General features: G+C 70.9%; 61 protein-coding genes, 2 tRNA genes and 2 pseudogenes (1 of these 65 cut by a window edge). 55 read left to right on the forward strand and 10 right to left on the reverse strand.

Translation table 11 applies throughout. The annotated features are described in order from the left end of the window. The 6 genes and pseudogenes from BJP40_RS23415 to BJP40_RS35880 form a co-directional block, all read left to right on the forward strand. A partial coding sequence (locus BJP40_RS23415; RefSeq protein ID WP_071282134.1) for an IS5 family transposase occupies nt 1–844 on the forward strand: 844 nt, incomplete at its 5' end. Nucleotides 845–1,561: 717 nt separating this feature from the next. After that, nucleotides 1,562–2,521 carry a hypothetical protein gene (locus BJP40_RS23425; protein ID WP_071282135.1) on the forward strand — a complete coding sequence of 320 codons (960 nt, stop codon included), beginning with the start codon at nt 1,562–1,564 and terminating at the stop codon, nt 2,519–2,521. Further along, on the forward strand, nt 2,500–2,754 hold the full coding sequence (locus tag BJP40_RS23430; protein WP_071282136.1) for a hypothetical protein: 255 nt from the start codon (nt 2,500–2,502) through the stop codon (nt 2,752–2,754). Before BJP40_RS23425 ends, BJP40_RS23430 begins: the two co-directional genes overlap by 22 nt. A gap of 253 nt (nt 2,755–3,007) precedes the next feature. After that, a pseudogene (locus tag BJP40_RS32190) lies at nt 3,008–4,008 on the forward strand (IS5 family transposase). Between the two features lie 121 nt (nt 4,009–4,129). After that, nucleotides 4,130–5,116 carry an MMPL family transporter gene (locus tag BJP40_RS35875; protein WP_256220818.1) on the forward strand — a complete coding sequence of 329 codons (987 nt, stop codon included), beginning with the start codon at nt 4,130–4,132 and terminating at the stop codon, nt 5,114–5,116. After that, nucleotides 5,041–5,760 carry an MMPL family transporter gene (locus BJP40_RS35880; RefSeq protein WP_226962410.1) on the forward strand — a complete coding sequence of 240 codons (720 nt, stop codon included), beginning with the start codon at nt 5,041–5,043 and terminating at the stop codon, nt 5,758–5,760. The genes BJP40_RS35875 and BJP40_RS35880 overlap by 76 nt, the downstream gene beginning before the upstream one ends. A gap of 52 nt (nt 5,761–5,812) precedes the next feature. On the opposite strand, the gene BJP40_RS23445 is transcribed toward BJP40_RS35880, so the two are convergent. Together BJP40_RS23445 and BJP40_RS23450 are read right to left on the reverse strand one after the other, a co-directional pair. Next, the gene (locus BJP40_RS23445) at nt 5,813–6,091 is read right to left on the reverse strand and encodes a hypothetical protein (protein WP_071282138.1); all 279 of its coding nucleotides are present in this window, start codon (nt 6,089–6,091) and stop codon (nt 5,813–5,815) included. Between the two features lie 104 nt (nt 6,092–6,195). Then, nucleotides 6,196–7,704, reverse strand: a complete 1,509-nt coding sequence (locus tag BJP40_RS23450; protein WP_071282139.1) for an aminopeptidase P family protein — start codon at nt 7,702–7,704, stop codon at nt 6,196–6,198. A 347-nt stretch (nt 7,705–8,051) separates the two neighbouring features. Between BJP40_RS23450 and BJP40_RS23455 the strand changes: the two genes are divergently transcribed. From BJP40_RS23455 to BJP40_RS23485, 7 genes are read left to right on the forward strand one after another with little or no spacing between them, the layout of a single operon-like run. Beyond that, nucleotides 8,052–9,386: an MFS transporter gene (locus BJP40_RS23455; RefSeq protein WP_079171405.1), complete on the forward strand. Its 1,335-nt coding sequence runs from the start codon at nt 8,052–8,054 to the stop codon at nt 9,384–9,386. Continuing rightward, nucleotides 9,383–10,309, forward strand: a complete 927-nt coding sequence (locus BJP40_RS23460; RefSeq protein ID WP_371258690.1) for a cupin-like domain-containing protein — start codon at nt 9,383–9,385, stop codon at nt 10,307–10,309. Before BJP40_RS23455 ends, BJP40_RS23460 begins: the two co-directional genes overlap by 4 nt. Beyond that, nucleotides 10,306–11,583 carry an aminotransferase class I/II-fold pyridoxal phosphate-dependent enzyme gene (locus BJP40_RS23465; RefSeq protein ID WP_071282140.1) on the forward strand — a complete coding sequence of 426 codons (1,278 nt, stop codon included), beginning with the start codon at nt 10,306–10,308 and terminating at the stop codon, nt 11,581–11,583. Before BJP40_RS23460 ends, BJP40_RS23465 begins: the two co-directional genes overlap by 4 nt. Then, nucleotides 11,580–12,473 carry a CoA ester lyase gene (locus tag BJP40_RS23470; RefSeq protein ID WP_071282141.1) on the forward strand — a complete coding sequence of 298 codons (894 nt, stop codon included), beginning with the start codon at nt 11,580–11,582 and terminating at the stop codon, nt 12,471–12,473. Before BJP40_RS23465 ends, BJP40_RS23470 begins: the two co-directional genes overlap by 4 nt. Continuing rightward, nucleotides 12,470–13,429 (forward strand): acetaldehyde dehydrogenase (acetylating), encoded by a 960-nt coding sequence (locus BJP40_RS23475; protein WP_079171406.1) that lies wholly within the window; start codon nt 12,470–12,472, stop codon nt 13,427–13,429. Before BJP40_RS23470 ends, BJP40_RS23475 begins: the two co-directional genes overlap by 4 nt. After that, on the forward strand, nt 13,426–14,451 hold the full coding sequence (gene dmpG, locus BJP40_RS23480; protein ID WP_071282142.1) for a 4-hydroxy-2-oxovalerate aldolase: 1,026 nt from the start codon (nt 13,426–13,428) through the stop codon (nt 14,449–14,451). The genes BJP40_RS23475 and dmpG overlap by 4 nt, the downstream gene beginning before the upstream one ends. A gap of 29 nt (nt 14,452–14,480) precedes the next feature. Further along, the gene (locus BJP40_RS23485; RefSeq protein WP_177204474.1) at nt 14,481–15,398 is read left to right on the forward strand and encodes an ornithine cyclodeaminase family protein; all 918 of its coding nucleotides are present in this window, start codon (nt 14,481–14,483) and stop codon (nt 15,396–15,398) included. Between the two features lie 4 nt (nt 15,399–15,402). Here the strand turns inward: BJP40_RS23485 and BJP40_RS23490 are convergent, their stop codons facing one another. Next, the gene (locus BJP40_RS23490) at nt 15,403–15,900 is read right to left on the reverse strand and encodes a MaoC family dehydratase (protein WP_071282144.1); all 498 of its coding nucleotides are present in this window, start codon (nt 15,898–15,900) and stop codon (nt 15,403–15,405) included. Nucleotides 15,901–15,998: 98 nt separating this feature from the next. Here BJP40_RS23490 and BJP40_RS23495 point away from each other — a divergent pair, with 98 nt between their 5' ends. From BJP40_RS23495 to BJP40_RS23520, 6 genes are all read left to right on the forward strand, one after another. Next, a complete protein-coding gene (locus BJP40_RS23495; protein ID WP_071282145.1) occupies nt 15,999–17,363 on the forward strand; it encodes a hypothetical protein in 1,365 nt (454 codons plus the stop codon). Nucleotides 17,364–17,554: 191 nt separating this feature from the next. Beyond that, nucleotides 17,555–19,060 (forward strand): ABC transporter substrate-binding protein, encoded by a 1,506-nt coding sequence (locus tag BJP40_RS23500; protein ID WP_071282146.1) that lies wholly within the window; start codon nt 17,555–17,557, stop codon nt 19,058–19,060. An 89-nt stretch (nt 19,061–19,149) separates the two neighbouring features. Beyond that, nucleotides 19,150–20,982: an ABC transporter permease subunit gene (locus tag BJP40_RS23505; RefSeq protein ID WP_079171422.1), complete on the forward strand. Its 1,833-nt coding sequence runs from the start codon at nt 19,150–19,152 to the stop codon at nt 20,980–20,982. After that, a complete protein-coding gene (locus tag BJP40_RS23510) occupies nt 20,979–22,274 on the forward strand; it encodes an MFS transporter (protein WP_071282147.1) in 1,296 nt (431 codons plus the stop codon). Before BJP40_RS23505 ends, BJP40_RS23510 begins: the two co-directional genes overlap by 4 nt. Before the next feature lie 442 nt (nt 22,275–22,716). Next, nucleotides 22,717–22,920: a cold-shock protein gene (locus BJP40_RS23515; protein WP_071270653.1), complete on the forward strand. Its 204-nt coding sequence runs from the start codon at nt 22,717–22,719 to the stop codon at nt 22,918–22,920. A gap of 473 nt (nt 22,921–23,393) precedes the next feature. Further along, complete coding sequence (locus BJP40_RS23520) at nt 23,394–23,702, forward strand: SCO5918 family protein (protein WP_071282148.1); 309 nt, start codon at nt 23,394–23,396, stop codon at nt 23,700–23,702. A gap of 197 nt (nt 23,703–23,899) precedes the next feature. Here BJP40_RS23520 and BJP40_RS23525 read toward each other — a convergent pair whose 3' ends face one another. Continuing rightward, nucleotides 23,900–24,259 carry a hypothetical protein gene (locus tag BJP40_RS23525; RefSeq protein ID WP_071282149.1) on the reverse strand — a complete coding sequence of 120 codons (360 nt, stop codon included), beginning with the start codon at nt 24,257–24,259 and terminating at the stop codon, nt 23,900–23,902. 768 nt (nt 24,260–25,027) lie between these two features. Here BJP40_RS23525 and BJP40_RS23530 point away from each other — a divergent pair. Both BJP40_RS23530 and BJP40_RS32210 read left to right on the forward strand, forming a co-directional pair. Further along, nucleotides 25,028–25,366 (forward strand): MerR family transcriptional regulator, encoded by a 339-nt coding sequence (locus tag BJP40_RS23530; RefSeq protein ID WP_071282150.1) that lies wholly within the window; start codon nt 25,028–25,030, stop codon nt 25,364–25,366. Between the two features lie 515 nt (nt 25,367–25,881). Continuing rightward, a pseudogene (locus BJP40_RS32210) lies at nt 25,882–26,662 on the forward strand (SAM-dependent methyltransferase); the annotation flags it as partial. Here the strand turns inward: BJP40_RS32210 and BJP40_RS23540 are convergent. Continuing rightward, nucleotides 26,628–27,179 carry an ATP-binding protein gene (locus BJP40_RS23540; RefSeq protein ID WP_079171408.1) on the reverse strand — a complete coding sequence of 184 codons (552 nt, stop codon included), beginning with the start codon at nt 27,177–27,179 and terminating at the stop codon, nt 26,628–26,630. The pseudogene BJP40_RS32210 and the gene BJP40_RS23540 overlap by 35 nt on opposite strands. 173 nt (nt 27,180–27,352) lie before the next feature. Here BJP40_RS23540 and BJP40_RS23545 point away from each other — a divergent pair, with 173 nt between their 5' ends. From BJP40_RS23545 to BJP40_RS23555, 3 genes are all read left to right on the forward strand, one after another. Further along, the gene (locus tag BJP40_RS23545; RefSeq protein ID WP_071282153.1) at nt 27,353–28,183 is read left to right on the forward strand and encodes a helix-turn-helix transcriptional regulator; all 831 of its coding nucleotides are present in this window, start codon (nt 27,353–27,355) and stop codon (nt 28,181–28,183) included. Continuing rightward, nucleotides 28,180–28,383, forward strand: coding sequence for a DUF397 domain-containing protein (locus BJP40_RS23550; protein ID WP_071282154.1), 204 nt, complete (start codon nt 28,180–28,182; stop codon nt 28,381–28,383). The genes BJP40_RS23545 and BJP40_RS23550 overlap by 4 nt, the downstream gene beginning before the upstream one ends. A 239-nt stretch (nt 28,384–28,622) precedes the next feature. Next, nucleotides 28,623–29,483 (forward strand): hypothetical protein, encoded by an 861-nt coding sequence (locus BJP40_RS23555; protein ID WP_071282155.1) that lies wholly within the window; start codon nt 28,623–28,625, stop codon nt 29,481–29,483. Between the two features lie 71 nt (nt 29,484–29,554). Here the strand turns inward: BJP40_RS23555 and BJP40_RS23560 are convergent, their stop codons facing one another. Then, the gene (locus tag BJP40_RS23560; protein ID WP_071282156.1) at nt 29,555–29,734 is read right to left on the reverse strand and encodes a hypothetical protein; all 180 of its coding nucleotides are present in this window, start codon (nt 29,732–29,734) and stop codon (nt 29,555–29,557) included. 191 nt (nt 29,735–29,925) lie between these two features. Between BJP40_RS23560 and BJP40_RS34515 the strand changes: the two genes are divergently transcribed. Continuing rightward, nucleotides 29,926–30,081, forward strand: coding sequence for a hypothetical protein (locus BJP40_RS34515; RefSeq protein ID WP_177204456.1), 156 nt, complete (start codon nt 29,926–29,928; stop codon nt 30,079–30,081). 712 nt (nt 30,082–30,793) lie between these two features. Here BJP40_RS34515 and BJP40_RS23565 read toward each other — a convergent pair. The 3 genes from BJP40_RS23565 to BJP40_RS23575 form a co-directional block, all read right to left on the reverse strand. Beyond that, nucleotides 30,794–31,939, reverse strand: a complete 1,146-nt coding sequence (locus tag BJP40_RS23565) for a cellulose binding domain-containing protein (protein ID WP_071282342.1) — start codon at nt 31,937–31,939, stop codon at nt 30,794–30,796. 642 nt (nt 31,940–32,581) lie between these two features. Beyond that, nucleotides 32,582–33,898, reverse strand: a complete 1,317-nt coding sequence (locus BJP40_RS23570; RefSeq protein WP_071282157.1) for a phytase — start codon at nt 33,896–33,898, stop codon at nt 32,582–32,584. A 241-nt stretch (nt 33,899–34,139) separates the two neighbouring features. Beyond that, the gene (locus BJP40_RS23575) at nt 34,140–35,627 is read right to left on the reverse strand and encodes a PHB depolymerase family esterase (RefSeq protein ID WP_079171409.1); all 1,488 of its coding nucleotides are present in this window, start codon (nt 35,625–35,627) and stop codon (nt 34,140–34,142) included. A 786-nt stretch (nt 35,628–36,413) separates the two neighbouring features. Here BJP40_RS23575 and BJP40_RS23580 point away from each other — a divergent pair. From BJP40_RS23580 to BJP40_RS23605, 6 genes are all read left to right on the forward strand, one after another. After that, a complete protein-coding gene (locus BJP40_RS23580; RefSeq protein WP_071282158.1) occupies nt 36,414–37,850 on the forward strand; it encodes a tannase/feruloyl esterase family alpha/beta hydrolase in 1,437 nt (478 codons plus the stop codon). A 112-nt stretch (nt 37,851–37,962) separates the two neighbouring features. Then, nucleotides 37,963–38,754 carry a 3-hydroxybutyrate dehydrogenase gene (locus BJP40_RS23585; RefSeq protein WP_071265547.1) on the forward strand — a complete coding sequence of 264 codons (792 nt, stop codon included), beginning with the start codon at nt 37,963–37,965 and terminating at the stop codon, nt 38,752–38,754. A gap of 359 nt (nt 38,755–39,113) precedes the next feature. Beyond that, nucleotides 39,114–39,410: a hypothetical protein gene (locus tag BJP40_RS23590; protein WP_256220813.1), complete on the forward strand. Its 297-nt coding sequence runs from the start codon at nt 39,114–39,116 to the stop codon at nt 39,408–39,410. Between the two features lie 483 nt (nt 39,411–39,893). Beyond that, nucleotides 39,894–39,968: transfer RNA gene (locus BJP40_RS23595), tRNA-Leu, on the forward strand. A 237-nt stretch (nt 39,969–40,205) separates the two neighbouring features. After that, nucleotides 40,206–41,222, forward strand: a complete 1,017-nt coding sequence (locus tag BJP40_RS23600) for a DUF932 domain-containing protein (protein ID WP_071282159.1) — start codon at nt 40,206–40,208, stop codon at nt 41,220–41,222. A gap of 93 nt (nt 41,223–41,315) precedes the next feature. Continuing rightward, nucleotides 41,316–41,690: a hypothetical protein gene (locus tag BJP40_RS23605; RefSeq protein WP_071282160.1), complete on the forward strand. Its 375-nt coding sequence runs from the start codon at nt 41,316–41,318 to the stop codon at nt 41,688–41,690. A 28-nt stretch (nt 41,691–41,718) separates the two neighbouring features. On the opposite strand, the gene BJP40_RS35890 is transcribed toward BJP40_RS23605, so the two are convergent. Continuing rightward, nucleotides 41,719–41,847, reverse strand: coding sequence for a hypothetical protein (locus tag BJP40_RS35890; RefSeq protein WP_256220814.1), 129 nt, complete (start codon nt 41,845–41,847; stop codon nt 41,719–41,721). 9 nt (nt 41,848–41,856) lie between these two features. On the opposite strand from BJP40_RS35890, the gene BJP40_RS33710 reads away from it, so the two are divergent. From BJP40_RS33710 to BJP40_RS23695, 24 genes are all read left to right on the forward strand, one after another. Next, entirely contained in the window at nt 41,857–42,045 is a 189-nt protein-coding gene (locus BJP40_RS33710) for a hypothetical protein (protein ID WP_143065997.1), read from the forward strand. Nucleotides 42,046–42,287: 242 nt separating this feature from the next. After that, nucleotides 42,288–43,031 (forward strand): hypothetical protein, encoded by a 744-nt coding sequence (locus tag BJP40_RS34520; protein WP_177204458.1) that lies wholly within the window; start codon nt 42,288–42,290, stop codon nt 43,029–43,031. Further along, a complete protein-coding gene (locus tag BJP40_RS35005) occupies nt 43,028–43,357 on the forward strand; it encodes a hypothetical protein (RefSeq protein ID WP_071282161.1) in 330 nt (109 codons plus the stop codon). The genes BJP40_RS34520 and BJP40_RS35005 overlap by 4 nt, the downstream gene beginning before the upstream one ends. Then, complete coding sequence (locus tag BJP40_RS34525) at nt 43,354–43,524, forward strand: hypothetical protein (protein ID WP_177204459.1); 171 nt, start codon at nt 43,354–43,356, stop codon at nt 43,522–43,524. Before BJP40_RS35005 ends, BJP40_RS34525 begins: the two co-directional genes overlap by 4 nt. Nucleotides 43,525–43,530: 6 nt before the next feature. Further along, nucleotides 43,531–43,752 carry a hypothetical protein gene (locus BJP40_RS23620; RefSeq protein ID WP_071282162.1) on the forward strand — a complete coding sequence of 74 codons (222 nt, stop codon included), beginning with the start codon at nt 43,531–43,533 and terminating at the stop codon, nt 43,750–43,752. 84 nt (nt 43,753–43,836) lie between these two features. Then, nucleotides 43,837–44,034: a hypothetical protein gene (locus BJP40_RS23625; RefSeq protein ID WP_071282163.1), complete on the forward strand. Its 198-nt coding sequence runs from the start codon at nt 43,837–43,839 to the stop codon at nt 44,032–44,034. 130 nt (nt 44,035–44,164) lie between these two features. Continuing rightward, a complete protein-coding gene (locus BJP40_RS23630; RefSeq protein ID WP_071282164.1) occupies nt 44,165–44,365 on the forward strand; it encodes a hypothetical protein in 201 nt (66 codons plus the stop codon). A gap of 1 nt (nt 44,366) precedes the next feature. Next, nucleotides 44,367–44,627, forward strand: a complete 261-nt coding sequence (locus BJP40_RS23635; RefSeq protein ID WP_071282165.1) for a hypothetical protein — start codon at nt 44,367–44,369, stop codon at nt 44,625–44,627. Next, nucleotides 44,620–45,126: an endonuclease VII domain-containing protein gene (locus tag BJP40_RS36395; RefSeq protein WP_218153233.1), complete on the forward strand. Its 507-nt coding sequence runs from the start codon at nt 44,620–44,622 to the stop codon at nt 45,124–45,126. Before BJP40_RS23635 ends, BJP40_RS36395 begins: the two co-directional genes overlap by 8 nt. A 565-nt stretch (nt 45,127–45,691) precedes the next feature. Continuing rightward, nucleotides 45,692–45,880 carry a helix-turn-helix domain-containing protein gene (locus BJP40_RS23645; RefSeq protein ID WP_071282167.1) on the forward strand — a complete coding sequence of 63 codons (189 nt, stop codon included), beginning with the start codon at nt 45,692–45,694 and terminating at the stop codon, nt 45,878–45,880. After that, on the forward strand, nt 45,877–46,677 hold the full coding sequence (locus tag BJP40_RS23650; RefSeq protein WP_071282168.1) for a hypothetical protein: 801 nt from the start codon (nt 45,877–45,879) through the stop codon (nt 46,675–46,677). The genes BJP40_RS23645 and BJP40_RS23650 overlap by 4 nt, the downstream gene beginning before the upstream one ends. 31 nt (nt 46,678–46,708) lie before the next feature. After that, nucleotides 46,709–47,422 carry a hypothetical protein gene (locus BJP40_RS23655; protein WP_071282169.1) on the forward strand — a complete coding sequence of 238 codons (714 nt, stop codon included), beginning with the start codon at nt 46,709–46,711 and terminating at the stop codon, nt 47,420–47,422. A 10-nt stretch (nt 47,423–47,432) separates the two neighbouring features. Further along, nucleotides 47,433–47,654, forward strand: coding sequence for a hypothetical protein (locus BJP40_RS23660; RefSeq protein ID WP_071282170.1), 222 nt, complete (start codon nt 47,433–47,435; stop codon nt 47,652–47,654). 138 nt (nt 47,655–47,792) lie between these two features. Then, nucleotides 47,793–47,857, forward strand: a tRNA-OTHER gene (locus tag BJP40_RS34530). Between the two features lie 225 nt (nt 47,858–48,082). Next, nucleotides 48,083–49,636 (forward strand): TROVE domain-containing protein, encoded by a 1,554-nt coding sequence (locus tag BJP40_RS23665; RefSeq protein ID WP_071282172.1) that lies wholly within the window; start codon nt 48,083–48,085, stop codon nt 49,634–49,636. Between the two features lie 72 nt (nt 49,637–49,708). Further along, complete coding sequence (locus BJP40_RS33715) at nt 49,709–49,936, forward strand: hypothetical protein (protein WP_143065998.1); 228 nt, start codon at nt 49,709–49,711, stop codon at nt 49,934–49,936. Between the two features lie 26 nt (nt 49,937–49,962). Further along, nucleotides 49,963–50,574, forward strand: a complete 612-nt coding sequence (locus BJP40_RS23670; RefSeq protein WP_071282174.1) for a hypothetical protein — start codon at nt 49,963–49,965, stop codon at nt 50,572–50,574. Further along, on the forward strand, nt 50,571–50,708 hold the full coding sequence (locus BJP40_RS34535) for a hypothetical protein (RefSeq protein ID WP_177204460.1): 138 nt from the start codon (nt 50,571–50,573) through the stop codon (nt 50,706–50,708). Before BJP40_RS23670 ends, BJP40_RS34535 begins: the two co-directional genes overlap by 4 nt. A 195-nt stretch (nt 50,709–50,903) precedes the next feature. Further along, on the forward strand, nt 50,904–51,116 hold the full coding sequence (locus BJP40_RS23675; RefSeq protein WP_071282176.1) for a hypothetical protein: 213 nt from the start codon (nt 50,904–50,906) through the stop codon (nt 51,114–51,116). Between the two features lie 27 nt (nt 51,117–51,143). Then, entirely contained in the window at nt 51,144–51,902 is a 759-nt protein-coding gene (locus tag BJP40_RS23680) for a ribonuclease H-like domain-containing protein (protein ID WP_071282178.1), read from the forward strand. A 147-nt stretch (nt 51,903–52,049) separates the two neighbouring features. Further along, nucleotides 52,050–52,301, forward strand: a complete 252-nt coding sequence (locus BJP40_RS23685; RefSeq protein ID WP_071282180.1) for a dsRBD fold-containing protein — start codon at nt 52,050–52,052, stop codon at nt 52,299–52,301. After that, nucleotides 52,298–52,441 (forward strand): hypothetical protein, encoded by a 144-nt coding sequence (locus BJP40_RS34540; RefSeq protein ID WP_177204461.1) that lies wholly within the window; start codon nt 52,298–52,300, stop codon nt 52,439–52,441. The genes BJP40_RS23685 and BJP40_RS34540 overlap by 4 nt, the downstream gene beginning before the upstream one ends. Nucleotides 52,442–52,589: 148 nt before the next feature. Then, nucleotides 52,590–53,033 (forward strand): hypothetical protein, encoded by a 444-nt coding sequence (locus BJP40_RS23690; protein ID WP_143065999.1) that lies wholly within the window; start codon nt 52,590–52,592, stop codon nt 53,031–53,033. Further along, nucleotides 53,030–53,110: the 5' portion of a DUF3310 domain-containing protein gene (locus BJP40_RS23695; RefSeq protein ID WP_071282182.1), read on the forward strand. The gene runs 294 nt beyond the window's last position; the window shows 81 of its 375 coding nt (coding positions 1–81); its start codon is at nt 53,030–53,032; its stop codon lies beyond the right edge, outside the window. The genes BJP40_RS23690 and BJP40_RS23695 overlap by 4 nt, the downstream gene beginning before the upstream one ends.

Below are 53,110 nucleotides of genomic sequence, written 5' to 3' on the forward strand. Positions count from 1 at the left end.
TGGGGGCGGGTATCCGTCGGATCTGACGGACGAGCAGTGGGCGCTGGTGGAGCCGGTGCTGCCGCCGGCGCGGGTGGGGCCGAAGGGCGGGCGGCGGGAGAAGCACCCGCGGCGGCGGATCGTGGACGCGGTCTTCTACGTGGTGCGGACCGGCGGCTCCTGGCGGCAGCTGCCGAAGGACTTCCCGCCCTGGCCCACCGTGTACTGGTACTTCACCTGGTGGCACGACGACGGCACGGTCGAACGCGTCCACGATGCCCTGCGTGACCGGGTCCGCCAGGCCGACGGACGCAGCCCCGAGCCGAGCGCCGGGCTGATCGACTCGCAGTCCGTGCGCACGGCCGATACCGTTCCCGCTGCGACCAGGGGCTTCGACGCGGGCAAGAAGGTCAAGGGCCGCAAGCGGCTCATCGTCACCGACACCCTCGGCCTGCTCCTGGCCGTCCACGTGGTCGCCGCGAGCGTCCAGGACCGTGACGGCGCGCGACGTCCGTTGCTGTGGACCCGTCTGGACCACCCGGGTGTGAAGAAGATCTGGGCGGACCAGGGGTTCGCCGGGCACCTGGTCCACTGGACAGCCGCAGTCCTCCGCCGCGAGCTGGAGATCTTCCGCAAGGACCCCGGCCAGAAGGGCTTCCAGGTCCAGCCGAAGCGCTGGGCGGTCGAGCGGACGCTGTCATGGATCACCGCACACCGCCGCCTCGCCCGGGACTACGAACAGCAGCCCGCCCACTCCGAGACCATGATCCGCTGGGCGATGATCGGCATCATGGTCCGCCGACTCACCCGCGGCCGACCGGCAACCCGACCCGGTCCCCGACGACTCTCACGTGTCGATCAGTGAGATCTCAAACGCGGTCTGAGCCACAACTCGCTCTGAGACGCCAACGGCTCGCGCGACGTGGCGAGTCGCAGCTCCAGGGTGCGCCGCGACGTGCGCGAGGACCGCGCGGTCGCGGTGGTAGCCGCGTTGCAGCAGGTCCGCACCGAACAGCCTGGCCGCGCAGACGCACAGGCAAAGTTCCGTGGACAAGGAGACGTAGTCCTCGGCCTGTTGGGCCGTCCACGCGTTCATGGCACCGAGCGCCAAGAGGATGAGGGCAGTAAAGCGGGCAGATCGGATAGCGGGCTTTGACAGGTGGACCTCCTTGGGGTCGGGCACTCGTAACGAGGCCGAGTGGCGGGCTGCGGGCTGTCGTGGGACTGGTCGGCGTGCTGCCCGCCAGAAGCCCATACCCCGTCGCTGACCTGGTGTTGTCCGGGACGCTGTACGGTGACATGGTCCCGGAGGAGGTTCCAGTCCTTTGGGGCTCTTTCTCGTCTGCCGTGGGCGAATGCCCTGCCGGCGCCGCACGTGAGGCGCCCGTCAGCTGGCCCCCTCCGGGCGACAGAACGGCGATCTCTTCGCTCCCTCGAGCCTTGGGGAGATTTTCACTGCCGAGGCCCCGCTTCCTACACACAAAGGCACAAACCTGATAGAAGCGCAGTAGGGGGGCGACCCGCCTTCTAGGCAGGGATCCATGACTCAGCCGCCGCGCACGATATCGAGGACCGTTCACAGATGCTTGCCCTCGAAGCAACGCCAGCCGAGATCGATGAGCTGGATCAAGGCCAGCGCGACGCTCTTGATGCGTGCGTCATCGCAGCAATGACGTTGTGCACGCCCGAGGGGGATGCGCGGGGTCGTGCGCGCCTCCTGATGGAGTGTCACGGCCGCTATACGCGGTCGTGGGGCGTATTCGGTAAAGCAGCTTCGTTCCCTGCCTTCCTGAACCAGTTGCGGTCAGCGCCTGTTGGCGCGTTGTTGCCGGGGCCTGGGTCGTGGTCAGAGATCTGGGACGTGCGTCTGCTGGAGGATGACGGCACCGCTACGGCCGCTCTTACGCGTCTGATCATGGAAGCGTCCGATCAGGCCCACGAGGTGCCTGGTCTCTCGGCTGATCTGCGGCACCTTCACAGTGTGCTGCGAGCCCTGGGGAAGCTTCCGCCAGGAGCGCGGCTGGCTCGCATCGCGGCCGAGGCGGTGCAGCACGCGGTATTTCGTACTTTGCAGCAGGCAGGGTTCGCCGCCTACACCGAAGGCCGCGGGACCTTGGTGAACGATCCCGTCCTTGGACGGCGTGCTCTGTCTCGCTATGCCCTTCTCACGGACCTGGGGGTGTATACGGGCATCTCCCCCGTCCAGCAGTTCGCCGGCCGGTGGGCGCCCTGTCCCCTGTGCAAGGGGACCACGCGGGCAACGCCACGAGGCCACCACGGGGCGGAGTTGGCCTGTGAGGACGAGCGTCATCGCCAACGGGGTGCGCGCTTCAAGATGGAATCGGACGACGGCCAGTGGCGTCTCAAGCCACTGGGTGAGATCCGGGAGATCCCCGAACTGCGCCCTGTCGAAGGGTGGGTCGCCCTGTCGTACGGGCTGTGGCAGTGGATCACGATGCCCGGGCTGCTGGAGATCGACCTGGAGGCGCTCGCTTACGGCGCAGGCGCAGATGTACGCCTGTGGCCGTTCGGCGACAGCTAGACCTCCACATCACAAAGAACGGCACCACCTGGCGTGTCGATGTCAAGACCTGGGCCGACCCACAGGGCATCGCGGAGCAGATGCGCGCGGATCCGGAGGGCTGCTCGGGCCTGACCGTGGTCATCCCCGAGCACCTGCGCGGATACACCGCTGTGCTCAACCGGGTGCTGGGCCCGTTCGGCGCGAGGGTGATCACGGATCTGGATCTCATCGCGGAGGTTCGCGCGGCATGAGCCGGACTCTCGCGGCGGCTCTCGCGCTGGCTGAGCACTACTTCCCGGCAAAGGACGACGCAGGCCGTGCAGTCGTCCGACTGGAGGACGCCCACGTTCTGATGTCAGGGCAGGCGGCACAGGTGTGGGCCGATTGGGACTCGCTGACATACCCCGAGCAGCAGCGCATCGGGCGACTAGGGAGCGTATTGGATCGTGATCAATCTTCGAGTTCTGCCTGCACGGCGGAGTCTGGACAGGTGGAACTTCTTGGGTGACTCGCGTGCAACTGACGGATGTGGAATGGGAGTTCATTGAGCCGTACCTGCCGATCGGCGAGTACGGCCCGTACCCCGAGCGGCTGCGGCAGCAGTTCGAGGGCGTGATCTGGCGGTTCAGGACGGGCGGGCAGTGGCGGGAGATGCCGACGGAGTTCGGCGCCTGGTCGACCGTCCACAACCGCTTCCGGCAGTGGCGTGACGCCGGGGTCTTCGAAGCGCTGATGGAGGGCCTGATCGCGGAAGCCGCGAAGCGGGGCGAGGTGGACCTGTCTCTGGTCAGCATCGACTCCACCACCGCGCGGGCCCACCATGACGCGGCCGGCATGCACCTGGAGGAGGAGGTCCTCACCGCTCTGGAGAAAGCCGCCGCCGAGTCGGAGAAGGCCAGGTCAAAGGGGGCGACTGCGACGAACAAACCGGGCAGGGGGCCGAAAGCAACCCCGAGCGGGAAGAACGACGACGCATCCGGCGACGGCACAAACTCCGGCTGAAGGCCGCCCTCCTCGGACGCTCCAGAGGCGGGCAGACCAGCAAGATTCATGTCGCCGGCGACCGGAAGTGCCGCCCGCTGGCGTTCATCCTGACCGCAGGACAGGCTGCCGACAGCCCGCAGTTCATCCCCGTGCTGAGGAGGATACGGGTCCGCGGGGCCGTCGGCCGTCCCCGCACCCGGCCCGACGCGGTCGCCGGGGACAAGGCGTACTCGTCCCGCGGCAACCGCGCCCACCTACGCAAACGCCGTATCAAGGCGGTCATCCCTGAAAACTAGGACCAGGCCGCCAACCGGAGGAAGAAAGGCTCCAGAGGCGGCCGACCCGTCGGCCACGACGCAGACCCCTACAAGGAGCGGAACACCGTCAAGCGTCTGATCAACAAGCTCAAGGCCTGGCGAGGCATCGCCACCAGATACGACAAAACCCCCGACAGCTACCTCGCTGGCCTTCACCTGCGCGCCTCGATGATCTGGCTCAGAGAGCTCACCCGGCCCACCTGATGATCACAACCAAATACGCTCCCTAAGGGTCGAGGCGGGCGGCGACCTGTTCCTCTCGTTCGAGGAACCGGAGACCGGTACCGGGGAGATCATCGGGCTGCTGGCCGCTGTCGTCATCCTGCTGGTCGCCTTCGGATCACTGATCGCCATGGGACTGCCGATCGGCGTGGCGCTCTTCGGCCTGGCACTGGGCGTGAGCGCGATGCCGCTCCTCACGTACCTGGTGGAGATACCGAGTTGGGCACCGGTGATCGCCTCGATGGTCGGCCTCGGGGCCGGTATCGACTACGCGCTCTTCCTCGTCACGCGCCACCGCGAACAACTGGCCGCCGGTACGGGCGTCGAGGAGTCCGTCGGACGCGCCGTCGCCACCGCCGGCCAGGCCGTCGTCCTCGCGGGCGGCACCGTGGTCGTCTCGATCCTGGGTCTCGCCGTCGCCGGCATTCCCTTCATCGCCGCGGCCGGCGTCGCCATCGCCGCCGTGGTGCTCATCATGGTCGCGGCGTCGATCACCCTGCTGCCTGCGTTCCTCGGACTCGCCGGGCACTCCATCGACCGGTTCGGCCTGCCCTGGCGCCGCGCCGCGCGGGACGGGCACGCCCCCCGCGCCCGGCACCGCTGGCAGCGCTGGGGCACGCACGTCGCCCGCCACGCCGTCGCATACGCCGTCGGTGCCACGCTGCTGCTGCTCGCACTGGCCGTGCCCGTGCTGGCACTGCGCCTGGGCTTCCCCGACGAGGGCACGCTTCCGGACTCCCGGACCCAGCGACAGGCGTACGACCTCGTCGCCGAGGGTTTCGGTCCGGGCGCCAACGGCCCTCTCGCCATCGCGGTCGACCTCGCCGGCGACCCGTCGGTGGTCGAGCCGTTGTACGACGCCGTCACCGAGGACCCGGGGATCGCGTCGGTGGCACCGCCGCGGATCGACACCGACGCGGGCGTCGCGGTGCTGCTGGCCGTGGCGACCACCGCACCCCAGGACGACGCGACGCGGGCGACCATCGAGCGGCTGCGCTCCGAGGTCTTTCCCCGGTGCTCAAGGACAGCGGGGCACGTGCCCATGTCGGGGGGCAGACGGCTGCGTTCGCCGACCTCGGTGACCGGGTGAAGGACCGGCTGCTCCTCTTCGTCGCCGCGGTGGTGGTGCTGTCGTTCCTGCTGCTGACGGTGGTGTTCCGCTCGCTCCTGGTGCCTCTGAAGGCCGCCGTGCTGAACCTGCTGAGCATCGGCGCCGCGTACGGGGTGCTGGTGATGGTGTTCCAGTGGGGGTGGGGGGCCTCACTGATCGGCCTCGAATCCACCGTGCCGATCGTGTCGTTCATCCCGATGTTCATGTTCGCCATCGTGTTCGGGCTGTCGATGGACTACGAGGTGTTCCTGCTCTCCCGGGTCCGCGAGCACTACCTCGCGACCGGCGACAACGACGGCTCCGTGGTGCGCGGGCTCGCGGGGACCGCCCGGGTGATCACCTCGGCCGCGCTCATCATGGTGTCGGTGTTCCTCGGCTTCGTCCTCGGTGAGGACCCGACCCCCAAGATGCTGGGACTCGGCCTGGCGACCGCCATCGCCGTCGACGCGACGGTCGTGCGCATGGTGCTCGTCCCCGCCACGATGAAGCTGCTGGGCGATGCCTGCTGGTGGCTCCCCGGGTGGCTCGACCGCCTCCTGCCGTCCCTCGACGTCGAGGGCGGGGGCCGCGGCGTCGAGACCGAGCGGCGGGAGGACCAGGAAGTGAGGCCGCCCGCCCGGTGAGCTCGCCGGCACCGCACGCCCGACGGCCGGACGCGCTCAGCCGATGTCCGGATCACCTGCCTCCGCGAGGGGGCGCTTCGCGAGGTCCGGTCCACCCGCGTGGGCCCTGACCCCCGCCCGCCGAGGTGCCGAGCCGCAACGCGTCCCGCGCACCCGCGACGAGCCGATCCGCGTCCTCGTCGTGCGCGGCCACGAGCGGCAGCAGGCCGCGCCGCGCACCCGCGACGGTCACCGTCGCCGGGGCGTGCACGGCCCGCGCGAACGGGAACGCGGCGGGCTGTGCGGTGGCGCGGCGGCCCCGCATCGCGGTGTCCGCGGTGGCGCCGGACACCGGCACCGTGGCGTACAGGTGCGGGGCCGCCGTGGCGAGGCGGCCGCCTGCGGGGCGGTCGCCGCCGACCGGGCGCGTCCGCGGTGCGGGACGACGCCGGCGTGTCAGCCCTGCTGCTCCTTCAGTGCCGCCATCCACGCCTCGACCTCGTCCGCCTGGCGCGGCAGCGACGCGGACAGGTTCTCGTTGCCGTCCTTGGTGACCAGGATGTCGTCCTCGATGCGGACGCCGATGCCCCGGTACTCCTCCGGCACCGTCATGTCGTCCGCCTGGAAGTACAGGCCCGGCTCGACCGTCAGGACCATGCCCGGCTCCAGCGGGCCGTTCACGTACATCTCGGTGCGGGCCGCAGCGCAGTCGTGGACGTCCAGGCCCAGCATGTGGCCCGTGCCGTGCATCGTCCAGCGCCGCTGGAGGCCCAGTTCGAGGACCTTGTCCACCGACATGTCCCCGAACAGGCCCCACGACACCAGCCGTTCGGCGAGAACCTGCTGGGCCGCGCGGTGGAAGTCGCGGTAGTGCGCGCCGGGCTTCACCGCGGCGATGCCGGCCGACTGGGCGTCGTACACCGCGTCGTAGATCTTCCGCTGAAGTGGCGTGAAACGGCCGCTGATCGGGATGGTCCGGGTGATGTCCGCGGTGTACAGGTTGCGGGTCTCGACTCCGGCGTCGAGCAGCAGCAGGTCGCCGGGGCGCACCGGCCCGTCGTTGCGGACCCAGTGGATGGTCGTCGCGTGCGGCCCGGCCGCGCAGATCGACGCGTACCCGACGTTGTTGCCCTCGACGCGGGCGCGCAGGAAGAAGGTGCCCTCGATGTAGCGCTCGGAGGTGGCTTCCGCCTTGTCGAGGACCTTCACCACGTCCTCGAAGCCGCGTGCGGTGGCCTCGCACGCGAACCGCAGGTCGTCCAGCTCGAACGCGTCCTTGATGCGGCGCATCTCGGACAGGAAGACACGGAACTCCTCGTCCCGCTCGGCCGTCACCTTGTCGTCGAGTGCCGCCTCGATCCCGGAGTCGTAGCCGCGCAGGAGCCGGACCGGGCCCGTCGCCTCCTTCAGCGCCTCGGCCAGCTCGCGGACGTCCTTGCAGGGCAGGCCCAGCAGCCGCTCGTTCTCGGTCAGGCTGTTGCGGCGGCCGTCCCAGAGCTCACCCTGCGCCGACAGCCAGAACTCGCCGCTCTCCCGGTCCGAGCGGGGCAGCAGATACGCGGTGGCCTCGTGACCGCCGCCCTGCGTGGGCTCCATGACCAGGACGGCGTCCTCCGTCTGGTCGCCCGTCAGGTAGACGTAGTCGGACGACGGGCGGAACGGGAAGAACGTGTCGTTGGCGCGGACCTTCAGGTTCCCGGCCGGCACCACCAGGCGCTCCCCCGGGAAGCGGTCGGAGAGCTCGGCGCGGCGGCGCGCGGTGTGGGCCGCCTGCGGGATGGGCGCCAGGTCGTGGCGCTCGGTGTCCGCCCAGCCCTGCTTCATGTTCTCGGCGAGTTCCTCGCTCACCCCCCGCTCCAGGCCGTTCTTCCGCTCCTGCACGGGTTCGGTCTGCTCGCCCTCGGGGCTCTCCGGGGCCTGGAGCTCCTGGTCGGGGCCCTGGCTCTCGGACGTCCGCTCCGTCAAGACTGCCTCCTGGATCGAATCGGTCAACGGCCGCCCGCAACGGGTCCAGCCGGCAGCCATCGTATGGGTGATCGACGCCCGCGCAGGTCTCAACTCGTGAGACAGGCCGGGGATCGCCCCCCGGCGGACCGGACCCGGCCCCCGGAGCCGTCAGCCTGCCGGTGGCTTCCAGCCCGCACCCCTCACCAACAGCGCTTTCGAGCTCATCTGTCAACCGTTGACACTGTGGGGTGGCCGAACTAGCGTCGGCAACCGCCGAATTGGGCAGCGTGGCCCGTTGGACCGGAACAACCCCTCCGTGCCGAAGGGCCGTTCACGAGGGCGCGAACAGCGCTGACGGGGGAAATGTGTCCGAAAGAACGTCCGGCGACGACCAGGCCGCGCCCGGTCCGGAATCCGGAGCAGGGGCCTCGGAAACCGGTGCGGCGCCCCGGAAGGCCGGGCTGGGATCGTACGTCCGGCTGCTGCGCGCACCGGGTGCGAGCCCCCTCGCCTTCTGGGGCGTCATCGGACGGTTCCCCATCGCCATGCGCTCCATCGGCTGCCTCATGCTCGTCTCCGCCGTCACCGGATCGCTCGGCGACGCGGGCACCGTCGCGGCGGCCATGCTGGTCTCCCAGGGCGTCGCCAGCCCCGTCCTCGGGCGGTTGGCCGACCGGCACAGCCAGCGGCGGGTGCTGCTGAGCACCTGCCTGGCGCACGCCGCGGGCATGGCGCTGCTGCTGGTGTCGATCGGGCTGAGGTCCCCGCTCTGGGTGATGGTCGGTGCGGCGGCCCTCACCGGGTGCACCTCGGTCTCGTTCACCTCGTTCATGCGGGCGCGGTGGGCCGCGTTCGTCGACCAGGGGCTGCTGCGCACCGCGTACGCCCTGGAGTCGATGCTCGACGACACGATCTTCCTGCTCGGACCGCTGATCGTCACCGCGCTGTCCACCTCCGTGCACCCGTCGGCGGGGCTGCTGACGTGCGCCGCGCTGACCGTCGCCGGGTCGGTCGGGGTGGCGCTGCACCGCCGCTCCGAGCCCGCGTCCGCGTCCGTCACGGAACCGGGTCAGCGCCCGAAGCGGGCCCTCACCGTGCCCGGGGTATGGATCCTGATGATCTGCTACGCCGGGATGGGCTTCCAGTTCGGCGCCGTCGACGTCGTGATGATCGCCTTCGCCAGGGAACAGGGCTCGCCGGGCCTCGCCGGCCTGTTCCTGTCCCTGCTCGCCGTCGGCAGTCTGATCGCGGGGGCGGTGTACGGGGTGGCCGACTGGCGCCTGTCGCAGGCGCGGCTGTTGTGCGTCACCACCGGCCTGCTGACCGTCGGCGTGATCCCCCTGGCCTTCGTGCACTCCTCCTTGGTCATGTGCTTCCTCGCCGTCGTCGCCGGTGTCGCGATCTCCCCGGCGCTGATCGCGGGCAGCACGCTGATGGAGTCCCTCGCCCCGAAGGGCTCCCTGTCCGAGGCCTTCTCGTGGCTCACCAGCTGCGGGGCCCTCGGCATCGCCTCCGGCACCGCCGTGGGCGGTCAGCTGGCGGAACTGAACAGTTCGGCATGGGCCGCGTGGGCCGGCGTCGCGGGCGGCGCCGTCGCCCTGCTGCTGAGCCTGGCAGGCCAGCCCGCGCTGACGCGCGGCACGACGGATCCGGAGCCGGAAGGGGCGCCGGAGACGGAAACAGCGGCACTGGAGAAATGACGGAGAAGGTCGGCATGGTGAGCAGCACCGCACAGCCCTCCCAGCCCGGAGATCCCACGGAGTCCGGGCACACCTCGAAGCCCTCGGACCGGCTCGGCGGGATACCCGTCCCCCGGATCTCGTTCGAGGAGTTCCTCGCCTTCGGACGGGACGCCCTGATCCGGGCCGACGTCCCCGTCGTGATCACCCTCCCGAACGGTGCCGAGGGCCTCGGCAGGGAAGGTGTGGCGAAGCGTCTCGGAGACATGTCGGTGACGTTGTTCACCGAGCCGAGCAACAAGCAGAACGAGGAACGCTGGACCACCCGCGAGATCAAACTGCGCGAGTTCTTCGAGGACGAGCGCTATCTGCACGACCCGAGCACCTGGAACCGGATCGTCGCCAACATCCGCAACAACCCCGCCGACGTCAACGCCGTCATCGGCTTCAGCGCGCGCAGGCTCTTCGGCTCCGAGCGGCTGCTGAACGCCGCCAACCTGTGGATCAGCCACAGGGGCGTGTTCACCCAGAGCCACTTCGACGAGCTGGAGAACTTCAACATCGCCCTGGAGGGCCGCAAGCGGTTCGTCATGACCCCGCCCGGCTTCTGGGAGTACTACCCGCGGTCCCTGGTCCAGGGCTTCGGTGACAAGTCACGGGTCTTCGACTTCGACGACGTCGACTGGGCGCGGTACCCGAAGCTCGCCGCCAAGCTGGCCCAGCGCCGCGAAGTGATCCTGGAGCCCGGGCAGATGCTCTACCTGCCGCTCGGCTGGTGGCACCAGGCGGAGTCGCTCGACGACATGAACGTCAACGTGAACTTCTGGTCGTGGGACCCGAAGATCCTCCGCAGGCCGTACGTCCTCGGAGTGGCCCTCTACACGGCCGTCTTCCGGAAGCTCAAGGGAATCTACAACTACGAGCCCACGGGGGCGGCGAAGTGACCGAAGCGAAGACCCGGATCACCCCCACCCACCGGTGGCGCAACAACGACAAGCTCATCGGCATCGGCAACGAGTTCTGGGACATGTCCGAGCGCAACGGGCTCGCCGGCATCGTCGCGGACCTCGACGGCAACGGCGGGCTGCGCACCACCCCCGGCCACGAGTTCATCCCCGACGGACACGAGTTCGTCAACTTCAGCTGCTGCTCCTACCTGGACCTGGACTCCCACCCCGAGGTCATCGAGGGCGGCATCGACGCGATGCGCCGCTACGGCGTCCTGGACCACTGCATCGCCCGCAGCCGGGTCCAGATCCCCGCCATGCTGGAACTGGAGACCTCACTCGGTGAGCTGTTCGGCGCCCACGTGGTGTGCTCCATCGCCGCCAGCACCGCCACCTTCGGGCTGCTGCCGCTGATCGCCTCCGGTCATCTGGGCGACGGGAACCGGCCGTACATGATCTTCGACAAGAACGCTCACGTCTCGATGGCCAACGTCAAGCCGGTCTGCGCCGACGAGACGGAGGTGGTCACCTCCCGCCACCACGACCTCGACTTCATCGAGGACGCCTGCAAGAAGTACGCCCGCGTCGCCTACGTCTGCGACGGCAGCGACAGCCTCGGGGGCTACGCCCCGGTGAAGGAACTGGCCGAACTCCAGGACAAGTACGGCCTGCTCGTCTACTACGACGACTCCCACTCGCTGTCCGCGTACGGGGAGCGCGGGGTGGGCTACGTACGGTCCCACAGCCCGGTCCTGGACGAGCGCACCATCGTCGTGGTCACCCTGAACAAGGCGTTCGGCACCAGCGGCGCGGCGATCGTGCTCGACGGCTACTCCAAGGAGACCCTGCGGATCATCGAGCGGTTCGGCGGCGCCCTCAACTACTCGCAGCTCCTCAACACCGCGGCCGTCGGGGCGGGTCTGGCGTCCGCCGAGATCCACCGGACCTCCGAGCTGACGACCCTGCAGAATCGTCTCTACAAGAACATCGAGCTGTTCGACTCGCTGATCCACACGGACCAGGGGGGCAGCACCTTCCCCATCCGGCTCGTCCCGATGAGTGACGACACCGTGATCGAGGCGGGCCGACGGGTCATCGAGGCGGGCTTCTACGTCTCGCCCGTGTTCTTCCCGATCGTCGCGCGCGGCACCGCCGGGCTCCGCGTCATGATGCGCGCCGGGCAGACCGAGGAGCAGATCCGCAGGCTCGGCCAGGTCCTGGTCGAGGTGGGGGCCCAGGCGGCACCGGTCCCGGAGGGGGGCGCCCGATGAGCGGCAGTACCGCGCGGCCGATCCCGCGCAGCATCCTCTACACCCCCGCGCTGTCCCTGGCCCGGGTCGTCAAGGCCTGGTCGTACGACGCGGACGTGCACCTCATGGACCTGGAGGACTCCGTCCCCCCGCAGGACCGGGCCACCGCCCGCATGGTGTGCCGGACCGCGCTGGAGAAGTCCCCGGCGCCCGAGCGGATCGCCGTACGGGTCAACCCCCTCGGCACCCTCGACGCGGTCCACGACCTGGCGATGCTCGCGGACAGCCCCGTCCGGCCCGGCTACCTCGTCATGACGATGGTCAGAAACGCCACCGAGGTCGCCCTGCTGCGCGAGACCCTCGCCTCGGCGGGCGCGCACCCCGAGATCTACGTGACGCTGGAGACCCCCGAGGCCGTCTCCTCCGTGGACGCCGTCGCGCAGGCCGCCGACGGGATCGTCCTCGGCTCCGCCGACCTGGCCGCCACCCTCGGCATCGAGATCACCTGGGCCGGCATGCTCGCCGCCCGCCAGGCCATGGTGCTCGCCTGCGCCCGCTACGGCGCCGCCTGCGTCGACACCGCCAACTTCCGGCTCGCGCAACCGGACGTGCTGGCCGACGAGCTGACCCGCATCCGGGAACTGGGCTTCCACGGCAAGGCCACCGTCCACCCGGCCGAACTGGACGCCATCAACAAGGCGTTGCGGCCCGACCCGGCGAGCGTGCGGCAGGCCCGGCGGGTCACCGACGCGGTACGGGACGCGGCCGGGGCCATCGCCGTGCTGGACGGCGACATGGTCGGCCCGCCCTTCGCCCGGCTCGCCCGCACCACCGTGGAGCAGGGCGACGCCTGGGCGGCCCGCTTCGGCGGCGGGACGGCCTTCCAGGACGCAGAGGGGAGCACCGCATGACCGCCGTGGCCGAAGACCTCGCCGGCGCGGACCACCCGGCCCCACCCCCCGGGCGGCCCGCCGCCCCCGCCACGGTCGCCGTCATCGGCACCGGGGCCATCGGCCAGGACCTCGTCAGCAAGGTCCACCGCTCCACCGGCCTCACCTGCGCCCTGGTCGCCGGACGCAACCCCGCCTCCGCCGGACTCGCGCACGCCGCGGGCCTCGGCTACCCCACCACCGCCGGCGGCATCGACGCCCTGCTCGACGCGGCCCGCCCGTACGACATCGTCTTCGACGCCACCAACGCCCTGTCCCACCGGGAGCACTGGCGGCGGCTCCAGCCGCTCGGCACCCTCGTCATCGACATGACGCCCAGCAAGGCCGGCCAGATGGTCGTCCCGACCGTGACCGGCACGCGAGCTCCGACCGAGCGGAACGTCAACCTGATCAGCTGCGGCGGCCAGGCCTCCGTCCCGGTCGCACACGCCCTCGCCGGGCGGTTCGACACGGCGTACATCGAGGTGGTGTCCACCGTGGCCAGCAGCATCGCGGGCCGCGCGACCCGGCTCAACCTCGACGAGTACGTGGCGACGACCCAGGCCGCACTCACCGCGTTCACGGGCGTGCCCACCACCAAGGCCATCCTCAACATCAGCCCCGCCGTCCCGCCCGCCACCTTCCGGACCGCCGTCCACGCCGTCGTCCCCGGCGCCGAGGACCGTGCCGCGGAGGTACGGGCCGTGGTCGACGAGGCCGCCGAGCGGGTACGGGCCTTCGCCCCCGGGTACGAGGTGATCGCCTGCACGGCCACCGGCGACCGGGTCGTGGTGTCCCTGGAGGTCACCGCCGACAGCGACGTGCTGCCCCGGTACGCGGGGAACCTCGACATCATCAACTCGGCCGCCATCCTGGTCGCCGAGCAGCACGCGGCCCGGATCGCGGGAGACACCGGCCGGACGGGAGAGGCGCGATGAACGCGGTCGTCATCCACGACCCGACGCTGCGGGACGGTCAGCACGCGGTACGCCACCGGCTCGGCGCGGCGGCCCTGCGCGGCTACGCGGAGGCGGCCGACGCGGCCGGTATCCCGGTCGTGGAAGTGGGCCACGGCAACGGGCTGGGCGCCTCCTCCCTCCAGGTGGGGGAGGCGGCCGTCAGTGACGACGAGATGCTGGCGACCGTGCGGGAGGCGCTGCGCACCAGCCGGATGGGCGTGTTCATGCTGCCCGGCTGGGGCACCTCCGACGACCTGCGGAAGGCACTGAAGCACGGCGTCGACGTGATCCGCGTCGGGGTCCACTGCACCGAGACCTCGCTCGCGGAACGCCACCTCGGCTTCCTGCGGGAGGAGGGCGCGGAGGCGCACTGCGTCCTGATGATGAGCCACATGGCGAGCCCCGCGGAACTGGCGGAGCAGGCCGTGCGGGCCGTCGGCTACGGGGCGCAGGCGGTCGGCATCATGGACTCCGCCGGGCACTTCCTGCCCCAGGACGTCAGCGAGCGGATCGGAGCCATCCGCAGCGCGGTCGGCCCACTGGACGTACCGGTGATCTTCCACGGGCACAACAACCTCGGCATGGCCGTGGCGAACTCGGTCGCCGCCGCCGTCGCCGGTGCCCGGATCATCGACGGCTGCGCGCGCGGCTTCGGGGCGGGCGCCGGGAACACCCAACTGGAGGTGCTGGTACCGGTGCTGGAGCGCACCGGTTACCCCACCGGCATCGACCTGTACGCGCTGCTCGACGCCGCCGAGTACGCCGAGCGCGAGCTGATGCCGGCCCCGCCGGTCACCGGCTCGCTCAGCATCGTCAGCGGACTGGCAGGAGTGTTTTCGGGGTTCAAGCAACAGGTGCTCGACCTGTCCGCGCGCGCCGGGGTCGACCCCCGCGACGTGTTCTTCGAACTCGGGCGGCGTCAGGCCATCGCCGGGCAGGAGGACCTGATCGTGGACGTGGTGGCCGAACTCGCCGCCCGCGCGCGGGAGGCGGCGGCGTGACCGGCCCCCTCACCGTCGGCGCGGCGGACATGGCCGGGGCCGACCGGCTCGTGCGGGTCATGGACGCGCTGGCCGAGGCGTTCGCGGACCTGTCGGCGGGCCGCACCGGCTCGCCGTCCCGGACGGTCGTCCCGCACAGCCGCCCGCAGCGGGAACTGCTCGCCGCGACCGCGGTCTGGGAGCGGCGCGGGGTGGGCAGCGTCAAGATCACCACGCTCACCCCCGACAACCCGGAGCGCGGACTGCCGCTCATCCACGGAGTGGTCGTCCTGACCGACCTGGAGACCGGGCGGGTCACCGCCCTCCTTGACGGTGCCGAGCTCACCGCCGTGCGCACCGGCGCCGTCGCCGGCCTCGCCACCCGGCTGTGCGCCCCCGAGGACGCGGCCGAGCTGGCCGTCATCGGCGCGGGGGTGCAGGCCCGGGCAGCGGTCAGGGCGGTGTCGGCGGTGCGGCCCATCCGGTCGGTGCGCGTGTTCTCCCGCACCCCGTCCCGTACGGACGCGTTCGCGCGGTGGGTACGGGAGACGGCGGACCGACCGGTGGACGTGGTGGTCTGCGGCACGGCGAAGGAGGCCGTCGAGGACGCCGCGGTCATCTGTACGACGACCTCGACCGCCGGCCGCACTCCGCTGGTGGCCGCCGACTGGGTGGCACCCGGGGCGCACCTCAACATCATCGGCGGTACCCACGAGGACGCCGTCGAGGTGGAACCGGCCCTGCTCGCGGACGCGTTCGTGGTGGTGGAGCAGCGGGCCGCCGCACGGGAAGAGGCCGGTGAGGTGCGGGCCGCGCTGGCGGCAGGGATCATGGGGGAGGAGCACCTGCACGAGATCGGCGAGCTGGCGGCGGGCAGCGTGCCGGACGGCCGTACCTCGGTGTTCCGTTGCGTGGGCATGGCCATCGAGGACACGGCCGCCGCGGCGGCGCTCACCGAGACGGTGTGACCGTTCAGTTCCTCTCCCGGCAGCGGACCATGAACGTCCGCTCGAAGACGATGACGGGCTCGCCCGTGGACTTCGAGCCGGTCGTCTCCACCGTGACGATCCCCTGCCCCGGGCGGGACGCGGACCGGCGCCTGCTCAGGATCCTGCTCGTCGCGTACAGCGTGTCGCCGACGTACACCGGGTCCTTGAGCCGGACCTTGTCCCAGCCGAGGTTGGCCACGGCGCGCGCCGACAGCGCCTGCACGGTCATACCGCCCACCAGGCACAGCGTGATCCCGCTGTTGACCAGCACCCGCCCGTACTCCGCGCTCTCGCCGTAGGCGCGGTCGAAGTGCAGCGGGTGCTGGTTCATGGTCAGCAACGTGAGCCAGGTGTTGTCGGTCTCCGTGATGGTCCGGCCCGGCCAGTGGCGTATCACCATGCCCGGCTCGAAGTCCTCGTAGTCGCCGCCGTGCTCCTCGGCGTACTCGTTGTCCGTGCCCTCCACGCGGCGCAGCGCCATGCGTGCATCTCCCCTGTGTCTCAAAGCTGTTGACACTCCGCTTTATATCCTGATCATGAGGGGAACCACAGGGGTCACGAGCGGTCGCAGGGGCGGGGATGAGTGTGCTTGAGGATGTCGGCGTATCCGCCCGGTCGGGCCACCCCTGGTTCGGCTCGCTGCGGTTGAGGCCGCCCGCCGTGCCCGCCGAGACGCTCCGGTGGCGCAGCCGCCACGCGATGCGGGACCTCGGCTGGCCCTACCAGCGGCTGCTGCCCGCCGCGCCCCTCGTCGTGCCGCGCAGCTCGTACGCCGAGCTGTTCCGGGTGACCAGGGCCCTGCTCGACCTGGTCCGCCGCACCGCCCTGGAGAGCGCGCCCACCACGGAGGGCAGGCTCGCCGCGTACCGGATGCCCGCCAACGAGCACCAGCTGTTCATGGCCGACCCGTTCACCGAGGAGCGGTACGCGGACTGCGTGGTCCGCCCGGACGTGGTGATCGGCGCGGACGGGCCGCGGTTCCTGGAGTTCAACGTCAGCGGCGCGCTCAGCGGGCCCGTCGAGTGCCACTGCCGTCTCCGGATGTGGCGCGAGCTGTACGGCGACGACACGGGACGTGTCCCGTACACGAGCGACGAGCCCCTCGCCGTGCGGACCGCGATGTTCCGCGACCTGTGCGCCGAGCTGGACGAGCCGCCGAGGGTGGCCATCCTCGGCAGCGCCCGCGACCAGGGCGGCCACACCCGCTACTTCGACATCCAGGCCGACTATCTGTCCCGCCACGGGCTGCACGCGCGCTTCTTCGAGCCGGAGCACCTGCACGAGGCGTGGGACTGCCCGCCCGGGCTGCGCTATCCGGTGGGGCTGCGTGACTTCACGATCCCCGACTGGGAGGAGCTGGGCATCGACACCGCGCCCGTACAGGCCGCGGTCGACCAGGGCTGTCTCCTGGTGGGGACCCAGACCTCCACGTTCCTCTCCAGCAAGCTGACCATGGGGATGCTGTCGGAGGGCCGACCCTGGATGACGGCGGCCGAGCGCGCCCTCGTCGACCGGTACCTGCCGTGGACGCGTGTCCTCTCGCACCGGTGGACCACCCGGGGCGACCGGAAGGTGGACCTGGTGTCGTTCGCCGTGGCCCACCGGGAGGAGCTGGTGCTGAAGGAGAGCATCGGCATGAGCGGCAAGCAGGTCGTCCTGGGCCGGGCCACCGGGCAAGCGGAGTGGGAGGAGGCGGTGACGGCGGCCGCCGGGACCGGCACCAGCATCGTGCAGGAGTACGTCTCCGCCCGCACCTGCCGCCTCGCCCTGCTCGCGGACGGCGAGGACGAGCCGCACGCCGCCGACGTGGCCCCCGTCATCGGTCCCCTGCTGTTCGGCGGGCGTCCCGCCGGGATCACCACCAGGTTCTTCGGGGACGGCCGCAGCGGGATCGTCAGCGTGCTGGGGACGCACGGGACGGACGGGTGCATGGTCGCGGTCTGAGCGGTCGGGGAGCTCGGCGCCGTACCGTACCCGGCCCGGCCCGGTACGGGTCGCCGACCACGGTCCGGCGTCGCCGACCTGGCGGCTCCGCGCCTCACAGCGGGGTCCCACCCGTTTGAATGGAAACGATTATCATGTACTCTGCGTGCCTCCCCCCTTGATCCGCCCTACCGGAAGACCCTGCGCACGTCATGAGAAGCCACCGCCGCCGGCTGACCGCCGCCCTCCTCCTCGCACCGCTCCTCACGGGCTGCTTCGCCCCCGGCGGTCAGAGCGCGCCCCCGGGCCCCGCCGGCTCCGGCGACGGCGGCAGGCTGCGGGTGACCCTTGCGTTCGCCCCCACCCGCAACTTCTCCCCGCACAGCCAGGACGCCTTCCACCTGTACAAGCTCGGCGTCTCCGAGGGCCTGACCAAACTGGACGCCAACGGCACCGCCGTACCCGCGCTGGCCGAATCGTGGACCCGCGAGAGCAACGGCAGGAGCTGGCTGTTCACGCTCCGGGACGCGAAGTTCCAGGACGGCACCCAGGTCACCGCGCAGGCCGTCGCCGCCGCACTCGTGCACGCCGCCGAGGCGAAGCCCGCCCCCACCGCCCTGTCCGGCGTCGAGCTGACCGCCGAAGCCGTCGGCGAGGACCGGGTGCGGATCGGCACCGGCACACCCGACCCGGTCCTCCCGCTGCGCCTGTCCAACCCGAACCTCGCGGTGTTCTCCCCGAAGGCGTACGCGAAGAAGGGCACCGTGAGCCCGGTCGGCACCGCCACCGGCCCCTTCGCGCTCACGCGGATCAGCGGCGACACGGCCGCCACCCTGGACCGCTTCGACGACTACTGGGGCGGCCGGGCCCAGGCGCCCGGCATCGACGCCGCGTTCGTCGCCGACGGCACCGCCCGCGCCAACGCCCTGCGCACCGGCCAGACGGACCTCGCCGAGGCCCTCCCCGTCGCGCAGACCGCGCCCCTCGACCAGGGCGCCCTCCACGAGACGAACACCGCCCGCAACACCAGCCTCTACCTCAACACCACGTCCGGCGTGTTCACCGACCCCGGGCTGCGCGCCGCCGCCCGCGAGGCGATCGACGCCTCCGTCATCGCCAAGGACGTCTACGAGGGCCGCGCCGAGGTCGCCCAGGGCCTCTACGGCCCCGCCCTGAACTGGGCCGCGAGCAAGCGCATCCAGCCCACCGGCCGAGCCGAAGCCACCGCACCCCGCGGCCAGGCCCTCACCATCGCCACCTACACCGGACGCCCCGAACTCGCCGAGACCGCACAGGTGCTGCAGCAGCAACTGGAGAAGGCGGGCTTCACCGTTCAACTGGAGGTGCGCGACTACGCCCGCCTCGAAAGCGACCTGCTCGCGGGCACGTTCGACGCGGCCGTCGCCTCACGGAACATGATGCTCGACACCGGCGACCCCGTCACGGTCCTCGACAGCGACTTCACCTGCGAGGGCACCTACAACCTGTCACTGCTGTGCGACCCGGGCGTCGACCGGGCCGTCGCAGCCGCCCGGTCCGTGGCCGACACCGCCGAGCGGCAGGACGCCGCCATGAAGGCGGAGGCGGCCGTCCTCGGCACCGACGCGGTGGTCCCGCTCGTCCACCTGAAGGCCGCCACCGGCGTCGGCGCCACCGTGCGGGGCACCCTGCTCGACCCGTACGAGCGGCAGTTCATCGGAACGGGGACCCGGCGCTGAACGGCATACCCGACCGCCTCCGGGGCGGCCCGGCCGCCGCCCTGCGCACCCTCGCGCAGGGCGGCGGGCCCGCGCTGCTGTGGCGGACCCTGCTCGCGGCGGCCCTGGTCTGCGGGATCGGCCTGCTGCCGTGGCTCTCCCGCACCGACCCCGCACTGACCGTCCTCAAGGCCCGCTCGGCGGAACACGACCCGACCCCCGAGGCGCTGGCCGCCGTCCGCGCCGAACTCGGCCTGGACCAGGGCCCCGTCCTCCTGCTCGCGCGCTGGGCCGGAGGGCTGCTGCACGGGGACGCGGGCCGTTCCTGGGTCACCGGCGCCGACGTCCTGCCGTCCGCGGTGGAGGCCCTCGGCGTCTCCCTCCTGCTGATGGCCGGTTCCCTCACGGTCGCCGTGGGCACGGCCCTGGCGGTCTGCTCCCGCACGCTGCGGCTCGGCTCCCGGCGCAGGCTCGGCGCACGCACCCGAGGCGGCACCGGGACGGCGGTCCTGGCCGCGCTGCCGGAGTTCCTCATCGCCGCCGTCCTCGCCTCGGTGGTCGGCGTGCAGCTGGGCTGGCTTCCCGCCCTGGGCTGGTACGGCCCGCAGTGGATGGTGCTGCCCTCCCTCGCCCTCGGGCTGCCCGCCGGCGCGGTCCTCGGACGCATGCTCGACGACCTGCTGCCCGGCACGTTCGCCGCTCCGTGGGCGGCGGCCGCCGCCGCACGGGGCGTCCCGCCCGGGGCCGTGGCGCGGCAGGCCCTGCGGAGCTGCGTGCCCGGACTCCTGCCCAACCTCGGCCTGTTCGCCGTCGGCCTGACCGGCGGCTCCGTCGCCGTCGAGCAGATCTTCGACATCCCGGGCCTGGGCCGGCTCACCCTGCGCGCCGCCCTCGCCCAGGACCTGCCCGTCCTGCAGACCGGAACACTCAGCCTGGTGCTCCTCGCGGCCGCCGCCGGAGCCCTGGCCCGCCACGGCGCCCGGGTGCTGACCGGACCCGCACTGCGGGACGGCGCGCTGCTCTCCCCCCACCGGCCCGCAACCCGCGCACCGCGCACGCCGCCCCTGCTGTACGGCGCCCTGCTCGCCCTCCTCGTCGGCGCCGGCCTGCCGCGCGACCCGCTCGCCCTGCACACCGGTGCCCGCCTCCAGGCCCCGTCCCCAACCCACCCCTTCGGCACCGACGCGCTCGGCAGGGACATCCTGGCCCGCATCGCGCACGGCGCCCTGACGACCCTCGGCACGGCCCTCGCGGTGACCGCCGCCGCCCTCGTGGCGGGCGTCCTGCTGGGTCTGGTCCCCAGGCTGTCCGCTCCCGTGGCCGACACCGCGAACGCCGTACCGCCCGTGCTGGCCGGCCTCCTCGTCGCCGGTGCCGTCGGCAGCGGCCCGTGGACCCCCGCGCTCGCGGTGGCCGCCGTCGCCTGGTCGCCGCTGGCCACCCACGCCTCCGCCCTCCTCCGGCAGGAGCGCGCCGCCACCCCCCTGACGGCCCCGCGCCTCCTCGGCGCCGGCCCCTGGTACCTCCTCCGCCGCGTCCTGCTGCCGGCGGTCGTGCCGCCCGTCACCCGCCACGCCCTGCTCCGGCTGCCCGGCATCGCGCTGGCGCTGGCCGCCCTCGGCTTCCTCGGCCTCGGCGCCCAGCCGCCGTCACCCGAGTGGGGCCTGCTGCTCGCCGAGAACCAGCCGTACGTGGAGCGCGCCCCCTGGGCCGCCCTCGCCCCGGCCGCCGTCCTCGCCCTCCTGGGGGCGCTCGCCGTCACGGCGGCCCGCGCGGCGGGCGGCGGCCCACCCCGGGCGAGGGCCGGCGGGAGCACCCGCCTTCCCGCTCCGAGAGGACGCGAACACCCACCGCACCCCACCGCCGGGCCGGCGCGGCACGAGCCGGAGCCACCCGCCCACGTTCGTCCCCCCAGCGACCGCCGGCTGACCGGAACACGATGACCCGCATCTTCCCCCGCGCCCTGCCCCGGCGAGCCGCTCGCGCCCCGCAACCACGGCGCGAGCGGACCTGGCGCCGCCTGCCACCCCTGCTGCGCCTCCTGATCCTCACCCAGCTGGCCTTCAACGTCGGCTTCTTCGCCGTGCTCCCGTTCCTGGCCGAGCACCTGGGCACCGCGATCGGCATGGCCGGCTGGATGGTCGGCCTCGTCCTCGGCCTGCGGACCTTCAGCCAGCAGGGCCTGTTCGTGGTCGGCGGATGGCTCGTGGACCGCTATGGGGTCCGCCCGGTCGTGCTGACCGGCTGCGGCCTCCGGATCGCCGGATTCGCCTGGCTGGGCTACGCGGAGGCGACCGGGGCCGTCATCGGCGCGGTGCTGCTGATCGGCTTCGCCGCCGCGCTGTTCTCCCCCGCGGTCGAGTCCGAGGCGGCCCGTCAGGCGGTGGTCTGGGAGGACGGGGGGCACGGCCCGCGCACCCGGGTGCTGGCACTGTTCAGCGCGGCGGGCCAGGCGGGCGCCTTCGTCGGGCCGCTGCTCGGCGGCCTGCTCCTCGCGGTGGACTTCCGCACCGCGTGCCTCGCCGGGGCCGGAGTCTTCGTCCTCGTCCTCGCCGGGCACGCGCGGCTCATGCCGCAGCACATCCCCGGCCGCACCCGCACCCACGGGCGCGGCGGACTCCGCGTGCTGCTGCGCAACCGACGCTTCCTCGCCCTGTGCTGCGCGTACGGCGCCTACCTGCTCGCCTACAACCAGCTCTACCTCGCCCTGCCGGCCGAAGTGGAACGGGTCACCGGCTCCCAGGCGTCCCTCTCGTGGCTGTTCGCCCTGTCCTCCCTCCTGGTCGTGTGCGCCCAGCTCCCGGTGACCGGCTGGGCCGGCGACCGGCTCGGCCTGCGCCGCTCCATGGCAGCCGGACTGCTGCTCGTCGCGTCCGGGTTCGCCGTGGTGGCCGCCGCACGTCCCGCGGAGTGGACGGGACCCGCCGGGCTGCTGCCCGCCGCCGGGTACGTCGTCCTCCTCACGCTCGGCCAGATGCTGGTCGTGCCCGCCGCCCGCGCCTGGGTGCCCGATCTGGCCGAGGACGGGCGTCTCGGCCTCTACACGGGCGCGCTGTCCTCCGTGTCCGGCCTGATCGTCCTCGCGGGCAGCTCCGCCACCGGCGCCCTGCTCGACCTGGGCCTCCCGCCCGCCGTCCCCTGGCTCGCCCTGGCAGCCATCCCCCTCCTCGCGGTCGTTCTGCTGCCCAGCGCCCCCGGCGCGGCGCAGACGGCCGCCCGGCAGGCCGCCCCGTGACGTGGGACCGGCTGCGCGGCGGCGGCCGTGACGGAGGCCGGGACCTGCGGTGCCGGGCGGACGACGGCGGTCTCGTACGGAAGAGGTGACACCGGGAGCCGGCCCGGTCCGCCGTCCCGTACAGACAGCGCCCGCCGGGAGCCGGGAGCCGCCCCCGGGGGACGGGATCCGGCGATATCTGTAGTGGCCGTGTGAGGGTTCACGAGGTCGCGCAGTGCGCTTTCCTGTCCCGTGAAAATGGCGCAGCGTTTCGACCGACCTTCTCCGTCGGGGCGTGCTAGCCTTCGAATAGTTGCAGTTGTGGTTCCCGAAACTTCAAACGCTCCGACGGCTTCACGCCCGACGGTGCGTTTTTCACATCCGGTATTTCCGGCGGGGCAAACATTGCGGCGACATGGCATGCGCACCGTGCGGATGCCGATGTGCCTCAAAGGAGATACTCATGAGCACTGGTACCGTGAAGTGGTTCAACTCGGAAAAGGGCTTCGGCTTCATCGAGCAGGACGGCGGCGGCCCTGACGTCTTCGCCCACTACTCGAACATCGCCGCCCAGGGCTTCCGCGAGCTGCAGGAGGGCCAGAAGGTGAGCTTCGACATCGCGCAGGGCCAGAAGGGCCCGACGGCCGAGAACATCGTGCCCGCCTGAAGCTGACGCGTAGGACGTAGCCGGGGCCCGCATCCTTCGGGGTGCGGGCCCCGGCTACACCTGTTCCCCGTGAATTCCCCGGGTGGGCGACGCCTGTCCCGCCCGTTCTGCCGCAGGGCGGTCCGCGGGATGTGGGCGTATCCCATTGCACGATCCGCGGCACCCGACGCATTCGAGGGACTTTCCCCACCTTCTCACCCGGCTCGGTCATTCCCAAGGTGCGTAATCCGCAGCCGGAATCTCCGCATTGCGTTCCCGCCCGTTCGAGGAATTCCTCGCGGTGCTCCCTCGCCGCGGCCGTTCCTCGCCCCATCGTTCACCTGGCGTGGGGCCGTACGGGCGCACGTGCGGAACCCTCCGGGCGGAAGCGCCACCTCCGGCCGGCCCGACCGCGCCCCCGGTGCCGCGAGCCGTCACCGGCACATCCGCACCACCGTCGTCCGCGTCACCGCACTCCTACCCTGAGAGGTCCCATGCGCTGTGTTATCGCCCGTTTCCCGTTCGAGCTGACGAAGAACGGCGTGGAGGAGGCTATGGCGGGCGTCGCCCCCGAGCCGGTCACCGGCGAGTCCGTGACCATCGGGCGCCGCCAGTACCCCGCCAAGCAGGTGGGCGCGATCGTCACGGGCCAGGACCGCCGGGACTTCAGCGCCGGTGAGGTCGTCCGGGCGATGGCCAAGCTCGGTTTCACCTGCCAGGCCGCCCCCCAGGCCCCGTCGACCGCAGGTGAAAGCCCGGTGCAGCGGGCGTCCGCCCTGCTCGGCCCCTCCGCGGCCGTCTGACTCCGCACCGCGCACCACGGCGCGCACCGCGCACCACACCGCGCACCCGCGCAGCACGGATCGCGCACCCGCGCACCACACGGCGCCACCGCGCAGCACGGATCGCGCACCCGCGCGCATGAAGACCGAAGGGCGCGCACGAAGACCGAAGGGTCCGACCGGAGAACTCCGGTCGGACCCTTCGTCATGCCCGGCGCTCAGTGGTCGGAGTAGCTGAAGTCCCCCACGGTCCACGCGCTGACGTCCTCGATCGACACGCGGTACATCCCGCCCGTCTCCGGGATGCCCACCTGCCCCTGGATGATCCGGGCGACATGGAAGTGGAGGTGTGTGGGACGGCCCCCCGATCCCGCCGCCTCGCCGAAGGCGTCGGCGAACTGGCCCAGGCGGGGAGAGTCCGCCAGGACCTCCCTCACCCGCTGCCTCCACACTGCTTCCGGGGCCAGGCGCCCGGTGATGACGGCCCCACCGGTGATCACGGTCAGGGACATCTGATTGCTCTGCCCGGACTCGACCGTGGCGGCGATGTCAACGAGCAACTCGTCAGGCTTCGACATGAACGCCGATGCTAGCCACCGGGCACGCCGGCCGTCACGAGCGCGGGGTCGACAGGCGAGGAGAGCCCGCTGTTCTGCCCCGGATGGGATGACGGGCCGCCGAGGAACGGACGCAGTTCCGCCCCACCGTGCGCGGCCCGCACGGTCGGAGCCCCGCGCATCCGCGCCCCCTCCAGCGCGGACACCCCGCCGCCGCCCAGCAGCGGCTCACCGACAGCCCGGAAGGCAAGGTTTCCCTTCCAGGAGAGTGCGAAAATCTGTGTCGGCGACAGTAGACATTGCCTCGCGTCGTGGCTACAGTTTCTCTCGTAGCCGAGATCAAGCAGGCCCGGCAGGAGACGACCTGCCGGGCAGCAGGACCCGCAGAATGATGCGGTGGCGGAGCCCCGGAGCCACGGAAGAACAGGACGGTGACGGGGCTGGCGACCGCGACGGGCGGGATGAGGTGGCGCTTCCGCAGGCCACCGGCAGTTCGCGACACCCAGCAGTACCGCAGTTCCCAGTAAATTGTTCCCGTGCAGGAAACGGAGGAGTGCAGCGCCATCAGGATCGCCCGGGCGGAACGACAGCCCGGGTGCCGCAGGACATCGTGAGGCAGGTGGTCTCCGGTCACACAACAGCGATCCCCGCACCCTCCGCCCCTCCGCGGGCGATGATGCGGACACGGTAAGCCGGCGCGGAAACCAGGCCGGCAGATGGTGCAGTTCCTTCGGGGCCCTGGTGCCGTACGGCGCCAGGGCCCCTCGACGCGTTCCCAGAGAGGTGCGAATGACAGCAGACGATCCGATCGGCCGCCTTGACGACGACGACTACCCCGCCTACACGATGGGCCGGGCCGCCGACATGCTCGGTACGACCCCCGGGTTCCTCCGCGCCCTCGGCAAGGCCAGGCTGATCACACCCCTCCGCTCCGAAGGCGGGCACCGGCGCTACTCCCGCTACCAACTGCGCCTCGCGGCCCGCGCCCGGGAACTCGTCGACCAGGGAACGCCCATCGAGGCCGCCTGCCGCATCATCATCCTGGAGGACCAGCTGGAGGAGGCCCAGCGCCTCAACGCCGAGTACCGCCGCGCGGCGACCGAAAGGCAGCCGCCGGCCACCGACTGATCCCGGCGGCCGCCCTCCGCCCCCGACGCGCCAGGGCCGCCCATGCCCACCCGGCCTCCCGGCCGGGGCCCACCCCGACCGACCACTCCCCGCTCACACCCGCCGCAGGCCGCCGACCCGGTGTGCGCCGCCGTCCGGACGGGCCCCGAGCCCCCGCCTCCAGGGCGGGGCGGCCAGGCCGGGAAGCGGCGCCGCGGAGGCGCCCGCTCGCCTTCGGCGGGCGCCACCCCGGGTGCCGCGCGGGCCGCCGCCAGGGCCACCCGGTAACCTCGGGCACATCGTCAACGCGGCCCGACGGGCTTCCGCTCCACTGCAGTGGAGTCTCGAAGGACACGCCCCCACCCGCACGAGTCACTTCGTGCTGCCCGGGGGAAGTCCTTGCTGTTCCGCGCGTCCGCGAAAACGGTCGCCGCCATGGCGCTCGACCGCTCGCTGTTCCTTCACCTCACCGACCGCTTCACCCACCTGCGCGGCTACCGGCCCGGCACCTCCGAGGCCCGCTCCTGGGAGCGCAGGACGCGCTTCAGGAGAAGGCCCTGCGGTCCTGGTTGCTCGACCGGATGGAGAACCGCGAGCTCTGGTTCGACGAGAACGGGCAGCCCGCCATCCTCACGTTGGCCCGCCTCATCGACGCGCTGTCGCGTGACGAGGACTTCGCCTCTGTCGCCAAGCTCTACGCGCCCCGCAAGGACCTCGCCAAGGTCGTCGCCGAGCTGATCACCGACGAGCACGTGCCGTTCCTCTCCGCCCTGCGTTACAAGCCCTCCGGGCTGAAGAAGCGCGCCGACTGGGAAGAGGTGTGGGACCTCCAGCGGCAGGAGGACGCCGCGCCCGACGAGCCCGCCAAGCGGAAGATCCGGGACTCCATCCCCGTCCCGCCGAGGTACACCTCGGCCGACTTGCTCCGCCCCTCCTACTGGCGGGCGCGCGGCAAGCTCGATGTCCCGAAGGAGCGGTTCGTCTCTTACGGGCAGACGAACGCCGCCACGCCCGAGCTGTACGGGTGAGCCGGCTGGGATCACCGGGAGCAGGCGCTGGCCCTCGCCACGTACTTCACCAACACCGCCCTGTCGACTGCGGAGATCACGCCGTTCCTCGCCGGCCTGCTGGAACTTCAGCCGTGGTTGTTCCAGTGGCACCACGAGTTCGACATGCTCTACAGCGGCTCCCCGGCGGACTTCTTCGCCGGGTACCGCCAGCAGAAGCAGGGCGAGCACGGCCTCACGGACGACGACCTCCGCAACTGGCGGCCCCCCGGCCGCTACTCGGGGTCGTCGCGCAGCAGTGAAGCAGTAGCCAGGAGCAGATCGAGATCCGTCGATTCAGGGGCCACCCGGTGCGTGCGCGGGTGGCCCTTGGCCTGCGCGTGCAGCTCCGCCCACACAGTCTTGCCCGGGGCTGCCAGTCGCGGGCTCACACCCCAGTCGTCCGCAAGGGCGGCGACGAGGAGCAGGCCGCGGCCGGACTCGGACGTGGCGTCCGGGACCGGGGGAGCACACGGCGGCTGCTTCTCGGTGCGAGTGTCGGTCACCTCGATGCGGAACGTGGCCTCGGCCAAGGTGAGTCGGACGTGGAAGTCCCGGCCGGGCACGCGGCCGTGGCGTACGGCGTTGGCGCTGAGTTCGGCTGCGATGAGGGTGAGCGTCTCGTTGGCCGGGGTCGTGTAGGGGTGGCCCCAGTCGTTGAGGCGGTGGGACACCAGCCTTCGGGCCAGCCGGGCACCGCGCGGCGTCGACGTGAAGCACATGGCGAACGCGTGGTCCGGCGCCGGGTGCTGTGGCGTATGCCCGTTCGGGGGAGTTGCTGACTTCATGCCGTCAACCGTTGCGGACTCTGCGTAGCCTTGACCAGGAGTGATGCGCTGACCGGTTCGGGCTGTACGCGGGGGTGGCGCGTTCGTCTGCGGCGCGGGGCGTGTCCGGATGCGGGGGCCGCGCGTTGGGTGACGTTCGGTGGCTGTGGTGGTCGTATGGGAGGAGCTGCGGCGTGAGCGACGAGGTTCAGCAGCCGGAGTACGAGCCGGGGGCGGGCACACTGTGCCTGTTCGGGCGGCAGTTGAAGCTGTTCCGGGAGCGGGCGGGAATGGACCGGGTGCGGTTCGGGTCGCTGACCGGGTACTCGGCCTCGACGGTCGCGTCGTTTGAGCAGGGCAGGCGGATCCCGCCGCCGAAGTTCATCGACCAGGCGGACGACCTGCTGGAGGCGTGCGGGGTCCTGCGCGCGAGCAAGGAGGAGGTGGCCCGCGCGCAGTATCCGGCCTTCTTCCGCGATGCGGCGCGGTTGGAGACCAAGGCTGCTGCCCTGCACGTGTACGCGACGAAGGCCGTGCCCGGCCTCCTGCAAACCGAGGAGTACGCGCGAGCGGTGTTCTCCATGTGGCGTCCCTTGCTGGACGAGGAGACCATCAACCAGCGCGTTGCTGCTCGTCTGGCGCGGCAGGAGATCTTCTCCCGCGCTCCCTTGCCTACGATCAGCTTCGTCATCGAGGAGTTCCTTCTGCGTCGGCCACTCGGTGGATGGGTTGTGATGCAGGGGCAGTTGGAGCAGATTCTGCTGTGTGGGCAACTGCGTAACGTGGAGATCCAGGTGATGCCGATCGAGCGTGAGGAGCATGCGGGGCTGGAAGGCCCCTTCACCTTGATCGAGACGCACGATGGGCAGAGGATCGCCTACGTGGAGGCGTACAAGGACAGCCGTCTCTACACGGAGCGGAGGCAGGTCCGGGAGATCGAGGAGCAGTACGGCATTCTTCGGGCCCAGGCGCTCACTCCACGCGAGTCGCTGGCCCTCATCGAGAAGTTGCTTGGAGAGAGATGAACGCCCAACAGCTCATAAGGTCCGTTCCCGAGACGGCCTGGTTCAAGAGCAGCTACAGCACGGGCTCGGGCGGTGAATGTATCGAGGTCGCCGTCCGGCCCGACAGGGTCCACGTCCGCGACTCGAAGGACATCACCCGCGCCGCACTGGCCGTACCGCCCACGGCGTGGACCGCGTTCGTGCAGTTCGCGGCACGCTGACCGGGCAGGGTCCTCGGCAGGCGCACGTCCTTGCCGAGGGCCCCGCGCGGGTCCGGTCGCGAAGAACTGCCGGGGCTCCGGTGCCCGGCCCGTGAGGCGTGCTGCCGGTGCGTGTCTGCTCGCGTCGACGATGCCGCCTGTCCGCCCCGACCGCGCCGACCGGCCCGTACACGTGGGACCGCCCGAAGAAGCGGCCCCAACTTGGTTGAGTGAGCAGGACATTACTGCAGGTTCCTGCCGTGAACGAGGGCACCGCGAGCGAGAACCCCGAGTCGCGCTTCTCCCTGGTGCTGGTGAGCGCCGCCAGATTCCCGGGCGTACGTATCCACAGGGAGACGTACCTCCGCAAGACCCTGGCCCGCTACTGCACCGAGGACGAGGTTCGCAGGGCGATCGAGGAGACCCCCGCGGCGGCCGGTATCCCGCTCGACGTACTGGACAAGGCCGCCAACGACTCCATCCGCTACGAGACCACCAAGGTCAGCGCCCTCTCCGCCGCCGCCGGGCTGCCCGGCGTCCTGGCCCTGTCGGCCACGGTGCCCGCGGACATGGCCCAGTACTTCGGCCACATGCTGCGTATCGCGCAGAAGCTCGCCTACCTCTACAGCTGGCCCGACCTGTTCTCCGACGACGGCGACGACGTGGACGACGCGACGATGGGGGTGCTCACGCTGTTCTTCGGCGTGATGTTCGGGACCCAGTCGGCGAACGCCGCCGTGGGGAAGGTCGCCGGGATGATGGCGGAGCAGGTCGCCAAGAAGCTGCCGCAGAAGGCGCTCACGCAAGGCGTCGTCTACCCGATCGTGAAGAAGGTCGCGGCCTACATCGGCGTCCAGATGACGAAGCAGACCTTTGCCAAGAGTGTCTCGAAGGCCATCCCCCTCGTCGGTGCCGCCATCTCCGGCACGCTCACGTTCGCGACCTATCGCCCCATGACCAAGCGGCTGAAGAAGCACCTCTCCGAATCCGAGCTGGCGAAGTCGGCACCCCGGGTGGTGGTCGTGGAGGCCGAGGTGGTCCGCGAGCCCTTCGTCCCGAAGCCTGCCGAGGGTACGGCGACCGGCGGGGCCACCACGGCGGAGAGCCCTCGGTCCTCGTAACCCCTTGCGACGTCACCGTCGGCGTCGTCTTCCCGTGTCGACGGCCCGCACCCGGTCCCGTCGGACTCCGCTCAGGGCGCGAGCGAGAAGTTGTTCTCCTCGTCCTGGGTACAGTGCAAGCGCATGACGGTGTTCAGGCCGTAGAAGCAGGCGCGCAGGTCGTCGAGTTGCCCGGGGGACAGGCCGCCGCTCGTACGGGCCGGCCGCAGGTGGGGTCTCGAGGCGGCGGGCGGGCCGTTGGATCTCGGCATAGGCTCATGGCGGTGGTCGACTCGGGGCAGCCGAGGGCAGGTGCCAACACCGGGTAAAGCTGGTCCTCTCGGCGTCCTCGTGCGGCAGCAGGCGGCCGGTCAGCAGTCGCTGCGTCTCTTCCACTGCCGCCAGCACCGCCGGACCCGTGGTGCGGGAGAGGAGGGCGGCGGTGTCCCGTACGGAGTCGAGGATGTCCCGCAGCTTCGTGTTCCGTGGTGAAGCGGTGGATGAGGCTTTCCGCGTCGGGTGTGAGGGACGGGCGCGCGGCCCGGTCGGCGTGCAGGGTGTTGAGGATGACGGCCACGTCGACGCCTTCCTGGAGCAGCGCGCCCGTGGCGGGCGGTAGTAGGCCCACCGACGCCGCGGCCATCGCGGCCAGGGACACGAGCACGCCGCCGAGCGCGCTCTGCAAGGCGATGCGGCGGGTCCGCGGGGTGAGGAGCACGGCGTCCGCGAGGCCGTCCACACGATCGCCGGTGAGCACCGACCCGTCCAGGACGGCCGGGGGCTCTCCACCCGGCCGTCGACCGGGACGGCGAGCCCGGGCCGACGGCGAGCAGGTCGCCGATGTGACCTCGTCGAACGGCACCGTCGCCGCACCGCGTCCGTGCTGCGGCGTGCCGAGAGCGGTGCGTGCTCCGGCAGGGCCCGCAGGAAGGCACACCGCCTCGCCGCCGTCTCCAGGGCGCGGTCGGTGGCGAGCGTGAGGGCGATAAGGGCGCCCGCCAGGTACTCGCCCACGGCCGGGGTGTCGCCGAGCGTGAGGACGGCGAACAGGTCCGTGCCTGCGTTGAACACATCCGCGAGTGCGGCGGCACCGGCCAGCCAGGCGGCGCCGCCGAGCAGGGCTGCCGCCGTGACGACCAGCAGGAACGGTTCGACGCGACCGCCGCGGCCAGCCGGTCCAGTCGTGGTGCGGGGTGGTTCATGGCGCACCTCGGTCCGTGTGGCTCCGCCGAGGCGTCCGGTGTCCATCCCACCGTGACAGGCGGCCCGGCGGCAGGGGCCGTCCGGCTCCGGCGGGTGGCCGGTGCTGTGCGGCGCACCACCCGGGTCGGTCACGTGGTGGTGCAGGCCGTTCCGTTCAGGGTGAAGGCGGTCGGCTCCGCGAAGGTGCCGTTGTGGGTGCCCTGGAAGCCGAAGGTCTGGCTTCCCTCGGGGGCGATGTGCGCGTTGTGTGCCGCGGCGCTCGCGGTCACGGTCCCGGAGGAGGGGGTGACGGTGGCGTTCCAGGCGTGGGTGACCCGCTGCCCGGCCGGCAGAGTGAAGGCGAGCCGCCAGCCGTCCACGGGGGCCGGGCCGGTGTTGCCGACGGTGACGTTCGCCGTGAAGCCGCCCTGCCAGACGGAGGTGGTGTACGACACCCGGCAGGTCGGCGCCGGGTCGCCGGGGTCGCCCGGGTCACCGGGGCCGCCGGGGTCGTTCCCGGTGTGCACGGTCGAGGAGAAGGAGTGCACCGCGAGTCCGGCGCCGTTCGCCCAGGGCTCGAAGCCCGCCTGGATGCTCGTCAGGTACCAGTCGTCCCGGGCCATTCCGCGGGCGACGGCCTGCCGGACGAAGTCCATCACGTCGAAGCTCCAGCTGTCGACGGCCGACGGGGCGACGAAGGACACGACGTCGTTCGAGCCGTTGCTGCCGGTCCACACCTCCCAGGAACGGCCGCCGACCGTGGCCGTGCCGACCGGGGAGCCGATCGGCTGGACGGGCCCCACCCGGTTGAACCAGATCATGATCTCGGTCCGGTTCACGCCGTCGGTCCGCGGCGTCGGGTCCAGCCAGATGTCGTACGAGGCGTTGTACACGGCGTCCGGGACGTAGCCGTACGCGATGCTGCTGGGCGCGCTGGAGATGGTGTCGAGCCGGGCCGGAAGGCGGGTGCCGGGGGAGCAGTTGGTGTAGTGGCAGCCGTGGAAGGCCGACGGGTACGACTTGGGGGCGCCGTTGGTGGGGACGGCGCCGTCCGCGCGGGTAAGCCGGAAGCCCGTGTCCGTGGCGGTGACGCACTGGGGGGCGCCGGTGCCCCAGCGGTTGTTCTGGACGACGTAGCGCCCCTGGATGACGGTCGAGCCGTACTGTTCGCAGATCGTGGTCTCGGCCTGCGCCTGCGGTGCGGCGACCAGGAGCGCCGCGGCCGCGGCGAGGGGGGCGAGCAGCGCGGCGAGCAGGACGCGCGCGGGGTGGGAACGGTGCGGTGGCAGGCGCATGCGGGTGCCTCTCTCGGAGGGGGTCCGTCCGTCGGTGACCACGGGAACGTGTCCCTGATGTGTGGGAGCGCTCCCATTGCTGGTCCGACCCGGACTGTAGGAGTCCGCCCGCCGTCTGGCAAGCCCGTGCGCGGGGATCCGTCCGGATGTGCCGGCCCACCGTGGTGGGTCGGCGGTGGGAGGCCGGCTGCGGCGCCGGCCGCAGCCGGGGGCGGCCGGCGTGGGGGGAATCCGGCGGCGGGCAGGGAGAGCGGTGCCGCGGGGGAGCCGGGGGCGGTGTCCCGCCCCCGGCGCGGCGTCACGTCAGGGCGGCGAGCAGGCCCGCGGCGGCCGAGCACACCAGGAGGGCGGCGCCCACGGCGGCGGGTGGGGGTCCGGGCGGTGCCGCCGCCCCGCACGCACGGCCCGAGGCCCGTGCCCGGCCACGGCGGATCCGCCGGGACCGGACGCGGCCCTCGGCCGACGGCCCGGGGGAACCGGCGGACGGCCGGAGCTCGTGAGCCCCCCGCGGGACGACCCCGCGGGGGGCTCCGCCGTGCCCGGACCTACCGGTGGGCCGGGGAGGAGGCAGGCCCGCCGGACGGGCCCGCTCCTCACGGGGCCGTGCTCCGCTCCGCTTCCGTGCGGGGCGGAGCAGCGGCCTCAGTCCGCGTCGCGGGGGTCGAACGACTCCGTGTCGACGATCAGCGGCTCCGGGAACGTCTCGGCGACGGCGTCCCAGCGGGTGAACTTGAAGTTGGTGCCCTCACGCTCGCCGTCGGCCGGGGTGGCCTCGCCGTCGTGGGTGATCAGCAGGCCCTTGGGGAAGGACCGGCCCAGGGGCACGTTGACGACCGTGGAGCCGTCGGAGTGCTGCACGCCGTCGACCGCGCCGTCACCGATGCGGAAGGAGCCGACGTAGTCGTTGTCGCCGTCGCGCTCGTAGACGGCGAAGGTGTCGTCGCCCTGGCTGGAGGCCAGGACGTATCCGGTGCCGTCCTCGGCGTGGTAGACGGTGACGCCCTCGGCGTCGGCGCTCAGGTGCTCACCGCCGAAGCCGGGGTCGGCGTCGGTGTCGAGGACGCACTCCTCCTCCCCGGCGTCGTACGTCCACGGCGTGCCGTACTCACGGACCCGGTCGATGAGTTCGGGGTCCTCGAACTCCTCGTCGTCGAGCTCGATGCGCCACAGGCCCACGGTCTCCTGCGCCGCGTACAGGACGCGCTCCTCCAGGTCGACGGCCATGCCCTCGACCTGCGGATTCTCACCGGGGTCGGCGCACGGGGCCCAGTCGGTGCCGTCAGGAAGGGTGAAGGAGGCGGGCAGGTCGAGGGTGTCCTCGGTCTCGTAGCCGACGCGTCCGTCCTCGTCCTTCAGCTCCAGCAGGCGCAGGCTGGTCTCCTCGCGCTGCGACACCACCACGTAGGCGTCGTCGTCGTCGCTGAAGGCCGTCAGGCCGTAGGAGGTGCGCTGGTCGTCGACCTCGGCCTCGTCGGCCGCGAAGACGGGCGTTACGTCGGGGGCGGTGACGTCCCGGAGCGGGGGGCGGCCCTTGGCGACGGCCTTCGGGTCGATGGCGTAGGCGCGGATGCGGTCGCGGCCGCGGTCGCTGACGAGCGCCAGGTCCGTCTTCCTGCCGTCGAGCTCGAAGCCGTAGACGACGTCGACGTTGTTGAAGCGGCCGGGCTTGGCGTCCTCGTGGGGGGCCTGCGGGGCGGCTATGTGCTGCAGCCGCCGTCCGTCGAGCCCGTACACGTCGAGGCCGGCCTCCTTCAGGGTGCCGATGACGATGCTGCGGCCCGGGTTCTTCGGGTCGACCCACACCGCCGGGTCGTCGGCGTCGGCGTTGCGGCCGGCCTCGTCGTCGTACACCGCGGGGGTCTCCACGGAGGCCGTGGTCGTGACCGGCACCACGGGCCCGGCCGTCAGGGCGAAGGCGGTGGCGAGTGCGGTCAGGGTGCTCAGAGCGAAGGCGCTCACGATACTCCTCAGTAGGAATGCGGACGCCCGCACGCTACGAGGGCTGGGGAACGCCACCGGAACATGATCATGAACACGACATGGCTGCACGGGTGGACCTGTCCGCCCCGTGGACTTCGGTCCCGGCTCCACGGCGGCGGCGCGCAGCGGGAGCACGGCACCCGGGCGGGGGCGCGTATCCTCCGCCGGCCGGGCCTGGCGAAGGGGGTGGACGCGCCTCCACCGGGGGGCGGGCGGGTCGTCAGGCCGGGCAGCCCGGTTCGGACACGACGAAGTGGCCGGGAGCGGTCTGCCGGAGGGTGCGGACGGTGAAGGTGTTCCACAGGCCCATCAGTTCGTCGGATCCCCCGGCATAGGCGTAGCCGCCGCTCTGGTAGGCGCGCCCCGCGCGGGTGTGGTCGTACGTGCTCGCCGTGTCGCAGGTGGGCGTGAACCCGGTGGTGGTCGCGGTGACGGTCGCGGAGAGGGTCCCGACCGCGCCCGCCGGGTCCACGGCCGCCACGGCGTAGGCGTACGCGGTCCCGGTGGCCAGCCCGGTGTCGGTGTGGCCCGGGGAGGCGGTGGCGGCCACCTCCGCACCACCGCGGTAGACGCGGTACGAGGCCGCCCCGGGCACCGCGTCCCACCGCAGGGCCGCGCTCGTGTCGGTGGTGCCGGTGACCGTCAGGCCGGTGGGAGCGGGCAGCACCCCGGGGTCCTCGTCGCCGCCGTCGAGCCCCCAGAAGCGGGCGGTGTGGTGGCTGGAGCACAGGGCGTCGAGGTAGTACGTGCCGGTGCTGCCGCACTGCTCGGGGCCGCTGCCCGGGTCGACGGCGAGCCCGTGCCCCATGCCGGACACGGTGTAGACCTCCACCGCGGGCCGGCCCGCGGCGTCGTCGTAGGTCTCCAGCGTGGCGCCGCCGGTGAGCGTGCGGGTGCGGGACGGCGCCTGACCGGTGCCCCACACGTCGGTCCACTGGTCGCGCAGTTCGGCTGCGTTGGCGGGCCGGACGGTGGTGTCGGCGGTGCCCTGCCAGATCGCCACGCGCGGCCAGGAGGCGGTGCCCGCCGGGGCGGCGGCCCGCACGAGGTCGCCCCATTGCGCGGGTGTCCTGTCCGGGGGGCTGTACATGCACGTGTACGCCGTGCTCAGGCTGCTCGCGCAGCGGGCGGGCAGGCCGGAGTGGACGGCGCCGCCCGCGAACACGTCGGGGTACGCGGCGAGCATGTTCGCCGTCATGCCGCCGCCCGCCGACAGGCCGGTGATGTGGACCCGCCGGAAGTCGCCGCCGAAGCGGGCGAGCGCGTCGTCCACCATCTGACGGATCGACAGGGCTTCGCCGTGGCCGCGTGCGCTGTCACCCGGCTCGAACCAGTTGAAGCACGCGTTGGCGTTGTTCGCGGTGCCGGTCTGGGGGAGGACCAGGGCGAAGCCGTACCGGTCGGCGAGCTCCGGCCAGCCGGAGTGCGCGAAGTAGTCGCCCGCGCTCTGCGTGCAGCCGTGCAGGGCGACGACGAGCGGGGCCCCGGCGGGCAGGCCGTCGGGCGCGTACGCGTACATGGACAGGTTGCCCGGGTTCGAACCGAAACCGGTGATCCGGGTGAGGGTCGCGGCAGACGCCTGCGGGGCCACGGCCACCAGGCCCGCCGTGAGGGCCAGGGCCCCTGCGGCGGCGGTGAGCCAGCGGCGCAGGGCGGCGGCGGGGCGTCGGCGCTTCGCGGTGCGGATCGGGGTGCGCGGCTGTGACATGGCGGATGCCTCCGGATGCGGTCGACGGCGAGCGGACCGACGCCGGGCCGGTGGCCGGGCCGTCGGTGTGACGCACATCATGGGAGCAGCCGTGGCCGGATCGACATGGTCCGGACGCCCAGGACGGAGGGAGCTCCTGTGTGCCGGCCCTCCACGGCCGGGAGCGGCACACGGCTCGACGGGGACCGGGGTCCCGGGACCGGAGGGCGGCTCGGTGCGGCCCGGGGCAGGCGTGCGGCTCCGGGGGCGTGGCGTCCGGCGCGTGACGTGGGGCGCAGGGTGCCGCAAGCGGCTCGGTGGAAGTGGGCCCCTGCGCGTGGTGGCGGGACGCGGGAAGGGGAAGTGGGCTGCGCCCGTGCCGCCTGTTCCCTTGCCACCTGCGCCCGTGCCGCTACGGGCGGGCGGCACGTGTGCCGGTCGGTTCGAGTGCGGGCAGCGCTGCGCGGGTGGTTGGCGGTGCGTTCACCGGCCCCGCGGGACGGGGACCGCGGTCTGCTCCGGCTTCTGCCGGCGGTCGGTGCACCCGCCCCTGGGGGGTGCGGACGACGCCGCCGTGCCCCCGGGCGTCGGACGGCGCGTCACCCGCAATGAGGCCGGGTGCGGTGGGCGCGGGGCGGGTGGACCGCCCCGCCAGTGGTCGGCGCGCCCGTCGGCCGGCGGGCCGCGATGGTGCTCCGCGCCATCGCCGGGCGCCGGATGGTGGGTCGCGGACCCATGGGTCGGGGCGGACCGGGCGGCATAGCCTCCGCGGGTCCCCGTTCACGCTCCCCTTCCGGAGGCACACGCATGCGCTCCACCTCCCCCCGCCCGCGGCGACCGCGCAGACGGGGCCTCGCGGCGGCCCTCGCCCTCGCCGCCCTCGCCCTCACACCCTCCACGGCCACGGCCGTCCCGCCCCGTCCCGCCGACCACTGCACGCACACGGCCCGGCTGCGGGTCCCGGGCGCCGAGCACCAGCAGGTGTCCTGCCTGGCCGAGTTGACCACGGCGGGCACGGTCGCCTCGGGGCACACCGATCCCGCGGACTGGGCCGGGCTGACCCCCGAGGGCCTGGCCGTACCCAGCGGAGTGCCGGGTGTCCAGCTCGACGGCTACTTCCCGGACACCTCCACCACCAACACCACCCACGGCTGGAACCACGACGCCCAGTTCGTGATCCGCCTGCCGGCCCGGTGGAACGGGGGCCTGGTGGTGGCGGGCACCCCCGGCAACCGCGAGCAGTACGCCAACGACCGCGCCATCGCCGACTGGGTCCTCGCCCGCGGCTACGCCTACGCCGCCACCGACAAGGGCAACACCGGCCTGGCCTTCCACCGGGACGGCAGGAGCCCCGGCGACGCCATCGCCGAGTGGAACCACCGCCTCACCCAGCTGACCCGCGCCGCCCGCGCCACCGTCGCCCAGCACTACCACCGGCCGCCCGCCCGCACCCTGGTCACGGGGATCTCCAACGGCGGGTACCTCGTGCGCTGGCAACTGGAGAACCACCCCGAGCTGTACGACGGCGGCGTCGACTGGGAGGGCACCCTGTGGCGGGCCGACGGGCCCACCCTGCTGGACTTCCTGCCGACGGCCCTGCGCGAGTATCCCGTGTACGCGGCCGGGGGCGACGGCGCGGAACGCGCCCGTCGGGCCCTGCACGCCGCCGGGTACCCGGCCGGCTCGGAGTTCCTGTGGCCCTTCCACCACCAGGTCTACTGGGACCTGACCCAGCGCGTCTACCGCGAGGAACTCGACCCCGGCTTCGACGGGGCGACCGAGGCCGGCACCCCGTACTGCGCGCCGGGGACACCCGCCTGCGACGCCGACTACGACTACGCGGCACGGCCCGACGAGGTCCGGCGGGCCGTGCAGAAGATCGCGCTCACCGGGCGGATCGGCAGGCCGCTGATGACCCTGCACGGCACCCTCGACGTGCTGCTCCCCGTCAGCCGCGACTCCGACGTCTACGCCCGCATGGTGCGGGAGGCCGGCCGCGGGCACCTGCACCGCTACTACCGGATCGAGGGCGGCACGCATGCCGACGCCCTCGTCGACGTGTTCCCCGACCGGCTGCGTCCGCTCACGCCCTGCCACCGCTCGGCCTTCAGGGCCTTGGAAGGCTGGCTGCGGGGCGGCCCCCGGCCCCCCGCCTCCGCAACCGTGGCCCTGCCCGGCCGCGTACCGCCCGGCAGCCTCGTGCACACCTGCTCCCTGGCGGCGGGCCCGGCGCCGCGCCCCTGACCCGCCCGGCGGCCACGGCCGCGGTCATGGGGGCGGAGGCCACGCCGGGGCGCCGGTTTGTGGGTGCCGCCCCCATGTGACGGGGCCGGGGCGCTGCCTAGTGTCTCGGGCCATGACGAACTCATCTCCCCCCGCCGCCGCGCTGCCGCCCGCCGCCCCGGTCGACCTGAGCGGGCGCACGGCTCTGGTGACCGGCGGCGGCAGCGGCATAGGCCGGGCCTGCGTGCTGGCCCTGGCCCAGGCGGGGGCCGCCGTGCAGGTGGTGGACCGGGACGCCGCGGCGGCCGGTGCCGTCGCGGCGCTCGCCGGTGCCGAGGCCCGCGTCGCCGACCTCGCCGACGCGGAGGCGGTCGACCGGCTCCCGGCCGAGGTGGACATCCTGGTCAACAACGCGGGGCTGCAACACGTGGCCCCGCTGACCGCGTTCCCGCCGGAGCGCTTCGAGCTGATCCAGAAGGTGATGGTCACGGCGCCGTTCCTGCTGATGCGCCGGACCCTGCCGCACATGTACGCCCGCGGGTGGGGGCGGATCGTCAACGTCTCCAGCGTTCACGGACTGCGCGCCAGCGCCTACAAGTCCGCCTACGTCGCCGCGAAGCACGCCCTGGAGGGGCTGAGCAAGGTCGCCGCGATCGAAGGCGCCCCGCACGGCGTCACCAGCAACTGCGTCAATCCCGGCTACGTCCGCACGCCCCTCGTCGAGGGCCAGGTCCGGGACCAGGCCGCCGCCCACGGCATCAGCGAGGGGGACGTGCTGGCGGGCGTCATGCTGGCCCGGTCGCCCGCCAAGCGCCTCCTGGAACCGGAGGAGGTGGCCGCCGCGGTCCTGTGGCTGTGCGGCCCCCACGCCGCGGGTATCACCGGCACCTCCCTGCCCCTGGACGGCGGCTGGACCGCCAACTGAGCTCCGCGTCCCTGGCGTTGACGGTCGTGGCCGGCTGCGCTGCCGTCGCCGGCGTCGAGAGCCGACCCGCGCCGGGGACGCGCGGCGGCCTGTCCGCACCGGCCGCCACCGGCCGGACCCCTGTGCGGACGCCTCCCGGCCCTCCACGCGCCCTGGGCGCACCGCTGCCTCCCGGAGGCCGTGCGAGCGTTGAGTCGAAGGGCGTCCAGGCCTGCCGTCACCGCACGAGCCGACGGACGCCCTTCGCCGTGTCGCGGCCACCACCGGCCTGCCCGGCGTCCCACGTCCTGGCGTGCGTCCCGTGCGGCACCGGACTGAATCCGATTGCCGGCACTCCATCGGCGCGGGACCATCACCCGGTGAACGGAGCCGAGGGTCTGACGCTGGTCAAGGTCGTGCAGACGTGTGCCGCCTTTCCTTCCCAGTGGGACGCCTGGACGGCGGAAGGGCAGTACCTGTTGCTCTGGTACCGGCACGGCGAGGGGCGCGTCGAGCGGCATCCCGGCCCTGACGTCGACACGCAGGACTCCTGGAACCAGGGCCTCTCGGCGCTCCTGGTCGAGTGGCACGACGGCACGGGCGGCGGGGCCATCAGCCTCGAAGCCTTCCTCGCGGCCGCCGGAGTGGTGCCGGCCCCGGGAGCGTCCGTGAGCTGATGCCGGCGTGCCCGGTCGTCGTCGCCACCGGACGAGGCCGCGTCGTCCGCCCGCTGCGCGGCGCTCGACGCGTGGCCGCCCCCGCCCGTGGTCGCGGCTCCTCCGGAAGTCGACGTCCCGGCACCGCCACGTCCCGCGGACCGTGCTCCCGCGCCCGCATGGTGGCCGCCCGCACTTCGGCACCGAGAACTATGGTGTCCCACCACATACGCCACTGACCTGCGCGTTCCTACGGTGTGGCGACACGTAACCGTCCCCGTCCCACGTCAGGAAGTGGTGCCGATGTCCGCCCCCGCGACCGCTCCGCCAACACCGAACAGCATCCGCCGTATCGTCGCCGCGAGTCTCATCGGCACCACCATCGAGTGGTACGACTTCTTCCTTGTGGGGTCTGACCTGCGATGACGCAGGCATCCTAGCAGCCCTTCCGAGAGGCGTCCGGGGGGTCTATCGGGCTTGTCAGGCCCGATTTGTACGCAATATGCCCCTGTGGCCAAATCTGGCAAAGGCGCCCGATTCAAGATCGGGAGACTGGCGGTTCGAGTCCGCTCAGGGGTACCGGCGCACGTGGTCCCGACCGGGAGGAGCCCGGAGGGCCGGGATGCCCGACGGCCTGGAGCCCCAAGCGGGGGCCGGACTACCCGAGACCGTCGCACACCCCGGCAACAGCGAGCGCAAGCACCGCCCCGCACGAGTTCGCGAGTCGTACGGAGGGTGCGACTCCCCCGAACCCCCGCCCACGACTCCGGGCGGGGGCTCTTCCATCCCAATCCCCATCCCAAGAAGTGATTCGTCATGTCGAAGGAAACCCGCAACTGGCTGTCCCGCAACGTCCTCGTCGGCTTCACGGAGAAGCGCGGCAACGCATGGCACTACCGCGAGGGCGACCAGAACCACTACCCCGGCCCGATCCCGGTCGAGGACGTGCACCACCGCCTCTTCCACTGGACAGCCCAGGAGAAGGAGCTGTACGTCAAGGCCGAGGTCGGTGAAGGCGCGATGCTCATCCCCGGCCGCAAGGCCATCGTCCGCAGCGACACCGGCGCCGTCCTGGGCATCTTCCGTGCCGGCTACCAGCCCCACCAGTACGGGGAGTGGCTCCTCGACAATGTCGCCAACATCATCGACGACGATCTTCAGATCGGGTCCGCCGGCCTCCTCCGCGAGGGCGCTGTCGCCTGGGTGTCGGTCGAGGTTCCCGACAACATCATCACGCCCGAGGGTGTCGTGTTCCGACCCTTCCTTCTGGCGGCGACGTCGTTCGACGGCACCGTGGCGACGACGTACAAGCGTGTTGTGACGAACGTCGTGTGCGACAACACGATGCGGGCCGCGCTGGACCGTGAGCAGGGCCAGGTCTTTCGGGTTCGGCACTCGGCCAAGAGCCTCTCCCGTCTCGGCGACGCCCGGGACGCGTTGGGGATCGTGCACGGTATCGCCGAGGAGTTCTCTGCCCAGGTGGCGTCGCTGTCCTCCGTCAAGGTCGACGACCGGACGTTCGAGCGTGTGGTGAACCTGTCGGTTCCGATGCCGCAGGGCGGCCCGGACGGCGCCGGTAAGAAGCGGGCGGTCGCTCTGGCTGAGAAGAAGCGGGACGCTCTCTGGCGCATGTGGCGTGAAGATGACCGTGTGGCGCCGTGGAATGGCACGGCTATGGGCGCGTGGCAGGCGTTCAACACCTACGAGCATCACGAAAGGGCTGTCCGCAAGGGTGCGGCCCGTGCCGAGCGCAACATGATGCGCACCGTCAGCGGCGAGATCGAGACCGCCGACGCTGAGGTGGTGCACCGAATCCTGGCCCTGGCGGCGTAAGAGACACCGGACTGTGGGGCTGCGCTTCTAGCGAGGAGCGCAGCCCTTTCTCTACCCCGATGGCAGACGAACATGAGAATGAGGAAACCCGCTATGAGTAACTTCCATCCCTGGCCCAAGAGGACGCCCGAATACAAGGTTCGGCGGGCCCTTGAAGAGCTGGGCGACCATCCCGAAGAGCGACTGAAGGAGATGGGTGTCACGGGTGTTCCCGGCGACCCGGAACACTGCCTTCTTGCGAACTATCTGAACGCGAAGATCCCCCTGCCCGGCGGTGCAAGGTGGACTGTGGGGCCGGGCTGGGGCTACGGAATTCCCATCCCTGACGCCAGCGCTGCCCTGGCCCGCGAATTCGACCACGGCGGGCACGCCGACATGGTCGACTGGACGCAGCCCGCCAAACCTGCCCGCTTCCCCGCCCCCGAAACCACCCCCGCCCGCGAACAGGTCAAGGAAGACGTGTCATGAGCCATCCCAGGAATCTCGGTGCTAGGCATCACGCGTCGAAGATGACGACGGCGAAGGTGCGGCAGGCCCGGAAGTCGTATGCGACCGGCAGGTGGACGATTGCCGGCCTGGCGGTGAAGTACGGGATCAGTAGCCCGTCGATGTCCGCGATCCTCAAGCACCAGTCGTGGAAGCACGTGACGTGATGGGCCGGTTTGAGGACTGGGACATTGTGGCGATCGTACTATTCATCGCGATATTTTTCGGTGGTCTCTTCATCGTGTTCATCCTGTCTGAGCAGGCCACCAACGAGACGGCACGGCAGTGCATCGCCGCCGGTTTCGAATGGATCGACGGTAACTGCGTCCGCCGCTGACTCCGGGGGTCATGCCCCCGGTGCTGGGAAAGCCCCCCGTCGCTGAGAACGACGGGGGGCGCCCCGACTGACCCCCCTTCCCCGCGCCCTGTGACGGCGGCGCGTGCGGGAAGGGGCCATGCCGCTCCCCCCGCCCGCTACCTGTGGGGGTCGCAGCGGCAACCCGGCGCCCGCCTTTTGGGATGGGGCGGGCGCCGGGCCACATCCCCCACCCATTTCCCCATCCCTCCTGGAGACCCGTCATGAAGATCTACTACAAGGCGACTCGCACTGATGGTTTCGATTTCTTTTCCGGAACCGTCGACTACGCGGGCGCTCTCGCATCCGGTAAGCCCGTGAAGCGCAAGCCCGCCACGGACGAGTATGGGGCCATACAGTTTGCGTGCTGCTCGGACACTGTCTACCACGCCTCCGACGCCCCTTCGGAAACCCTCATCGGCGGGGAGTGGCCGTGCAGGCTGTTTGAGGGCACAGGCCGCCCGGTCGCGCAAGAGGGCCACAAGCACGGTTTTCGTTCCCTTCGTGTCCTGGGTGAGGTACCGGCCTGGCAGGCTCTGGGTCCGAACGGTGAAGCCGTGGCGGCACTGATCGAACGTGCATCCCGCCTCACCCGGGAAGAAGCAGAACAGCTTCAGGCCGCCCGGGATGCCGCCCGGGATGCCGCCTGGGCGGCATCCCGGGCTGCCGCCTGGGATGCCGCCCGGGATGCCGCCGGGGTTGCCGCCGGGGTTGCCGCCGGGGATGCCGCCAGGGCTGCCGCCTGGGATGTCGCCTGGGCTGCCGCCGGGGATGCCGCCAGGGCTGCCGCCCGGGATGCCGCCGGGGATGCCGCCCGGGATGTCGCCGGGATTGCCGCCCGGGATGCCGCCCGGGATGTCGCCGGGATTGCCGCCAGGGCGCTTGTTGCTCGGGACCTCATCTCGGAAGAACACTTCAACGCCCTCTATGGGCCGTGGGCGTCGGTACTGGGGGAGGTGCCGGCATGACTGCCAGTGCCCCCTGGTCGCCCCAGAACCCCGACGGCGACCTCGTGCCCCTCCTGGCCGAAGCCGTTGAAGAGGCTCGTCGCCGTCACCCAGCCGGAAAGGGCGCCGCCACGATGGAGAAACTCACGGCTGCCGACCGGTGCGACCAGTGCGGCGTCACCGCCACCTACCGGGTACGCAGATGGACCGACATGGGCCACGGCGTCCGCGAGACGAGAACCCTCGACTACTGCGCACACCACTGGCGACAAAACTTCCCAGCCATGACCGACCAAGGGTGGATTGTCGTCGCCGGCAACCCCGACCAGATCAGAGGTGTGCCGTGATCCCCACGCACGTGTACCGGCAAAAGCCCGTCCGTGGCCGCATCCCCGACCACGCCAACGCCGCCGACGCCGAACGCCAAGACCGGCAGCGACGCGCCCGGCAACGCCAGCGCCGCGAACAGATTCAGGCGGAACGAACGGCCACCCGCAACGACCAGGAGGAGTAGCGCCGCATGGAACGCTTTCACCGCATCTTCAGCTCGAAGGGCTACCAGTTCTTCCTGCTGGCGGTTGCCCTCGCATTCATGGCCGCCAACATCGTCGCAGGCAACACCCTCCTCACGATCTTCTGGGCGGTCCTGCTGGCATGGTCCATATGGAATCTGAACCGCATCTGCACGGGCCGCGATCCCTACTACAACGAGCATCACGGGAAGGGGAGCGATCATGGCTGACATCGGTGAGGAACAGGAAGAGGTCGAATTCGAGCCCTTCCCCGAAGAGGCCCCGGTCGAGGCCCCGGCAGAACCGGTGCCCGCATGAACGGCGACGACGAATTCATCCGACTCTCGCAGCGTCTGGAGAAGGAGATGACCGCCGGACCGGTAGCGGCCTGGATCAGCCGTACGGCGGCGGCGGTGCTGGCGGTGCTGATCGCCGCACTGCTGCTGCTGGCGGCGGCCACCGCCGGGGCCGGCCTGGCGCTGGCCCTCGTAACCATCCTGGAGGTGTTCTGATGAGGGCCCTGATCGCAAGAGTGCTGGAGGCTCTGCACCGCCGTTACTGCCCGTGCCAAGTCGACGTCGAGACTTTGGATGATTGGGGAGACGGCCCCTGCCGCTGCTGCCGTGGCCCCGAGGAGGAGCCGTGACCGTTGCGCTGTTTCACGGCCACCCGATACGGGTGGGCCGGTACGAGGAGATCCGGCGGTGGGCGCTGCTCGTCGCCGCCCGCGGTATAGCCGACCTGCGCCGCTTTGCCTGGACGGACACCGGAAAGCTCACCATCCGCAAGGGCGACCGCGAGGTCTTCACCGGCTGGGAGGTAGCAGAGGTAGAGGAGCTGTGACGTGGTCGACGGCTGGAAGCTGTCCACGCATGCCGTGGACCGGGCCCTCGACATGGCCCTCGACCCCGACGAGATCCGGCGAACCCTTGCCGACCCGGCTGTGACGCAGCCGAGCGGATCTGGATATCCGGACAACTGCGAGGTCTGGGCGGCTGGGCGGATCGCCCTCGTCGTCGCCCCTGCCGAGCGAATCGTCATCACCTGCCTGTGGCGTGGGGTCGTGTACGAGCGGGGGACGGAGAGTGAGCCGTTTCGTGACTGATTTCTCCAAGTGCTGCAAGGATTGTTTGGCGGAATTCGACGCCTATCATGCGGGGACGCGAACGGAGGCGCCGCCGCGGCTCACGCGCCCCGCCCTGAATCCCGGTCCTCGTTGCGCTACGCACTGGCGGGAGGAGCTGAAGCGCCGCCGCCTGGCCGCCCACGAGAAACACGTCCAGGGGGTCTACGGGCTGAAGGAGGGCGAGTATGCAGACCTATACCGTTTCCAAGGCGGTTTGTGTGCGCTGTGCCGCAGAGCAACTGGTGCTAGCAGACGTCTATCTGTGGACCATGATCACGCAACAGGGGCTGTGCGAGGTTTGTGCTGTCGCCCATGCAACTCACTTCTTGGTCACGCCCGAGACGACCCCGCCTTCTTCCAGCGGTGCATCGCCTACCTGAACGATCCGCCCTACCAACAACTGAACAGACAACAGAACAAGGAACCCGATGCGATGCCACGTCTGCGACAAGCCGACGAAACCGACCCAGACGGGTAGGTACCGACAGCACAAGAAGCCCGACCACGGTGGGCACGGTGACAGCCGCGATTACTGCGACGCCTCCGGGACAGTCGTCCCGGACACTACCGGCGAAGATACTAACGTCGGCGTTACCTTCTCCCACCCCGCTCCTGTCGCCGTCGACATGTTCTCCCGTCCGGCAGGCCCAGAAGGGCGGCCCGCGGCCTTGCCGATGACCGACCTCGGCAAGGAAGTAACGGCGCGGCTCAAGGAGATGTTTCATGGGTACGTCAACCGGCAAGAGCGTTCCCAGCAGACCGCACTTGGGCCTTCCGAGATCGGGTCACCGTGTGACCGTCGACTGGCGATGTCACTCATGCGGATGCCGAGGGTCAATCCGGGTGGAGACGGATGGGCCTGGTTTGTCGGGACCTGCATTCACGCTGGACTGGCTGACATGTTCGCATGGGCAGACGCCGGTAGTGGACGCTATGCGGTGGAAACCCCGCTGACCTTCCCGTCAGCGTACGTGCCGAAAGGGACCGGGGATCTCCTGGACCGCATGCTGTTGATGTTCGGCCCCGCCGAGAGGAGGTAACGCGTGGCGAACGAGGACAAGTTCATGCGGCCTGCGGAGGCGGCTCGGCTCTTTGGTGTCGACACGAGGACGATTATGCGCTGGTCTGCGGCGGGGAAGCTTCGCAGCGTCCAGACCCTTGGCGGTCACCGGCGTTACTTCCGGGAAGAAGTGATGCGGCTGTGGGGCGAGATGAACGGAGACGCGACATGACCCCTGACGATCCGGACGACTTCTACCGGGACGACACCCCGCCGCCCCGCCGCAAGTCGGAGCCGATGGAGGGCTTCGCCGCCGAGCTCGCGGGGCGGATCCGCGAGTTGTTCTTCCAGTACACCAACCGACTAGACCGGTCCCAGCAGAAGCATCTGGGGCCTTCTGAGATCGGCACCCCCTGCGACCGGCGGCTCGCGATGTCGCTCATGGGTATGCCGGCCGTCAATCCGGGCGGCGACAACTGGGCGTCCTGGAAGGGTACCCAGATCCATCGCGGCCTGGCGGAAATGATCGACTGGGCGAACGCCAACTCCGGCCGGTACGCCACGGAGATGCGAGTCGCGCTACCCTCCGAGCGTGTGCCCGGCGGCACGCTGGACTGGCTCGACCGGACGCTGCTGATGGTCGGGGACTGGAAGCTCCTCGGATCGTCCAGCCTTTCCAAGCTCCGCCTCGACGGGCCGCCGCCCCGCTACCGGATTCAGGCCCACTGCTACGGGCTCGGGGCGACGCGGGCCGGTGAACGCATCGAGCACGTGGCGATCATCGGGATGCCCGCCGAAGCTCAGTCGCTGAACTCGCTATACGTCTGGGCGGAGCCGTACTCGGAGCAGGTGGCGCTCGACGCCCTGGCGCGAGTCGACCGGATCGCGGAGCAGATTGGCACCGTCGGGAACGGGAGGGGCGAAGCCAACAAGCGGCTCCTCGCTCTCGCTTTCCCCACGGCCGATGACTGCAAATTCTGTAGCTGGCACACCAAGACGAAGAGCGGCTGCAACGGCCATCAGTCATAACCGAACACCCAACAGAACAGAGGAACCCCGCATGGCAACCCCCAACCAGCCCGGCTACGAAGCCGATTTCATGGAGGAAGGCGGCAAGTCGTTCTCGTTCGACGGGACTCCGCCGATCTCCGTGACCGGCATTGTGTCGGTGGACAACCCGGTGAAGATGCAGCAGCGCGACTTCGATACCGGCGATCTGCTGACCTGGCCGGACGGCAATCCGAAGTGGCAGTGGCGCGTCGACCTCCAGACCGAGCTGCGTGAGGCGCCGGACGACGACGGCATGCGCTCGGTGTATCTGAAGTTCCGCTCGAAGGCCGCGGTGGTGAACGCCGTGAAGGCGGCCGGCGTCAAGCGCATGGAGCGGGGCGGGCGGCTGACCCTGACGTACACCAGCAACGATCACAGCCAGCCGCATCGTACGAAGCCCGAGTACGGCTGCGGGCCGCAGTGCCAGCAGGGCCGCGGCTACCCGGCGAAGAACTACGAAGCGAAGTACGAGCCGCCGCAGCAGGGCCTGATGGACTCCGGCCCGGATCCGTGGGCGGGGATGAACGTCAGCCCTCCTCCGGCGGCTGCCCCTCCTGCGCCCCCGTCCGCTGTGACGGCGCCTGCCCCTGCGACGGCTGCGCCTGCTGTTGACCCAGAGCTCGTCGCCTTCTTGGTGGGCAAGGGCATCGGCAACGCCGCCACGCTCGACGCGGCGACCGCGAAGCAGATAGCGGCCGTCTATCCCGACAACCCGTTCAAGTAGGAGACCCGCGATGACCGACGAGACGACCGCCACCCAGCGCCGGGTCCGCAAGCCGGACCCGCTGAGCCGCTACCGGAAGGCGCGGGCGAAGGCGGACAAGGCGCGGGCCGCGTACGAGAAGGTGCAGGTGCTGGCCGCGGCCCTGCATGATGCGGAGGCGGAGGAGAGGGCGGCGTACGACGCCCTCTCGGACGAGCTCGGTGAGCTCGGCTTCGTGGACGGCGACGAATAGCCCCCTTGACAGCCCCGACCGAATGGGGCATTCTTGGACATCGCAACCAGTTGCGAAGGTGCCGGTTACTTCATTTTGCTGAAGATGAAACCGTACCGTTGCCGATCTTGTTCCCTGGTTGCGCATGGCTTTGATGCCAGTTGCGCAGGAGACGGTTACTTCCACTGTTAATGGAGTGGTCGCGGGTTCGAGTCCCGTCGCCAGCCCCTGGTTGGCGTAGCTCAGTTGGTAGAGCACTTACGTTACCGTCGCCGCCCTGGTTCTCTGGCATCAACCTCTTCTGGTTCGCGCTGCGAAGGCAGCCGGGTACTTCTTTGGGTGAAATATCCCCGGCAAGCCGCACCTGTTCTCGCGACCCCCCTCTTCTCAAGGGCGCCCCCCGTCGGGCGCCCTTTCTGCTGCGCCCCTGCCCGTAAAGGAACCCCCGCATGTCCCGATTCAACCACCGTGGCGCCAAGGCCGCCGGACAGTCCCCGATCACAACCACCACCCAGGCCCTCACCCACGAGGGCGGCAGCGGCTACCACCGCGACGAAAAGTCCGAGCTGTTCCTCCTCGCCGTAGCAAACCTCGTCAGCCAGGACGCCTTCTACGAGACCGGCGGCGAGCGGGACAACCGATACCAGCAGCTCATCCGCCACCTCGCCGTCACCGACCCCGACTGGACCGTGTCGCTGCTGACCTGGCTCCGTAGCAGCGCCGGCATGCGCACCGCCTCCCTGATCGGAGCGGCCGAGTACGTCAAGGCGCGTCTCGACAAGGGCATCCACGGCGACAACCGGCAGATCATCGACATGGTGTGCAAGCGGCCTGACGAGCCCGGCGAACTCCTCGCCTACTGGCACTCCCGGTACGGGCGGGCCCTGCCGATGCCGGTGAAGCGCGGCCTCGCCGACGCCGTCCAGCGTCTGTACGGAGAACGATCGCTGCTGAAGTACGACACCGCGTCCCACGCCTACCGCTTCGCCGACGTCATCGAGCTCGTCCACCCGACACCGAAGGCGCCGTGGCAGAGCGATCTGTTCCGGTACGCCATCGACCGCCGCCACAAGCGGGAGGATCCGCCGCCCGAGTCGCTGGAGATGATCCGGCACAACGCCTGGCTCCGCGACAAGGCCGGCGAGGAGCCGGAGATCGCCCTCAATGCCACTCACCTCGCCCAGGCGGGTATGACGTGGGAGGACGCCCTGTCCGCGGTCGGCTCGAAGGTCGACAAGGCCGCCCTGTGGGAGGCCATGATCCCGTCGATGGGGTACATGGCGCTGCTGCGGAACCTGCGGAACTTCGACGAGGCCGGCGTCAGTGACACGGTCGCCGCCGGGGTCGCTGCGCGCATCGGTGACCCGGGCGAGGTGGAGCGGTCGCAGCAGTTTCCGATGCGGTTCTTGTCGGCGTACCGTGCGGCGCCTTCGCTGCGCTGGTCGTGGGCGTTGGAGAAGGCGTTGAACCTGTCGCTGGCGAATGTGCCCCGGCTTCGCGGCCGGACTCTCGTCCTGGTCGACCGGTCGGCTTCGATGTTCTGGGCGCAGTCGAAGCAGTCGCAGCTCACCTTCGCTGACACGGCCGCGGTGTTCGGTACTGCGGTGGCGGTGCGGGCCGAGAACGCGACGCTCGTCCAGTACGGCAGCCTCAGCGAGGAGATCACCCTGCCGCGCGGGATATCGGTGCTGAAGGCGATCGAGCGATACAGGAACATGGGCGGCACGAACACCGTCGAGGCGGTGCGGCAGCACTTCCAGGGCCATGACCGTGTCGTCATCGTCACCGACGAGCAGGCGTACCCCTCCTACTACGGCAGTGTCGATGACGTTCTGCCGGACAGCGTGCCGCTGTACACCTGGAACCTCGCCGGCTACCGGGTGGGGCACGGCCGTTCGGGCAGCGGGAACCGGTACACGTTCGGTGGGCTGTCGGATGCGGCGTTCCGCATGATTCCGCTGTTGGAGGCCGGGCGTAACGCCGACTGGCCGTGGGTGGGGTGACACCAAAAGACCGGGGTGGGGCGCTAGTGGCTGGGCGCCCCACCCCCTCTCATAACCGAATAGGGGTCGCGGATGCCTCACGAATACGAGAAGACGCATCACGAGTGCCACTGCCGTGACTGCGATCCGATGGTGGCGGCGGCCGAGCGACTGGACATCTGGAAGACGGCTCACAAGGCGCTCACCGAGCGGTCCTGGCCGTCGTCATACGACGTAGACCCGCGCGACGTCCTCATCCTCGCCCACTGGCTGCTTCATCAGGAGGACGCGAGCGACAGCGGCGATGGGGGGTCGTCGTGACCACCACAACAGAATAGAGGCCACCCATGGGAACCGACATCCACGGCGTGCTCCAGTCGCGGTACCGCGACGGACAGAGCTGGTATACCGAATGCCGGATGGAGGACGGCCGCAACTACCGGCTGTTCGCCGCCCTGGCCGACGTCCGGAATGGCTTCGGCTTCGCCAGAGTCCCAACCCACACGCCGATCACGCCCATCGCCGAACCGCGAGGGTGGCCCGACGACTTCAGTCTCAAGCAAGTGCGGTGGATCCTCGGCTACGGCGACGACGAGGATGAAGCGTGGCTCGGCGATCACTCGTTCTCCTGGCTCGGCCTCGACGAGGTTGCGGACTGGAAGGGCTGGGACCAGGAGCTCAAGGAGTGCGGTTACATCAGCCGCGAGGAGTACGAGTCCTGGGATCCCGTGTTCCCGCCGGCCGGCGGCTGGTGCGGTGGGATCTACGGCCGCGACGTGGTTGCGATCGACCAGCGGAGCGACGCCGATCTGCTGGCAACGAAGGATTGGACCCACGTCCGGGTCTACTGGTCACGTCCGCTCCGGGAGAGCTGCACGGCGTTCCTCGCCTGGGTGGAGTACGCCAGGGCCAAGACCGCAGGGCAGGAAGCCCGCATCGTCTTCGGGTTCGACTCGTGACCCGCCGACTCGATACGGCCGTCAAGGCTGCGATGACCGGTGCCGGAAGTATCGGTTTCCTCCTGCACGCCGCTCTGACGGCCGCCGTGATCTGGGGCGTCATCGAGCTGGTCGCCTGGCTGACGAGCATCTGATGACCAGGGCGAAACGCGTCACCGCCGGCGAGCTGGAGCCGGATGTCGTGGAGCGGATCCGCGCCGACATCGCCCGGTGGCGCCCCGGCCTGTGGGCTCAGGCGGTGTCGCCGGGGCCGACCTGCCGCTGCGGAGTGAGGCGGAAGCCGGGGCGGTGGACTCGGTACGCGATCGACGAGGGGCGGTGCTGGCGCCATGCGCAAGGTCCTGAACGGCCGGAGGATCAGGGACCTCGCGTTGCCGGGTGACGACGACGGCGTACTCGACTACCTGATCCGGCAGGCCGTCCGCCGCGACGGACGGTTCAGCGCGCTGGAGCGCATCGTCTACGGCTGCACCGCTTTCCAGCTTCAGCACGGACTCGATTTCTGCATGATGATCGACTGTCCGAACTGCGGGGGGCTGTGAGGACGGCAGCAGAACGGATAACTGAATATGGATAACACCGGCCCTCGGATCCTGTCGCTCGACATCGAAACCAGTCCGGTCGTCGCCCACGCCTGGGCCCTCTTCAAGCAGAACGTCGCGATCAACCAGATTATCGAGCACCCCCGGACGATCTGCTTCGCGGCGAAGTTCATGGATGAACGCAAGGTCCATTTCTACAGCGAGTTCGAGCACACCCACAACGGTATGGTTCGGGCCGCTCACGCCCTGTTGGACGAGGCCGACGTCGTCATGCACTTCAACGGCGACCGCTTCGACCTGCCTAGGCTCAACACCGAGTTCATTCTCGCCGGGCTCACCCCGCCGGCCCCGTACAAAAGCATCGACCTGTACAAGGTCATCAAGGGGAACTTCAACTTCACGTCCAACAAGCTGGCCTATGTGTCGGAGCGCCTCGGCCTAGCCGGGAAAGTGAAGCACGACGGGCACGAGCTGTGGATCAAATGCCTTGCCGGCGACCCCAAGGCGTGGGCGCAGATGCGCCGATACAACGTCCGTGACGTACGGCTCCTGGAAGAGATCTACGACAAGGTGCGGCCTTGGATCGACAACCATCCGCACCACGGCCTGTACACCGGCCAAGGCGACGTGTGCCCCAACTGTGGTGGCGTCGACCTGGAGCGCCGCGGTTTCGCCCTTACCGGCGTAGGCCGGTTCCAACGCTACCGGTGCAGAGCCTGTGGCACGTGGTCCCGCAGCAACCGCCGGGACCACGGAGTTACCACCACACAAGCGAAAGGAAGGTGAGGCGGTGAGTGACCTGACCGCTTCGTTCATCCTCGGTCTCTTCCTCGGTACCGTCCTGGCCCGAGTCCATAACCGGCGTACGGCGCTGGCCCGCATCGAAGCCTACGCCAACGGAACCCGATAACACCCCCCGTAAAGGAGCACTGAATGAACCCCGAACTGGACTACCACGAGGAAACCCTGACAGTCGAGCTCGTCAGGGACGGCACCACCACCCGCGTCGAGATCATCGACGAGACAGGTGCGGTCATCGGCATGGGCGTCGCCCGCCGCCGCAAGGGCGACAAGCGCAACGCCGCGGTCGGCACGGCTATCGCGATGCAACGTGCAATGCGCAGCAGCGCCGACGCCTTCAGTCGAGTCGTTGTCAACCACTTCACCGGTAGGCAAGTCCTGTGACTCCGCCGAAGCCGAAGAAGCCGGCGGAGGGCGAGGGCCGGAAGAAAAAGAAGAAGGGTCCGACTCAGGTATCCCCGATGCAGCGGGTGAAGGTCATCGGTGCCGACGGGAAGGTGAGGTTCGTGTGGCGGCCCTGGTGAGCGAGTGCGCGAAGAGGTCGTACCCGACGCGGCTCGAAGCGCGGGCGACGCTGTTGAAGCTCTGGAAGATGGGGCGCTCCGAGTCGTCGACGTACTACTGCTCGGCGTGTGATGCGTGGCATCTGACCAGGAAGAAGCGGAGGTGGCCGTGAAAGAACCGAAGGGGCACTTTGAGCACGAGGATGATGAGCATGGCCTGACCGGCGAGTGCTACGGCTGCGGTCACGAGTGGCCGTGCCCGAAGTGGCGGGCTTGGACGTCGTCGAAGGACTACCGAATCCAGGAGCTGGAGAGGAAGGTCGAGCGCCTCGGCCTCGACTCCGCCGGGAACCGCAGGGAGCTGTCGAACCTCCGCGAGGCGCACCGCCGTCTTCAGCTTCTGGTCCGGGGCGGCATCATGCTCGCCCTGCGCGACGCCGGGGCCGGGAGCATCACCGAAGAGGTGACCCGTGAGGCGATCGACGTGACGCCCCCGTTCAGCGCCTTCAAGGAGTTCACCCCCGGCCTGACGGAGTACACGGTCACCTACACCGGCCCCAACTCGACGTACGTCAACGGCCAGCTCGAATCGCAGGTCTGGAGCAGCGGATGAGCCGCTGCCCCTTCAAGCTGCCCGCGATGGGCCGCTGCGACAAGCCAGAAGGGCATGACGGCCCGCACGCCAACGGC

Origin of the sequence: Streptomyces sp. CC53, assembly GCF_001865245.1 — a bacterium.
In the GTDB taxonomy this organism is placed as follows: Bacteria; Actinomycetota; Actinomycetes; order Streptomycetales; family Streptomycetaceae; genus Streptomyces.

What these genes read in the sequence shown, in the direction of transcription:
- BJP40_RS23425 (WP_071282135.1), top strand. Translation starts at nt 1,562, where the DNA reads ATGCTTGCCCTCGAAGCAACGCCAGCCGAGATCGATGAGCTGGATCAA.
- BJP40_RS23460 (WP_371258690.1), top strand. Translation starts at nt 9,383, where the DNA reads ATGACGGAGAAGGTCGGCATGGTGAGCAGCACCGCACAGCCCTCCCAG.
- BJP40_RS23470 (WP_071282141.1), top strand. Translation starts at nt 11,580, where the DNA reads ATGAGCGGCAGTACCGCGCGGCCGATCCCGCGCAGCATCCTCTACACC.
- BJP40_RS23475 (WP_079171406.1), top strand. Translation starts at nt 12,470, where the DNA reads ATGACCGCCGTGGCCGAAGACCTCGCCGGCGCGGACCACCCGGCCCCA.
- dmpG (WP_071282142.1), top strand. Translation starts at nt 13,426, where the DNA reads ATGAACGCGGTCGTCATCCACGACCCGACGCTGCGGGACGGTCAGCAC.
- BJP40_RS23485 (WP_177204474.1), top strand. Translation starts at nt 14,481, where the DNA reads ATGGCCGGGGCCGACCGGCTCGTGCGGGTCATGGACGCGCTGGCCGAG.
- BJP40_RS23490 (WP_071282144.1), bottom strand. Translation starts at nt 15,900, where the DNA reads ATGGCGCTGCGCCGCGTGGAGGGCACGGACAACGAGTACGCCGAGGAG.
- BJP40_RS23495 (WP_071282145.1), top strand. Translation starts at nt 15,999, where the DNA reads ATGAGTGTGCTTGAGGATGTCGGCGTATCCGCCCGGTCGGGCCACCCC.
- BJP40_RS23500 (WP_071282146.1), top strand. Translation starts at nt 17,555, where the DNA reads ATGAGAAGCCACCGCCGCCGGCTGACCGCCGCCCTCCTCCTCGCACCG.
- BJP40_RS23510 (WP_071282147.1), top strand. Translation starts at nt 20,979, where the DNA reads ATGACCCGCATCTTCCCCCGCGCCCTGCCCCGGCGAGCCGCTCGCGCC.
- BJP40_RS23515 (WP_071270653.1), top strand. Translation starts at nt 22,717, where the DNA reads ATGAGCACTGGTACCGTGAAGTGGTTCAACTCGGAAAAGGGCTTCGGC.
- BJP40_RS23520 (WP_071282148.1), top strand. Translation starts at nt 23,394, where the DNA reads ATGCGCTGTGTTATCGCCCGTTTCCCGTTCGAGCTGACGAAGAACGGC.
- BJP40_RS23525 (WP_071282149.1), bottom strand. Translation starts at nt 24,259, where the DNA reads ATGTCGAAGCCTGACGAGTTGCTCGTTGACATCGCCGCCACGGTCGAG.
- BJP40_RS23530 (WP_071282150.1), top strand. Translation starts at nt 25,028, where the DNA reads ATGACAGCAGACGATCCGATCGGCCGCCTTGACGACGACGACTACCCC.
- BJP40_RS23540 (WP_079171408.1), bottom strand. Translation starts at nt 27,179, where the DNA reads ATGAAGTCAGCAACTCCCCCGAACGGGCATACGCCACAGCACCCGGCG.
- BJP40_RS23550 (WP_071282154.1), top strand. Translation starts at nt 28,180, where the DNA reads ATGAACGCCCAACAGCTCATAAGGTCCGTTCCCGAGACGGCCTGGTTC.
- BJP40_RS23560 (WP_071282156.1), bottom strand. Translation starts at nt 29,734, where the DNA reads ATGCCGAGATCCAACGGCCCGCCCGCCGCCTCGAGACCCCACCTGCGG.
- BJP40_RS34515 (WP_177204456.1), top strand. Translation starts at nt 29,926, where the DNA reads ATGTCCCGCAGCTTCGTGTTCCGTGGTGAAGCGGTGGATGAGGCTTTC.
- BJP40_RS23565 (WP_071282342.1), bottom strand. Translation starts at nt 31,939, where the DNA reads ATGCGCCTGCCACCGCACCGTTCCCACCCCGCGCGCGTCCTGCTCGCC.
- BJP40_RS23575 (WP_079171409.1), bottom strand. Translation starts at nt 35,627, where the DNA reads ATGTCACAGCCGCGCACCCCGATCCGCACCGCGAAGCGCCGACGCCCC.
- BJP40_RS23580 (WP_071282158.1), top strand. Translation starts at nt 36,414, where the DNA reads ATGCGCTCCACCTCCCCCCGCCCGCGGCGACCGCGCAGACGGGGCCTC.
- BJP40_RS23585 (WP_071265547.1), top strand. Translation starts at nt 37,963, where the DNA reads ATGACGAACTCATCTCCCCCCGCCGCCGCGCTGCCGCCCGCCGCCCCG.
- BJP40_RS23600 (WP_071282159.1), top strand. Translation starts at nt 40,206, where the DNA reads ATGTCGAAGGAAACCCGCAACTGGCTGTCCCGCAACGTCCTCGTCGGC.
- BJP40_RS23605 (WP_071282160.1), top strand. Translation starts at nt 41,316, where the DNA reads ATGAGTAACTTCCATCCCTGGCCCAAGAGGACGCCCGAATACAAGGTT.
- BJP40_RS34520 (WP_177204458.1), top strand. Translation starts at nt 42,288, where the DNA reads ATGAAGATCTACTACAAGGCGACTCGCACTGATGGTTTCGATTTCTTT.
- BJP40_RS35005 (WP_071282161.1), top strand. Translation starts at nt 43,028, where the DNA reads ATGACTGCCAGTGCCCCCTGGTCGCCCCAGAACCCCGACGGCGACCTC.
- BJP40_RS23620 (WP_071282162.1), top strand. Translation starts at nt 43,531, where the DNA reads ATGGAACGCTTTCACCGCATCTTCAGCTCGAAGGGCTACCAGTTCTTC.
- BJP40_RS23625 (WP_071282163.1), top strand. Translation starts at nt 43,837, where the DNA reads ATGAACGGCGACGACGAATTCATCCGACTCTCGCAGCGTCTGGAGAAG.
- BJP40_RS23650 (WP_071282168.1), top strand. Translation starts at nt 45,877, where the DNA reads ATGACCCCTGACGATCCGGACGACTTCTACCGGGACGACACCCCGCCG.
- BJP40_RS23655 (WP_071282169.1), top strand. Translation starts at nt 46,709, where the DNA reads ATGGCAACCCCCAACCAGCCCGGCTACGAAGCCGATTTCATGGAGGAA.
- BJP40_RS23660 (WP_071282170.1), top strand. Translation starts at nt 47,433, where the DNA reads ATGACCGACGAGACGACCGCCACCCAGCGCCGGGTCCGCAAGCCGGAC.
- BJP40_RS23665 (WP_071282172.1), top strand. Translation starts at nt 48,083, where the DNA reads ATGTCCCGATTCAACCACCGTGGCGCCAAGGCCGCCGGACAGTCCCCG.
- BJP40_RS33715 (WP_143065998.1), top strand. Translation starts at nt 49,709, where the DNA reads ATGCCTCACGAATACGAGAAGACGCATCACGAGTGCCACTGCCGTGAC.
- BJP40_RS23670 (WP_071282174.1), top strand. Translation starts at nt 49,963, where the DNA reads ATGGGAACCGACATCCACGGCGTGCTCCAGTCGCGGTACCGCGACGGA.
- BJP40_RS23675 (WP_071282176.1), top strand. Translation starts at nt 50,904, where the DNA reads ATGCGCAAGGTCCTGAACGGCCGGAGGATCAGGGACCTCGCGTTGCCG.
- BJP40_RS23680 (WP_071282178.1), top strand. Translation starts at nt 51,144, where the DNA reads ATGGATAACACCGGCCCTCGGATCCTGTCGCTCGACATCGAAACCAGT.
- BJP40_RS23685 (WP_071282180.1), top strand. Translation starts at nt 52,050, where the DNA reads ATGAACCCCGAACTGGACTACCACGAGGAAACCCTGACAGTCGAGCTC.